The 42,612-nt window shown below is 39.5% G+C and carries 46 protein-coding genes (1 of these 46 running past the window's edge); 26 read left to right on the top strand and 20 right to left on the bottom strand.

Annotated elements, in window-relative coordinates; genetic code table 11:
* Positions 1-1,550, bottom strand: the 5' portion of a protein-coding gene (locus IO68_RS24200) for an ATP-binding cassette domain-containing protein (RefSeq protein ID WP_004876685.1). The gene continues 352 nt to the left of window position 1, outside the view; 1,550 of the gene's 1,902 nt are visible here — the first part of the coding sequence; its start codon is at positions 1,548-1,550; the stop codon falls past the left edge of the window.
* Positions 1,551-1,582: 32 nt separating this feature from the next.
* Here IO68_RS24200 and IO68_RS24205 point away from each other — a divergent pair, with 32 nt between their 5' ends.
* Positions 1,583-1,828 carry a SlyX family protein gene (locus IO68_RS24205; RefSeq protein ID WP_007478968.1) on the top strand — a complete coding sequence of 82 codons (246 nt, stop codon included), beginning with the start codon at positions 1,583-1,585 and terminating at the stop codon, positions 1,826-1,828.
* A gap of 54 nt (positions 1,829-1,882) precedes the next feature.
* Here the strand turns inward: IO68_RS24205 and IO68_RS24210 are convergent, their stop codons facing one another.
* Entirely contained in the window at positions 1,883-2,893 is a 1,011-nt protein-coding gene (locus tag IO68_RS24210; RefSeq protein WP_023013206.1) for a zinc-binding alcohol dehydrogenase family protein, read from the bottom strand.
* A 99-nt stretch (positions 2,894-2,992) separates the two neighbouring features.
* Here IO68_RS24210 and IO68_RS24215 point away from each other — a divergent pair, with 99 nt between their 5' ends.
* The 10 genes from IO68_RS24215 (at position 2,993) to IO68_RS24260 (ending at position 11,973) form a co-directional block, all read left to right on the top strand.
* Positions 2,993-3,355 (top strand): winged helix-turn-helix transcriptional regulator, encoded by a 363-nt coding sequence (locus IO68_RS24215; RefSeq protein ID WP_023013207.1) that lies wholly within the window; start codon positions 2,993-2,995, stop codon positions 3,353-3,355.
* 154 nt (positions 3,356-3,509) lie between these two features.
* Positions 3,510-3,959, top strand: a complete 450-nt coding sequence (locus IO68_RS24220) for a hypothetical protein (protein ID WP_023013208.1) — start codon at positions 3,510-3,512, stop codon at positions 3,957-3,959.
* Positions 3,960-3,992: 33 nt separating this feature from the next.
* A complete protein-coding gene (topA, locus tag IO68_RS24225; protein WP_004876697.1) occupies positions 3,993-6,632 on the top strand; it encodes a type I DNA topoisomerase in 2,640 nt (879 codons plus the stop codon).
* A gap of 89 nt (positions 6,633-6,721) precedes the next feature.
* Positions 6,722-7,480, top strand: coding sequence for a hypothetical protein (locus IO68_RS24230; RefSeq protein ID WP_023013209.1), 759 nt, complete (start codon positions 6,722-6,724; stop codon positions 7,478-7,480).
* Positions 7,481-7,660: 180 nt separating this feature from the next.
* Positions 7,661-8,233: an HdeD family acid-resistance protein gene (locus tag IO68_RS24235; protein ID WP_023013210.1), complete on the top strand. Its 573-nt coding sequence runs from the start codon at positions 7,661-7,663 to the stop codon at positions 8,231-8,233.
* 117 nt (positions 8,234-8,350) lie between these two features.
* Complete coding sequence (locus tag IO68_RS24240) at positions 8,351-10,330, top strand: ATP-dependent helicase (RefSeq protein WP_023013211.1); 1,980 nt, start codon at positions 8,351-8,353, stop codon at positions 10,328-10,330.
* A gap of 63 nt (positions 10,331-10,393) precedes the next feature.
* Positions 10,394-10,639 carry an RNA recognition motif domain-containing protein gene (locus IO68_RS24245; RefSeq protein ID WP_004876705.1) on the top strand — a complete coding sequence of 82 codons (246 nt, stop codon included), beginning with the start codon at positions 10,394-10,396 and terminating at the stop codon, positions 10,637-10,639.
* A gap of 6 nt (positions 10,640-10,645) precedes the next feature.
* The gene (locus IO68_RS24250; RefSeq protein ID WP_023013212.1) at positions 10,646-11,005 is read left to right on the top strand and encodes an ASCH domain-containing protein; all 360 of its coding nucleotides are present in this window, start codon (positions 10,646-10,648) and stop codon (positions 11,003-11,005) included.
* Positions 11,006-11,078: 73 nt separating this feature from the next.
* Positions 11,079-11,582: a DUF6586 family protein gene (locus IO68_RS24255; protein WP_004876710.1), complete on the top strand. Its 504-nt coding sequence runs from the start codon at positions 11,079-11,081 to the stop codon at positions 11,580-11,582.
* A 112-nt stretch (positions 11,583-11,694) separates the two neighbouring features.
* The gene (locus tag IO68_RS24260) at positions 11,695-11,973 is read left to right on the top strand and encodes a hypothetical protein (RefSeq protein ID WP_004876712.1); all 279 of its coding nucleotides are present in this window, start codon (positions 11,695-11,697) and stop codon (positions 11,971-11,973) included.
* A gap of 51 nt (positions 11,974-12,024) precedes the next feature.
* Here the strand turns inward: IO68_RS24260 and IO68_RS24265 are convergent, their stop codons facing one another.
* The 4 genes from IO68_RS24265 to IO68_RS24280 form a co-directional block, all read right to left on the bottom strand.
* Positions 12,025-13,740 (bottom strand): cation:proton antiporter, encoded by a 1,716-nt coding sequence (locus tag IO68_RS24265; RefSeq protein ID WP_023013213.1) that lies wholly within the window; start codon positions 13,738-13,740, stop codon positions 12,025-12,027.
* A gap of 216 nt (positions 13,741-13,956) precedes the next feature.
* Complete coding sequence (gene rpmG / locus IO68_RS24270; protein ID WP_003654787.1) at positions 13,957-14,112, bottom strand: 50S ribosomal protein L33; 156 nt, start codon at positions 14,110-14,112, stop codon at positions 13,957-13,959.
* Positions 14,113-14,124: 12 nt separating this feature from the next.
* Positions 14,125-14,361, bottom strand: coding sequence for a 50S ribosomal protein L28 (gene rpmB / locus IO68_RS24275; RefSeq protein WP_004649871.1), 237 nt, complete (start codon positions 14,359-14,361; stop codon positions 14,125-14,127).
* Between the two features lie 168 nt (positions 14,362-14,529).
* Positions 14,530-15,984 (bottom strand): coniferyl aldehyde dehydrogenase, encoded by a 1,455-nt coding sequence (locus IO68_RS24280; RefSeq protein WP_023013214.1) that lies wholly within the window; start codon positions 15,982-15,984, stop codon positions 14,530-14,532.
* 120 nt (positions 15,985-16,104) lie between these two features.
* Here IO68_RS24280 and IO68_RS24285 point away from each other — a divergent pair, with 120 nt between their 5' ends.
* From IO68_RS24285 to IO68_RS24305, 5 genes are all read left to right on the top strand, one after another.
* Positions 16,105-16,803, top strand: coding sequence for a TetR/AcrR family transcriptional regulator (locus tag IO68_RS24285; protein ID WP_023013215.1), 699 nt, complete (start codon positions 16,105-16,107; stop codon positions 16,801-16,803).
* 84 nt (positions 16,804-16,887) lie between these two features.
* Positions 16,888-17,751, top strand: a complete 864-nt coding sequence (purU, locus tag IO68_RS24290; protein WP_004876720.1) for a formyltetrahydrofolate deformylase — start codon at positions 16,888-16,890, stop codon at positions 17,749-17,751.
* A gap of 247 nt (positions 17,752-17,998) precedes the next feature.
* Complete coding sequence (locus IO68_RS24295; RefSeq protein WP_023013216.1) at positions 17,999-18,742, top strand: energy transducer TonB; 744 nt, start codon at positions 17,999-18,001, stop codon at positions 18,740-18,742.
* A 39-nt stretch (positions 18,743-18,781) separates the two neighbouring features.
* On the top strand, positions 18,782-19,402 hold the full coding sequence (locus tag IO68_RS24300; protein WP_004876724.1) for a MotA/TolQ/ExbB proton channel family protein: 621 nt from the start codon (positions 18,782-18,784) through the stop codon (positions 19,400-19,402).
* A gap of 1 nt (position 19,403) precedes the next feature.
* Positions 19,404-19,808, top strand: a complete 405-nt coding sequence (locus IO68_RS24305) for an ExbD/TolR family protein (RefSeq protein ID WP_019385725.1) — start codon at positions 19,404-19,406, stop codon at positions 19,806-19,808.
* Between the two features lie 51 nt (positions 19,809-19,859).
* Here IO68_RS24305 and msrA read toward each other — a convergent pair whose 3' ends face one another.
* The 5 genes from msrA to thyA form a co-directional block, all read right to left on the bottom strand.
* Complete coding sequence (gene msrA, locus IO68_RS24310) at positions 19,860-20,384, bottom strand: peptide-methionine (S)-S-oxide reductase MsrA (protein ID WP_023013217.1); 525 nt, start codon at positions 20,382-20,384, stop codon at positions 19,860-19,862.
* Positions 20,385-20,486: 102 nt separating this feature from the next.
* Complete coding sequence (locus IO68_RS24315) at positions 20,487-20,963, bottom strand: META domain-containing protein (RefSeq protein WP_004876730.1); 477 nt, start codon at positions 20,961-20,963, stop codon at positions 20,487-20,489.
* 126 nt (positions 20,964-21,089) lie between these two features.
* Positions 21,090-22,145 (bottom strand): DUF4105 domain-containing protein, encoded by a 1,056-nt coding sequence (locus IO68_RS24320; protein WP_023013218.1) that lies wholly within the window; start codon positions 22,143-22,145, stop codon positions 21,090-21,092.
* Positions 22,146-22,164: 19 nt separating this feature from the next.
* Positions 22,165-22,674 (bottom strand): dihydrofolate reductase, encoded by a 510-nt coding sequence (locus tag IO68_RS24325; RefSeq protein WP_023013219.1) that lies wholly within the window; start codon positions 22,672-22,674, stop codon positions 22,165-22,167.
* A gap of 20 nt (positions 22,675-22,694) precedes the next feature.
* The gene (gene thyA, locus IO68_RS24330; RefSeq protein ID WP_007478888.1) at positions 22,695-23,537 is read right to left on the bottom strand and encodes a thymidylate synthase; all 843 of its coding nucleotides are present in this window, start codon (positions 23,535-23,537) and stop codon (positions 22,695-22,697) included.
* A 204-nt stretch (positions 23,538-23,741) separates the two neighbouring features.
* Here thyA and IO68_RS24335 point away from each other — a divergent pair, with 204 nt between their 5' ends.
* The gene (locus IO68_RS24335) at positions 23,742-24,518 is read left to right on the top strand and encodes a YwqG family protein (RefSeq protein ID WP_023013221.1); all 777 of its coding nucleotides are present in this window, start codon (positions 23,742-23,744) and stop codon (positions 24,516-24,518) included.
* Between the two features lie 58 nt (positions 24,519-24,576).
* Here the strand turns inward: IO68_RS24335 and IO68_RS24340 are convergent, their stop codons facing one another.
* From IO68_RS24340 to IO68_RS24350, 3 genes are all read right to left on the bottom strand, one after another.
* On the bottom strand, positions 24,577-25,152 hold the full coding sequence (locus IO68_RS24340) for a xanthine phosphoribosyltransferase (RefSeq protein ID WP_004876738.1): 576 nt from the start codon (positions 25,150-25,152) through the stop codon (positions 24,577-24,579).
* An 88-nt stretch (positions 25,153-25,240) separates the two neighbouring features.
* On the bottom strand, positions 25,241-25,957 hold the full coding sequence (locus IO68_RS24345) for a DUF3108 domain-containing protein (protein WP_023013222.1): 717 nt from the start codon (positions 25,955-25,957) through the stop codon (positions 25,241-25,243).
* A 195-nt stretch (positions 25,958-26,152) separates the two neighbouring features.
* Entirely contained in the window at positions 26,153-26,830 is a 678-nt protein-coding gene (locus tag IO68_RS24350) for a hypothetical protein (RefSeq protein ID WP_023013223.1), read from the bottom strand.
* 243 nt (positions 26,831-27,073) lie between these two features.
* Between IO68_RS24350 and IO68_RS24355 the strand changes: the two genes are divergently transcribed.
* Both IO68_RS24355 and fhuE read left to right on the top strand, forming a co-directional pair.
* Complete coding sequence (locus tag IO68_RS24355; RefSeq protein WP_023013224.1) at positions 27,074-27,958, top strand: energy transducer TonB; 885 nt, start codon at positions 27,074-27,076, stop codon at positions 27,956-27,958.
* Positions 27,959-28,244: 286 nt separating this feature from the next.
* Positions 28,245-30,404: a ferric-rhodotorulic acid/ferric-coprogen receptor FhuE gene (fhuE, locus tag IO68_RS24360; protein WP_023013226.1), complete on the top strand. Its 2,160-nt coding sequence runs from the start codon at positions 28,245-28,247 to the stop codon at positions 30,402-30,404.
* Between the two features lie 81 nt (positions 30,405-30,485).
* On the opposite strand, the gene IO68_RS24365 is transcribed toward fhuE, so the two are convergent.
* From IO68_RS24365 to miaB, 4 genes are all read right to left on the bottom strand, one after another.
* The gene (locus IO68_RS24365) at positions 30,486-30,773 is read right to left on the bottom strand and encodes an antibiotic biosynthesis monooxygenase family protein (RefSeq protein WP_004876744.1); all 288 of its coding nucleotides are present in this window, start codon (positions 30,771-30,773) and stop codon (positions 30,486-30,488) included.
* A gap of 10 nt (positions 30,774-30,783) precedes the next feature.
* Positions 30,784-31,269, bottom strand: coding sequence for an rRNA maturation RNase YbeY (ybeY, locus tag IO68_RS24370; protein ID WP_023013227.1), 486 nt, complete (start codon positions 31,267-31,269; stop codon positions 30,784-30,786).
* 72 nt (positions 31,270-31,341) lie between these two features.
* Positions 31,342-32,424: a PhoH family protein gene (locus IO68_RS24375; RefSeq protein ID WP_023013228.1), complete on the bottom strand. Its 1,083-nt coding sequence runs from the start codon at positions 32,422-32,424 to the stop codon at positions 31,342-31,344.
* A 39-nt stretch (positions 32,425-32,463) separates the two neighbouring features.
* Positions 32,464-33,915: a tRNA (N6-isopentenyl adenosine(37)-C2)-methylthiotransferase MiaB gene (miaB, locus tag IO68_RS24380; RefSeq protein WP_019385711.1), complete on the bottom strand. Its 1,452-nt coding sequence runs from the start codon at positions 33,913-33,915 to the stop codon at positions 32,464-32,466.
* Positions 33,916-34,206: 291 nt separating this feature from the next.
* Between miaB and IO68_RS24385 the strand changes: the two genes are divergently transcribed.
* From IO68_RS24385 to IO68_RS24400, 4 genes are all read left to right on the top strand, one after another.
* Positions 34,207-36,123: a lytic transglycosylase domain-containing protein gene (locus IO68_RS24385; protein WP_171068568.1), complete on the top strand. Its 1,917-nt coding sequence runs from the start codon at positions 34,207-34,209 to the stop codon at positions 36,121-36,123.
* Positions 36,124-36,149: 26 nt separating this feature from the next.
* On the top strand, positions 36,150-36,836 hold the full coding sequence (locus IO68_RS24390) for a ribonuclease I (RefSeq protein ID WP_023013230.1): 687 nt from the start codon (positions 36,150-36,152) through the stop codon (positions 36,834-36,836).
* A gap of 167 nt (positions 36,837-37,003) precedes the next feature.
* Entirely contained in the window at positions 37,004-37,990 is a 987-nt protein-coding gene (locus IO68_RS24395) for a malate dehydrogenase (RefSeq protein ID WP_004876757.1), read from the top strand.
* A 158-nt stretch (positions 37,991-38,148) separates the two neighbouring features.
* Entirely contained in the window at positions 38,149-38,391 is a 243-nt protein-coding gene (locus IO68_RS24400; RefSeq protein ID WP_004876759.1) for a DUF2789 family protein, read from the top strand.
* A gap of 25 nt (positions 38,392-38,416) precedes the next feature.
* On the opposite strand, the gene IO68_RS24405 is transcribed toward IO68_RS24400, so the two are convergent.
* A complete protein-coding gene (locus IO68_RS24405; protein WP_023013231.1) occupies positions 38,417-38,944 on the bottom strand; it encodes a hypothetical protein in 528 nt (175 codons plus the stop codon).
* Between the two features lie 64 nt (positions 38,945-39,008).
* The gene (locus tag IO68_RS24410) at positions 39,009-39,632 is read right to left on the bottom strand and encodes a 2OG-Fe(II) oxygenase (protein WP_004876763.1); all 624 of its coding nucleotides are present in this window, start codon (positions 39,630-39,632) and stop codon (positions 39,009-39,011) included.
* A 120-nt stretch (positions 39,633-39,752) separates the two neighbouring features.
* Here IO68_RS24410 and IO68_RS24415 point away from each other — a divergent pair, with 120 nt between their 5' ends.
* Genes IO68_RS24415 through IO68_RS24425 form a run of 3 tightly spaced genes read left to right on the top strand, consistent with a single transcriptional unit; the run spans position 39,753 to position 42,561 of the window.
* The gene (locus tag IO68_RS24415; protein WP_004876766.1) at positions 39,753-40,610 is read left to right on the top strand and encodes a 23S rRNA (adenine(2030)-N(6))-methyltransferase RlmJ; all 858 of its coding nucleotides are present in this window, start codon (positions 39,753-39,755) and stop codon (positions 40,608-40,610) included.
* 38 nt (positions 40,611-40,648) lie between these two features.
* Positions 40,649-41,482, top strand: a complete 834-nt coding sequence (pssA, locus tag IO68_RS24420) for a CDP-diacylglycerol--serine O-phosphatidyltransferase (protein ID WP_004876769.1) — start codon at positions 40,649-40,651, stop codon at positions 41,480-41,482.
* 17 nt (positions 41,483-41,499) lie between these two features.
* On the top strand, positions 41,500-42,561 hold the full coding sequence (locus IO68_RS24425) for a DUF6670 family protein (RefSeq protein ID WP_004876771.1): 1,062 nt from the start codon (positions 41,500-41,502) through the stop codon (positions 42,559-42,561).
* Positions 42,562-42,612 lie beyond the last annotated feature (51 nt).

Genomic DNA, 42,612 nt, shown 5'->3' on the forward strand with positions numbered 1-42,612 from the left:
TACTCGTCAATGTTGCCTTTACCATCGAATACCCATGTTGAAGTCACGACATTATCCATAAATGCACGGTCATGCGAGATCAGTAATAGCGTACCTTTGTATTCTGAAAGTAATTCTTCAAGCAGCTCTAAAGTCACCATGTCGAGATCATTGGTTGGCTCATCCATCACGATTAAGTTTGATGGTTTAAGTAACAGTTTCGCCAATAAAATACGATTTCGTTCACCACCTGAAAGTGCTTTAACAGGCGTACGTGCACGTTCAGGAGAGAATAAAAAGTCTTGCAAATAACTATAAATATGACGGCGGTTTCCATTCACATCAACGTAATCAGAACCTTCCGAAACGTTTGCCATGACACTTTTTTCAAGGTCGAGTGCATTACGTAATTGATCGAAATAGGCGACTTCAAGTTGTGTGCCTGTTTTTACTGATCCACCGTGCTCGATTTCACCTAAGATCGCTTTGATCAAGGTGGTTTTACCGACACCGTTATCACCAACTAAGCCAATACGATCGCCACGAAGTACAATTGCAGAGAAGTCTTTAATCAATGGTTTATGATCATAGCTGACACTTAAGTGTTCTATTTCAAAAACGAGTTTTCCTGAACGATTGGCTTCTTGTGCCGCCATCGTTACTTTGCCTTGCTGCGAACGACGAGCTTTAGATTGTTCACGTAGGTCTTTTAATGCGCGAACACGTCCCTCATTACGAGTACGGCGCGCTTTAATGCCTTGACGAATCCATGCTTCTTCTTCTGCTAGCTTTTTATCAAATAAAGCATTTTGTTTTTCTTCTGCTTCCATTTGTTGTGCTTTAAGTTCGAGATAGCGTGAATAGTTACCTTCGTAACCACGCAAAATACCTCGATCAAGCTCCACAATACGTGTTGCGATGCTGTCAACAAATGAACGGTCATGCGAAATGAATAGTAATGTGAGATTGTTTTGATCGAGCAAGAATTTCTCTAACCATTCGATACTTTCAACGTCTAAATGGTTGGTTGGTTCATCGAGTAGTAAGACATCTGGCTGAGTCAGCAAGGCACGTGCAAGTAGCACACGGCGCTTACGACCACCTGAAAGGTCTGCCAAATCGGCATTTGGGTCAAGTCCCATTTTACCTAAGATGGTATTCACTTTGTTTTCAAGCGCCCAACCATCAAGCTGATCGAGTTTATGTTGCAACATACCCATACGATCGCAGGCTTCCATATCGCCGAGTACGCAGGCATCACTTGCTTCATGGTATTCTTTGAGTACTGTTGCAGCTTCGCCTGCGCCGTCAGCAACAATATCAGCTACTTTGCCTGAATCCATTGGCACATCTTGGGCTAACATTGAAACAGTTAAGCCATTTTGAATCGAAACTTCACCCGTATCGGGCAATAAACTTCCCTCAATCAGTTTTAATAAAGTAGACTTACCTTCACCATTACGGCCAATCAAACAGACTCGCTCGCCACGTTCTAGATTAAAGTGCGCGCCGTCGAGTAGGGCAGGTCCGCCAAATGCGAGATGGACATCCCTTAAAGTAATATAGGCCATAATGTTTCCTAAAAGTTCAGATGAGGTCTGAAATGACTAAACAACATAATTTTGATGATCACGCGTCATTTTCCGCACCCATTGAAGATTTGCAAGTCCGAATTGCATTTTTAGATGATTTAGTTGAACAGTTAAATCAACAATTGGCAATTCAGACCAAAGAAATAGCTGATTTAAAAAAACAAATGCAAATTTTGTATCAACGTGTTGAAGCATCCGATTTATCTGAAGGAATTGCACCTTTTGATCCGATGAGTAATAAACCACCGCATTATTAATATATGGCAAGCGTGAAACTTGCCATATTTTGTCTTTTATTTGACAGTTTAATATTAAAAACCATGCAGTACGATTTTACCTTTCGTTGAGCCACTTTCGATTTGTAGATGTGCTTGTTTGAGGTTCTCTGCATTAATTGGAGATAAAACTTGGGTTACTGTGGTTTTAATTTTACCAGCATCTACAAGTGTTGAAATTTGATTAAGCAGCTCACTTTGTTTGATCATATCTTCAGTTTGATACATTGAGCGTGTGAACATAAATTCCCAATGAATCGACACTGACTTTGATTTAAAGGGCTTAATGTCTAATTGCTCAGGGTCATCAATCAAGCCGAAATGCCCTTGAGGGGCGATCAGTTGTGCAATATCAGGTAAATGTTGATCGGTTTGAGTGGTCGAAAATACATACGTTGGTGCATTTAGACCGAGCTTGGTTATTTGCTCTGCTAAGGGTTGACGGTGGTCTAAAACAAAATCTGCACCGAGCTGTTTGACCCAATCGGCTGTTTCAGAACGAGAGGCAGTACTTATAATTGTTAAATTAGTTAATTGCCTGAGTAATTGGATAGTCATTGAGCCTACACCACCAGCACCTCCAATCACCAAGATAGTGGTATTTAAAGGTGATGAAGTCGGTACTTTTAAACGATCAAACAACATTTCCCATGCGGTGATTGCCGTTAAAGGTAAGGCCGCGGCTTCAATAGTATCGATCGACTTTGGTTTATGCCCCACTATGCGCTCATCTACTAAATGCAATTCGCCGTTGCTGCCTTGACGATTCAGTGCGCCTGCATACCAAACAATATCGCCAACTTTAAATAATGTTACCTCCTCGCCGATAGCTTCGACGACACCGACAGCATCCCACCCTAAAACTTTCCATTGATTGTGTTCAGGATTTACATTGTGACGAATTTTGGTATCAACTGGATTTACAGAAACTGCTTGAACGCGAATGAGTAAGTCATGACCTTGTGCGATTGGTGCATCAATTTCAATATCAATGAGCGCACTTGTAGATGAGATAGGACTTGCTTTTTGATATGCCACAGCTTTCATGATGGTGATTCCTCTTGTTCGGAATTTAAGCTTAGCGTAAGCTTGAAATGTGTGACTACATACAAATAACGCTCATAGTGTCAAAAAGGATACTGTTAAATGGCAAAAGTGCGACATTCAAGTTTTGATTGCTCACCTGGTTGTTCTGTTGAAGCTGCCATTAGCTTAATTGACGGAAAGTGGAAGTGCGTCATCCTTTGGCATTTATTAAATGAAGGTACATTACGGTTTAACGAAATTCGAAAACGTATTCCTTCTATTACACAGAGAATGTTGACTAATCAGCTTCGTGAATTAGAACAAGATGGTATTATTCATCGTGAGGTATATCCTCAGGTTCCACCTAAAGTTGAATATTGTTTAACTGATTTTGGATGCAGTTTAGAGCATATTTTATTGGCTCTAAAAAGTTGGGGAGATACCCACATTGATCAGTTCGGTAAAATCGCTTCAATTGAATAAAATAAATCGAAGCAGTTATAGATGATGCCGCATCATTTTATATAAATAGATCGATTTCTAGTTTATAAATGAATTGAGTAATATTTTTAGGTTGTAACTTGCCTTTTTTATTCAACTTATGTAACGCTAATAAAAGGATGTTTTGGGCGACATTATGAGTAATATTGGAATTTGGATAACGGTTGCGATAGTACTTTTTGTACTGGGTTCAATTTTTGGCTTGCGTGTAAGTCCGAGAGAAAAGGCACTAGGATTAATGCGTGATCAAGCACGAAAAATGGGACTACATCCGCGTTTAATTGTTGCTCCAGAATGGACAAAAGTTCCAATGGCTTCAGAAAAACGTGCCAGCATGGTGGCTTATTATAGTGTGCTTATTCCAGATGCACGCTTAGCGCTGATGCGAGCAAGAGTAGTTGATGGCAAGCTAGAAGTGGTGCAAGGTGATCAGAAATTTAATGATTTACCCATTGCATTAACAGGAGTTTATGCTATTGATATGCAGGCTAACTGTGTGGGGCTTTATTGGGATGAAGAAACAGACCTGAGAGCGACACAGCTTGACGATATGAAAGCTTATTTACATGAATTAGCGAAGCGCTAATTCTTTGATTGATCATAGGAATTTTTTTTAATTATGGCGAATACCCCACGCTCTGCTTCAAAAAGCACAGCAGCTTCAACATCTGCTGCAAATAAACGTGCCTTAGTGATTGTGGAGTCGCCTGCAAAAGCGAAAACCATTAATAAATATTTAGGCTCACAATTTGTTGTGAAGTCATCGGTCGGTCACGTACGTGATTTACCTACAGGTGGCGGTGCAAAATCAACAGAAAAGAAGCCAGCTACACGAACCAAGCTCACAGAAGAACAAAAAGCTGAGAAAGCTCAAAGTGCATTGATCAACCGTATGGGTGTTGATCCTGAACATGATTGGATTGCACATTATGAAGTGCTTCCAGGTAAAGAAAATGTTGTTGCTGAATTAAAAAAGCTCGCTAAAGATGCCGATGCCATCTATCTTGCAACGGATTTGGATAGAGAAGGGGAAGCAATCGCTTGGCATTTGCGTGAAGTGATTGGCGGTGATGACAGTCGTTACCATCGTGTTGTATTTAACGAAATTACCAAAAATGCGATTCAAGAAGCGTTTAAACAGCCAACACGTCTTGATTTAAACCGTGTAAATGCACAACAAGCACGTCGATTCCTTGACCGTGTTGTTGGTTTCATGGTGTCACCACTATTGTGGGAAAAAATTGCGCGTGGACTTTCAGCAGGGCGTGTTCAATCTGTTGCGGTGAAACTGGTTGTTGAGCGTGAACGTGAAATTCGTGCATTTATCCCAGAAGAATATTGGCAAGTCTTTGCAGATACCTTGTCTAAGAAAGATGACATTCGTTTAGAAGCCGTTCGACAAGCAGGTAAAACGCTTAAGCTTAAAAATAAAGCTGAAACTGATGCATTACTCAATGTATTAAAAGATGCAGAATATAAAGTTGCGTTACGCGAAGATAAGCCGACTAAGGTAAACCCAAGCGCACCTTATATCACTTCAACCTTACAACAAGCAGCCAGCACACGCTTAGGTTTCTCTGTAAAGAAAACCATGATGCTTGCGCAACGCTTGTATGAAGGTGGTTTTATTACTTATATGCGTACCGACTCAACCTTTTTGAGTGATGACGCTGTGAATATGGTACGTAACCATATTCAACAAAGCTTTGGTGACAAATACCTACCAGCGAAACCAAATCGTTATGGCAATAAAGCAGGCGCACAAGAAGCCCACGAAGCAATACGTCCATCAGATGTAGTTTTGACGGGTGACAAGCTTGCAGGCGTAGAACGTGATGCTCAGCGTTTATATGATTTAATTTGGCGTCAATTCGTTGCGTGTCAAATGACACCAGCTGAATATTTATCATCAACTTTAACGGTTGAAGCGGCAAATGTTGAATTGAAAGCCAAAGGTCGTACTTTGGTGTTTGATGGCTTCACCCGCGTTCGTGGTGCCAATAAATCTGATGATGATATTTTATTGCCTGCGGTAAAAGTAGGTGAAGTGCTTAAGCTAGAGAAGCTTGATCCGAGTCAACATTTTACTAAACCACCTGCACGCTTTACTGAAGCATCTTTGGTGAAAGAGTTAGAGAAAAAAGGCATTGGTCGTCCATCGACATACGCTGCGATTATCTCGACGATTCAAGAACGTGGTTATGTGAAGCTTGAAAACCGTCGTCTGTTTGCAGAAAAGATGGGTGAGATCGTTACTGATCGTTTGGATGAAAGTTTTAACAACCTGATGAATTATGCTTTTACAGCAGATTTAGAAGGACAGTTAGACCGCGTTGCGACAGGTGAACGTAATTGGAAAGAGTTACTCGATACATTCTACGGTGATTTTAAAAAGCGTTTGACCAATGCACAGGGTGAAAACGGTATGCGCCGTAATCAGCCTGTTGAAGTTGCAGATGTGCCATGTCCTGAATGTTCGCGTCCAATGCAAGTCCGTACAGGAACGACAGGGGTATTTTTAGGATGTTCTGGTTATAACTTGCCACCAAAAGAACGTTGTAAAGGTACGCTCAATTTAACCCCTGTAGAATCTTTAGCGGCATTATCAGATGATGATGGTGCAGAAACTGCAGATTTAATGTCTAAACATCGTTGTCCTAAGTGTGGGACGGCAATGGATAGCTATGTGGTTGATGGTGGTCGTAAACTTCATGTCTGTGGTAATAACCCTGATTGTGATGGCTACGAGCTTGAAGAAGGCGAATTCAAAATCAAGGGTTATGATGGCCCAACCATTCCATGTGATAAATGTGATGGTGAGATGCAGTTGAAAACAGGTCGTTTTGGTCCATATTTCGCTTGTTCTAGCTGTGATAACACGCGTAAGGTATTGAAAAATGGTCAGCCTGCGCCGCCGCGTGTTGACCCAATCAAAATGGAACACCTACGCTCAACCAAGCATGATGATTTCTTCGTATTACGTGATGGCGCAGCGGGTCTATTCTTGGCGGCAAGTAAATTCCCGAAAATTCGTGAGACACGCGCACCAAAAGTTGCGGAGCTGCGCAGTGTTGCAGATCAGCTTGATCCTAAATATCAATTCTTATTGCAAGCACCTGATGTTGACCCAGAAGGAAATGCAACTGTAGTGAAATTTAGTCGTAAGAACCAAGCGCAATATGTTGGCTCTGAGACAGCAGAAGGTAAGCAAACTAAGTGGAGCTTAGTTTTCCAAGATGGAAAATGGGTAGAAGGCTAAAGTAGAAATATTCAAAAAATGCTAGCAACTTGCTAGCATTTTTTATAGAACAAAATTAAAAAATCAAGTGTTGGGTGGGGAATTTAAAAATGTGGAAAAATATCCGAGTAGCATGTCTATTGGTCGTGCTTTTGATCGTTGCAGTAAATGCATATCGCGATCAAAATCAAAACTGGAATCAACCCATTAATATTCTTTTACACCCGATCAATGCAGATGGTTTGGCTTCAACACAACAATATATTCAACAATTACAGTCAGCTGACTTTGCTGATGTAAAACAATATTTAGAAGAAAATAGTCGACAGTATCGTGGGCAAAGTAGTTATTTCATGATTCAAATTGGGCGAGAGCTACACACAGTGCCCCCACGAATGTCCGAACAACCAAGCATTTTGAAAAATATCTTATGGAGTCTCAAGTTTCGCTATTATGCTTGGAAGCAACATCAATCTATTGATGGATCGCCGAGTTTAACCTTATATCTCAATTATTATGATCCGAAGCAAACAAGAGAATTAAAACACTCTACGGCATTAGAAAGAGGACGAATTGGATCAGTCAATTTATTCGCATCACAAAAACAAGTCGAGCAGAACAATGTCGTTTTGGTACATGAGCTGCTCCATGGTTTTGGCGCAACGGATAAATATAATTTAAATACGGGTGAACCTATTTTTCCAATTGGCTATGCTCAAGCGGATAAACAGCCTTTGTATCCGCAGACTGAAGCTGAAATCATGGGTGGACGTATCCCATTATCAGCGCAAAAAAGCAAAATGCCGCAGAACTTAGAGCAGACCGTGATCAGCGTAATAACTGCACAAGAACTAGGCTGGATTAAATGAACTGTGGATAAATCCGAACTTATCCATATTATTTAAAATGATTGCTACAAAATAAAAAAACTGAAATAAAACACAGATTTTTCTGACATTCCGTCATTAATTCTCAACATGCCTTATACAGAATTCGCTGTAAAAGGCGCTCAATATATAAATATAACATTGATGATAAAAGAGTAAATAATGATGAAAACTGTGGGTAATGACCTCATTCGTAATCAGCTACATGATGATCGTAAGTGGTATCTGTTATTAGGTGTCTTATTGGTCGTTTTTGGTTTGGTTCTTTTAGCGGCGCTGCCATTTGCAACATTATCTGCGGTACTTTTATTCGGTGTACTGATGATGTTGGGTGGTATTTTACATTTTGTCGCTGCATTTATGGTGTTTAAAGGCGGTACACGTTGGTTATGGGCCTTGTTTGGTGTTTTATACATCGTGGCGGGTTATTTTGCGTTTACTACGCCTGTGATTACCGCGGTCGTACTTACCAGCTTTTTGGCCGTTGCTTTGATTATCGCGGGTATCATTCGTACTGTTAATGCTTTTATTCTCAGACCGATTTCTGGATGGGGTTGGGTGTTATTTTCAGGTATCTTGACGTTACTAACAGGTATTTTAATTCTGTCATCACCTGATTCACCTTTCTGGGTATTGGGTATGTTTCTTGCGATTGATATTTTATTCCAAGGGATTAATTATTTGACCTTTGCTAGTGCCATTAAGCAGCTTCCTCATAGTTCTACTACTATTTAAATATTCAGATCGCCTCAGAGCATGTGTTTACATGCTCTTTTTGTTTTTAGGTACTCCGAAACATATCGAGTGTCTGAGTCTGTTAAAATAACGTTTCGTTTATAACTGATCGATTTTATGACGCTTGCCAAGCTAATTGATGAACTGAATCCACAACAGAAACAGGCTGCAACAACCACTGTGCAAAACTGCTTAGTCTTAGCAGGAGCAGGTTGTGGTAAAACCAAAACGATTGTGGCAAGAGCAGCGTATTTAATTGATCAGGGACTACCTGCGCAACAGATTCAAATTCTGACCTTTACCCGTCGGGCAGCGAGTGAAATCATTACACGTGTTGAGCAACATATGGGTGAGCAGGCTAAGGGCTTACGTGCTTCCACTTTTCATACTTTTTGTATGTATCTGCTACGCCGTAATCCACGCGCTTTTGGCCTTACACAATTTAGTATCATTGATCGTGATGATCAATTGCTGATGTTCCGATTATTACGCGGCAAAGATAAAGGTAATGTGCTGCCTAAAGCAGCAGAGCTATGTGATTTGTATTCGTATGCTCGTAACACTAAAACCAAACTCTCGGATGCTTTAGTTGAACAACTGCCACAGGCTGTAGAGTATAAAGCGCAAATTACTGAACTGATGAAAGCTTATGAGCAGCGCAAGCAAGAGCGTAATTTTCTAGATTATGATGATATCTTAGCGATCGTTGCCGTACATCTACAAAATTCACCTGAGTTAGTGAAATGGGTCACTGGTTTTTGTTCAGCACTTTTAGTCGATGAAATGCAGGATACCAATCCATTGCAATGGGCGTTGTTACAGCCTTTAGTCGGGAAGGTTAAATTGTTTTGTGTAGGTGATGATGCACAGTCAATCTATGGGTTTCGTGGTGCTGACTTTGAAAATATTCATCATTTCAAAGAGCGTGTTCCTGATGCCGAAGTGCTTACATTGGAAATGAACTATCGCTCAACTCAAGGTATTTTAGACTTATCCAATTGGTTGCTTGATCAAAGCCAAATTGGTTACGACAAACATTTACAAGCCTATCGAGGCAAAGGCTTAAAACCTCAACTGCATATCTTGAGTAATGAGTTTGAAGAGGCAAATTGGATTATTCAAGATTTAAATCGTCGTCACCTACAAGGGGCAGCTTGGGCTGAACACATGGTGTTATTGCGTTCAGGCTTTAGTGGGCGATATTTGGAAGGTGCGCTGATTGCAGCAAATATTCCCTATCGCTTCATTGGTGGTGTGAAACTACTTGAGTCGGCGCATGTTAAAGATGTTTTGAGTTTATTACGCGTTAGTGTTAATCCACAGGATGATTTGGCTTGGATGCGTTTTCTCACGCTTTGGGATGGGGTGGGGGATGTCGGTGCAAGTAAGTTAGCACAAGAATTGATTCAGCTACCTGATATAGAGGCGCGTTGTCAGCGTTTAGAACGACATGGCAAAGTACCACAACAAGCCATTTTGATCTTGATGCAACTGGATGTGTTACAACAGCATGTCGAAGCTTGTATTGGCTTGGCCTTAGATGCATTGGCTGAGCAATTGGAAAATAATTATAAAACCAAAGATTGGTCTCGTCGTGTTAAAGACTTCGATTTGGTCAAACAATTGGCGCGTAAACATAGTGCTTTAGGTGAATTTTTAGAAGAGTATGTACTTGATCCAATTTCTATTTCGGAAATTGATAAAACACCTGATCAAGACCTTGTCACACTGATTACCATTCATTCAGCCAAAGGTGCGGAGCAGAAAGTTTGCTATGTTCCTCATGTCTCTCCAAATCAGTACCCACATGCCAGAGCGCAAGGTGATTTTGATGACGTAGAGGAGGAGCGACGCGTCCTGTATGTTGCATTAACTCGCGCTGAAAATGAATTAATTTTGACCAAGCAGAATCTGAATTTATGGTCACAGGATCAATACGATGAGTTAGGGCGAAAAATAGAAAGTTATTTTTTAAATGATTTGCCTCAGCATTTGGTTGATGTTCAGATTCATCGAGATATTCCTCGAGCTTATGGACAAGCCAATCGTTCTCGTTCGACGACAATCAATTTAGGTTTTGGGATAGATTTCGATTAAACTAGTTCAATTCAATCGTTGTTGATTCACAGACGAGTTCGTGAATCCTTTTTAGGTTTTAGTATGAAAATTTTAGTTCGTAATTTAGATCGTAGCGTGACCGAAGCAGAAGTGCTCGACTTATTTAAGACCTATGGGAAAGTTGATTCTTGCGTTGTCGTAAAAGATGCTGACACGGGTAAGTCTAAAGGTTTTGGCTTTGTTGAAATGTCGAATCCGCGTGAGGCGGTTAAGGCTGTAAAAGGTTTAAATACTTTGAAAGTTAAAGGCGCTGGTATCCGTGTAAAAATTGCGGAAGATAAAGCCTAATTTTTTATGTTAAAGCAATATCAAGCTTTATCGATAGTTGCACCAAATGGTGGGCGAATTGCACAAGGTTTAAAGACGCTTGAAATTCGCTCATGGCAACCTGAGTATCTGCCGCTTAAAAATCTTGTGATTGTAGAAAATCAGAGTTTCTTGCTCGCAGATGGTGAAGAGGAAATCGGTCGAGCTGTTGCTTTGGTGGATATTGAGTCCGTACATCTTTGGACAAAAGATGAAGTGAATGCAGCATGTGCTTCATCTTGGGCAGTGGGATATTTTGCTTGGGTGATCAGCAATGTACGACCATTTTCACAGCCAATCGAAACCATAGCGAAAAGAAAACTTTATCGTCTTGAATTGAGGCTCTAAGTACTATTTGTTTCATCGCTAATTCGCTTTACAATCAACCAAGATTTAAATGAAATGAAAAAAGGGATTTGTTATGTCTCGTGTTGCTCGCTACCATGCCGATCGTACCAATCAAAAACTCTATTTTGCTCGACTCGCATGTCAACAAGCGGAGCAGACTGAGCATATTCAACAGGCTCAAGCATACCGTGAAGCAGCTGTATTTCATTTGCATGGCGCAATCTTAGCGTTCTTGCAGGAGTTAGTCCGTTATTACCGCTTAAATGACTTACAACCGACATTTAAATCGGTTGAAGAGCATATGGCAGATAAAGGACAGGTTTCGCCTGAAATCGTTGTTTTACAGCAGTTAGCGAAAGATGGTTTTGTGGCAGAGTTGAAACGTGCTTATCGTATGTGTCAATATGCACCTGAGCCGACTGCACCTGAACCAGAAAGTGAAACGTCTTCAAATCTCATTATTAAGGTTACTCAGAGTCCACAAGCGTGGTTGCCAGATGCCAAAATTCTACGTGAATGGCATCGTGAATTGAGCCATCTGATTGATGGTTTCCGTAATGAAATGGTCGAGTTCTAAGTTGAGCAATTCAACGACTTGAAATTTAAGCAAGCAGTACACATATAAATAAGACGTGAGATCGCAAAGTACAAACGTGCTTTGCCACCATGTTGAAACATGGAGAGAATATATGTCAATGCAACAGTTAAAAGAATTGTTTGGTAATCAAGAAGCCGTTTTGGAGCTTGTTCAACTCGAAGGTGGTGAGCTTGCTTTGCGTAATGCTGACTCTGAAAAAGAGCCATTGGTGAAAATTCAGTTTAGCGATGAAGTTAAAGAAATCTTAGGAGATCAAACTCCATCAGTTGCTCAGCATATGATTCAGGCTGCTTTATTTGGTTTGTTGGAAAAACAAATGAATCAATGGCAAGCAGAAGTGCTGGATGAGCAGCCAGCTCACTTAAGTTAATTGCATAAAAAAAGCGTACTACAGTACGCTTTTTTATTATATCGAAAAGGCTTAATGTGCTGGCGACTGGTGCGCAAGTTCGATCTGATTCAAAATATGATGACTCATATTCTTCGCCATTTCTTCTTTTGCATAGAACACTTCACCAATATTTTCTTCTCTGATGACAGCTGCTTCTTCCTTACTTTCAGCGCAAATCAGTACTTGGATTTCTGGATTTAGCTGTTTAGAAATATCGACAATACGATGAATATCCAAAATATCCATAGGTGAGATCACTAGTAAACGAGCATGCTGAATATGTGCCTGAATCAAAACATTCGGTTCAGTCGCTTCACCGCTGACCGCAGCAATGCCTTGCGTACGTAATTTTTCAACAATCTCACGGTTTTCCTCAGCAATAACTACTTTGATGTTTTGTTCCATGAGGTTCTCGCTGATTCGTCGGCCAACACCGCCGTAACCAATAATGACCACTTGATCGCGTAGATATTCTTGATCAACTTCATCTGGAAGCATGGCAAGTGGGTCACCACTACGTTCCAGTAGGCGCGCCAAATGAGAGCGTTCGCGAATCCAGCGTTGAACAGGTTCGATTGCTGAGAAAATAAAAGAGTTAAGCGTAATAGAAAATAATGCGCCTGCGAGAATTAGATTTTGTGCCTCAGGTGTGAGTAATCCGAGAGCTAAACCCAGTGTCGCTAAAATGAATGAGAACTCTCCGATTTGCGCCAAACTTGCACCAACAGTCAAGGCTGTATTGATTGGATAACGGAAGAATAAAACTAAAGCCATGGCAGCTAATGTTTTACCGACCATGATGATTGCCACGACAGCTAAGATATGGAGTGGCTCTTCGACCAATATTCTTGGATCAAACAGCATACCGACTGAAACGAAGAATAAGATTGCAAAGATTTCACGTAACGGTAGGGTCTCCTCTTCGGCACGATGGCTAAAGTCAGACTCTTTTACCACCATTCCAGCAAAGAACGCGCCAAGAGCCATAGAAACATCAAATACAGCGTATGAGCCATAGGCAATCGATACGGCGGCAGCAACGACTGTGAGTGTGAAAAGCTCACGAGAACCTAAACGAGCGACAAATTGCATGATCATTGGCACAAGTCGTTTACCAATAATGAGCATAAAGGCGATAAAGCCTGTTACTTTAAGTAGTGTCAGTCCAATAGTCATCCAGATACTTTGTGAGGTATCTGTGCCGGGTAGGGCATGACCACCGAGCAACACGGCTGTGGCAGGGAGTAAAACTAGCGCCAAGACCATCACAAGGTCTTCAACCAGTAGCCAACCGACAGCAATTTTGCCATTCACAGAGTCAAGTAAACCGCGATCACCGAGCGCTTTAAGTAATACGACGGTACTAGCACATGACAAACTTAAACCAAAGATTAAGGCTGAACCAAAACTCCATCCCCAGAACATAGAAACGACCATACCCAGTAGTGTCGCAACAGCAATTTGTAGAATCGCACCCGGTAAAGCAATACGGCGAACTTGGAGTAGGTCGCTCAGGGAGAAATGCATACCTACGCCAAACATCAAAAACATCACACCCAGTTCAGCAAGCTGATTGGCAAGTTGAATATCACCGACGACTCCCGGTGTATTTGGGCTAATAATAATGCCCGCAATTAAATAGCCGATTAAAGGAGGTAAGCGTAGACGTGCTGCGATATAGCCAAAAATGAGGGCCATACCAAAACCAACAGCAAGTAATATAATTAAATTAACATCATGTGGCATTGAAGCTCCTTAATCGTTGCGGTTAAGGTCAAAGTAAATAAGCATAAAAAATGCCAAAGCGGATAGATTAAAATTTTAACAACTAAAATCGGATTTGTTGATGATATTTTTTTTAATCATCAAAAAAAATTATGTAAATCTTTTATAGTGGGTTTGAGCTTTCTATCGGGCAAAAAAAACGACCTCAAAAGAAGCCGTTTTTTTAAAGAACTAAAATTATTTAATTTTAGCTTCTTTGAAAATTACGTGTTGACGGATTTTTGGATCAAATTTTTTGATTTCCATTTTTTCCGGCATAGTACGTTTGTTCTTAGTAGTGGTATAGAAGTAACCAGTACCAGCTGTAGAAACGAGGCGAATCTTATCACGCATTGTTCAGACTCCTTAGATCTTTTGACCTTGAGCACGGAGATCAGCAACAACTTTCTCGATACCCAATTTATCAATAATACGCATACCTTTAGTGGTTAAACGAAGACGTACAAAACGCTTTTCGCTTTCTAACCAAAAACGGTGGTGGTGCAGGTTCGGCTCGAACCGGCGTTTGGTTTTGTTGTTTGCGTGCGATACGTTGTTACCAACGATAGGACGCTTGCCGGTAACTTGGCAAACCTTAGACATGGTGAACTCCATTGCTAGTTCATATAGCACTGATTCGTGCAACTAGCCATTCAAGTAAACGGATGAAATCATTCAAGGGGCGTTTTATACCAAAAATACGATTAAAAGACAAGCGAATTTGGTAAAAACAGGGCATGATCTAGTGTGATAGATCATGCCTTGATCAGCTTAGCGGAATAGTGTTTTTAAAAGCACTTTATGCATCGCTTTATTATACGGCGGAAGGATGAATTTTAAACTGTAAAGTTTAGGACTTACAGGATTTGACATCATTGAGCGTTCGTGTGAGAAGCTAAAGAAACCTTCTTTACCGTGATATTTACCCATTCCAGATGCACCGATACCGCCAAATGGAAGATCATCTTGCGCAACATGGGTCAATGTTTGGTTAATCCCGAAGTGACCTGAATGAGTGCGGCTTGCAACATATTCTGCACGCGCGCTGTCGATATCAAAATAATAGAATGCTAATGGACGAGGACGACTATTGATGAATTGAATTGCATCTTCGATATGTTCGTATTCTAAAATTGGTAGGATAGGACCGAAGATTTCATTCTTCATGATTTCCATGTCAGTTGTTACATCTGTTAATAAGGTTGGGGCAATCTTACGAACGTCAGTCAATGACTCTTTTTTGTTATTTAGCTCAACAATATTTGCACCTTGAGCTTGAGCGTCCTCTAAATAACCTTGTAAGCGATTGTACTGCTTGTCATTAACAATAGAAGTGTAGTCTTTATTATCACGTAGCGTTGGGTACATGGTATTCACAAAATCATTATAGTGCTTAGTGAACTCAGCCGTTTGACCTTTAGGTAGGAACATATAGTCAGGTGCAACACATGTTTGACCTGCATTCCAGAGTTTACCTACAGCGATACGTTGTGCAACATCGCGAATGTTCATTGCAGAATGAACAAGAGCAGGTGATTTACCACCTAATTCTAAGATGACAGGAACAAGATTTTGAGCAGCAGCGGCCATCACCGTTTTACCAACAGAAGTAGAGCCTGTAAAAATCATTTTATCGAAAGCAAGATGACTGAATGCATCTGAAATTGCACCACCACCATTTACAACTGCAACCAGTTCTTGAGGAAATGCTTCAGAAAGTGCATTTTCAAGTACATAACCAAAGTTCGATGATGCACTTGAGATTTTAATCATGGCATGGTTACCCGCAGCCAATGCACAAATCAATGGGCCAACAGAAAGCAACAATGGATAATTCCAAGGTGCAATCACACCAATAACACCGAGTGGTTGATATTCTACCCAGCCTTTTGCTGGTTGGTGTAACATGCTGATATGGCGTTTAGATGGTTTCATCCATTCGGTTAAGTTCTTGCTATAGTATTTGATATGCTCTAAACAAGTAAGAACTTCACCAATTTTGGTTTCCATCACTGCACGATTGCCATAATCTTGACTAATTGCGTTAGCAAATTGATCTTGATACTTTACCAAGATATTTTTAAGTCGAGCTAAGCGTTCAATACGTTCTTTTGCGCTCGGTACAGGATGGCGTTGGTAAGCCGCTTTTTGCTGCTCAAGCAAATCATGTAGCCGTTTCACATCAACATGAGGTGTCATAGCGGTTGTTTTTGTTTGACTGTTCATAGGAGTGGACCAAAAGAAAGCTTATTATTTTTTAATTTTTAGAGTAAATACTCTAAAGTGTCAAGTCGCTTTATAGGTTTGTTTTATAACCTATTGATAATGTTATAGATGGTTAATTCAATGTCACAAGCTAAGCCAAACAAAACAAAAGATAGAATTTTGCAGATCAGTTTGCAGTTGTTTAATGAGCGTGGTGAACGCTCAGTCACGACAAATCATATTGCTGCTGAGTTAGGTATTAGCCCTGGCAATTTGTATTATCACTTTCGTAACAAGCAAGAAATTATTAAAGAGTTGGCGCAGCAGTATCAGGCGGAAACACTGGAAATGCTGGCATTACCTACTGATCGCCCATTGAATGCCAACGATAAAATTAGTTATTTCCAAGTATTGAGTAATCAATTATGGGCTTATCGCTTCATTCATCGTGATGTTTATCATCTAGTTGAAAATAATGAAGACTTTAGAAAAATTTACCCACGTTTTGCTGGGCAAGTGATGCAACAAGGTCAACGGATTTATCGTGCTTTCGTTGATGCGGGTTTGATGAAAATGACAGATTCTGAAATCGAAGCATTGATCATCAACTTGTGGATCGTCTTAACCAACTGGACTAACTTTTTGTATATGTCAGGCCATATTAGTGATAATAATCGCTTAGAGGAAAAGTGGGTTTGGCAGGCGTTGCGTCAAATGGTGTTCTTGGAGGGGCCATATTTGATGGGGGAAAGCCGTCAGACTTATGAGCAATTATTGAAGTCGCTTGGTCCATCAGAGTTATTTGCAAGCTTATCTAATCTTAAAAATGACGAGGAGTAGCCCTTAGCTATTTAGTCTGAGGCAAAAAAGGGCTAGAATGCTCGGCTTGATTTTAATTTGATTTGAATAAGTGATATTAACCACATGAACACGACTACTGCCAATACAGCACGATTACTGATTACTTGTGAAGACAAGCCGGGGATCGTGCAAGCTGTATCGAGCTTTTTGTATCATCAGGGAGCAAACATTACCGCACTTGATCAATACGCGACAGAAGCTCAAGGCGGACGTTACTTCATGCGTGTTGAATTTGAACTTGATCATTTGCAGTCTCGTAAAGAAGCGTTGATGCAAACATTTGCAGCAAATGTTGCTGAACGTTATGAAATGCAGTGGAAATTGACTTTCGTCAATGAACTGAAAAAAGTCGGTATTTTGGTTTCTAAAGTCGATCATGCACTTTTAGAGCTGTTATGGCGTCATGCGCGTGGTTCATTGCCATGTGAGATTACACAGGTTGTTTCTAATCATCCTGATTTACGTGAAGCGGTTGAGAATTTTGGTATTCCGTTCCATGTTGTACCTGTGAATAAAGACAACAAAGTCGAAGCTTATGCACAAATCAATGACATGATGCAAGGTAATGATTTGTTGATCCTTGCGCGTTATATGCAAATTCTAAGTGAAGATTTTGTTTCGCAATGGGAAATGAAGATTATTAATATTCACCATTCATTCTTGCCTGCTTTCGTTGGTGCAAATCCTTATAAGCAAGCTTATGAAAAAGGTGTGAAGCTGATTGGTGCAACTGCACATTATGTCACTGCTGATCTAGATCAAGGTCCAATTATTGAGCAGGACGTTGAGCGTGTAAGCCATGATTATAACGTCGAGCAATTACGTGAGCTTGGTGAAGATGTTGAGCGTAATGTGTTAGCACGCGCTGTGAAATGGCATTTAGAAGACCGTATTATTGTTGATGGCAATAAAACAGTAGTTTTCTAACAAAGAAATACTCGATGAAAAAGCATGCTAAATCAGCATGCTTTTTTTATGCTATTATTGTTATGTTATAACATTTGTTTATGCTGAGTGTGGTTTGAGCAATAAATTTAGTCACCATCACAAAAAATAGTTGCAAATGAAAACACTTCTCATTTATTATTACGGCACTTTCATTGTTCTATCCGATGAGTGAAATCGTTTTTTACTTTATAGGAACGTCACCATCTATATAGGTACTTAGATTCTTATGAGTCAATCTCCTGCGACATTCAACACACCACACTCGATGAAAAAGAAAATCATCACTGCCCTTGTTGCGGTTGTGATTGGACATGTAGGAGTTTTGTGGGCTGTTAGCCACATGAAGCCGATTGAGCTAAAACCAATCGAGAAAGAGCCGTTAAAGGTTAAATTCGTCAAGATTAAAGAACCACCTAAAGAAGCACCTCCAAAACCAAAGGAACAGCCTAAACCTGAGCCTAAAAAGGAAGTGAAAGAAGTTAAGGTGGTTGAGAAGCCATTGCCGCCACCTAAGAAAGTTGAAAAGGTGCAGCAAGTTAAAACTGAAACACCAAAGCAAGTGGTTCAAAAGACTGAGCCAAAGATTGAAACTAAGGTAACGACGACAGTTGTAACTGAAAAAGTTGTTGAAAAACCTCAGCCTGAACCAGTGGTTCAAAAGCCACAACCTGCTGCAGATCCATCACCTAAACGTGTTTCTATTGGTGGTTCTGGTATTCAATGGAGTCGTTCTCCAAAGTTATCGTTTACGCCAAAAGATTTAGAAAATCAAACACGCTTAATCACTGTTTATATTGAGGCAGATGAAAAGGGTCGGGTAACTATTGCACGTATTACGCGTAGTAGTGGTTTACCTACTTTAGATGAAAAAGCTTTACGTGCCGTAAAAGGTGCAAAATTTAAACCTTATAAGGAAGATGGTATTGCTTATCCGATTCGTACAGAGCAACCATTTGAGTTTAATCCTTGAATTTGAGTCCTTGAGACAGATTAGATCAGGAGTTCGTATATGAACTTTTCAGTTTATTGGCAACACGCAGATGCAGTAAGTAAAACGCTGTATTTCATCCTTCTAGCAATGTCGATTGCGACATGGACAATTTTTGTTCTGCGCTTATTAGGAACTCGCCAATTAAAACAACAGGCTTATGCTCAACTTGCTCAAGCTTTGGCTGGATTAAAAGCTAAGTTGCAGCCGTTGACTTTTGAGCAGCGTAAAGCAGTTGCTGAACAAGCACTTCTTCGTCAAATTTCTGCTGAAAAATCCCAAGCAGAAAAAGGTGTATCTGTTCTTGGAACAATTGCCTCGCTTGCACCATTTGTCGGGTTGTTTGGTACAGTTTGGGGTATTTTCCATGCACTTGTCGCTGTAGGTACGAGTGGTCAGGCAGGTTTAGCTCAAGTTGCAACACCTGTTGGTGAAGCATTGATCATGACGGGTTTAGGTTTGTCGGTTGCGATTCCAGCAGTATTGGCTTACAACATTTGTGTACGTTTCAATCGTGGTTTAGCACATGATTTGCAAGACCAAGCGCATAGCTTGTTAATCGATACTATGTTGCAGCAAGAAACAACGGCAAAGACAGAAACTAAAGCAACTCAACAAAGTTTAGTTGGAGGTCAAGCTTAAGATGGGCTTTCAATTGGGTGAAGACCACGACAGTGGCATGAATGAGATGAATCTCATTCCTCTGATCGATATTATGTTGGTATTGATGATTATCTTTTTAGTCACAGCAACGGTTGCTAACCCATCAATTCCATTAAGTTTGCCAAAAACCACTGCTGAAATTGTTGATCCACCACCAAAAGCGATTACGATTAGTATTAATCAAAATGGTGAGGTTGCTTGGGATGCGAAGATTATTAGCTTAGAAGAGCTAGAAAAGCGTTTCCAAGAAGCGGGTCAGGCAGAGACTAAACCGACTGTGCAATTACGTGCAGATAAAGAATCAAAATATGATACGGTTGCACAAGTGATGTCTCGCGCCAGTGAAGCTGGTTTAAGTGATATTGCTTTTGTTAGTGAAAACTAACATTAAGAAATACAAAGGAAAAGCAACTCGATGTGAGTTGCTTTTTTTTGCCTAATCTGTTTTGAGTAGATCAAGGTATTTCGAGCGCAATTTTGAAAGCTTTGGTGGAATACTAAAGTTGCAGTAACCTTGTGAAGGATTTCGCGCATAAAAATTTTGGTGATATTCTTCAGCAGGGTAGAAGGTTGGTACAGGGCTAAGTTCCGTTACGATATTGAGCCCTTCATCTTCTAAGCTGTGAATGATTTGCTCAGCTTGTTGCTTTTGTTCTTCATTGAAGTAATAAACAACTGATCGATATTGGGTACCAATATCATTGCCTTGGCGGTTTAGTGTTGTTGGATCATGTGTTGTAAAAAATACATTCAACAGTTGAATGTAACTAATCTGCTGCTCATCAAAATCAATTAAGACAACCTCAGCATGTTGAGTGGTGCCTTGGCAAACCTGTTCATAGGTCGGGTTTTGATTAATGCCACCAGCATAACCGCTTACGACTTTTTCAACGCCTTTAAGTTGTAGAAATACAGCCTCTACACACCAAAAACAACCACCACCAAATAAAGCTTGTTGCATAAAACTCCCCAATTTTTAATTTTAAGAATACCAATAAAGTAAACGAAGTCCTAACAAAGTAAAAGCCCGTGTTTGAAACGAGCTTTTACTTTGGTTAAGAAATTAAGGCAAAGGTTGAATGACTGTCACAAAAGTGACTAAAACGCGACCTGAAGCATCAAGGAATTTCAGTTCATGACCTTTAAGCTCATAATTTGTCGTACTCGCTAAAGCATTTGCATACTGGCGAGAAAGCGTGCTGTTATCATTACCGATACATGCCATCATGGTTGATGCAATTGGCCCTAGACGTAAGATAGAGCCTTGGCTTTCAAAGCTACCACGGATTTGGTTACAACCATCTGCACCAAAGAAACGTTTTTCTTTTGCATCAAATTGAATAGCAGGTCGTTTACCTGAAAGATCATTACTTTTTACTTCAACGCCATTAATCTGTGTTGCAATCCAAGTACGATTGTACAGATCAATACTTTCTTTTTGAGACGCTTGTGGTGAGGTCTGAAGGGAATCGGTTGTCGCACAACCTGTCATGACAACTGCAACCGCTAAAGTACAAGATGTTAATAATGTTTTTAACATAAGATCTAAAATCCAAATTGTTGTGTTTCTATGATTATTATTTAAATAAAAAAGCATGAACACGAGTAGAGCTTTCAGTATCCTTTTGTAAAATTTAAGATGATTTTAATAAAATTAGTTGAAAAGTCACTCAGTTTTTGGCAATCCAGCACGAATCGTTTTTGAAAAATATTCACTACTTTGATTGGACTGCTGATCATATTTTTCTGCACGGGGATTGATATGCGCTAAGCGATACCATTCTTTCATACTCACACTTTGATTAAGTGCCTGAAGGTCATATAGATAATTAGGTAAATAACCCGAAGCAAGGAGGCGATAGTCTTTTGGTAGACGTTGAGGATTAATGGCTTGTACCATGTCGAAAACAAGCGTTGTACAGTTACTGGTTAGGGTGTTGTACCATTTCGCTTCTGCTCGTAACTCATCGGCTTGGTGTAAATACTCAATAAATAATGCTTTGCGTTCTGTTGCAGGCATTTTTATTGGAAATAAATAGACTTGTTCATGTCGAATATTGCTACGTGTATAGACGATATCTTTTTCGTCCGATGCAACTAAGCTCAGTTCATACTTTCGGAAAAAGCCACCGATTGCTGAAAACGCTTCACCTTTTTCTTTGCGTATCTCAATAGAAAATACTAATGGTTTTTGATCCGAAAAATCAAAACTGACCAACGTGTGTGCAATTTGTGGTCCCATCCAGTAGGAGGTAATTACATTCACCCCTGTGATTTTATTTAAATCAACAGTACGATCTTCCCAGTGAATGTCATAGCTGCCATCAGCATGCCAGTTAAAATTGCGAACATTATGAAGTATGACTGTATCGCCATGCTTTTCATAACTGAGCTGTTCTGCAACTTCTGGATCCCAGTCTCGATCTTGTCTTGCATCTAAAGAAAAATACCAAATCAACGCAAGAGCAAAAGCACAGCAATAAATAATGATATCTGTACGCCGGCTAATCAGGTGTCCACTGACGTAAACACCAATCAGGCTGAGTGCAAATAAGCTCCAGAGAATAATAGCAACACGGCTGAGAAGAGAACCAAGTGGTTGTTGAATCCATAGAGCAAGACATAGCCAAAAGCTTGAAAGGACCACGAACAAGGTAAATAGACTATGTAAAAGCCCGATACCTAAAGCAATAAAAAACTCTCGTGATCCAATGTTATGCATGATGATGCGCGATCCATTTTTATTTTTGGTAGGTCGCAAACTCAAAGCTTATATTCGATTTTTCATCAATCTGCTGTTCTGAGTTTACTTTCTTGAAATCCTCAGAGATTTGCGGGTAATGCGCATCACCTTGTACATCTAGGTCAACATGCGTTAATTCAAGTCGATCTGCAATCGCAAGGGTTTGTGTGAAAATCTCTCCACCACCAATAATAAATAATGACGCTTTCTCTGCGTGTTGTGCGTCTGTAAGTGCACCATTCATTGCATCTTCGATTGTATGTGCAACTTTAACACCATCAAACTGCCATTCTGTGTCACGAGTAATTATCCAATTCACGCGATTCGGCAGAGCACGTCCCATTGATTCGAGAGTTTTACGACCCATGATTACTACGCCACCTTGGGTAATGGCTTTGAAGTGTTTTAAGTCAGCAGAGATATGCCACGGCAATGCATTTCCCTTGCCGATACAGCGATTTTTATCCATCGCAACTACGTGAACAACTTCAGTGCCTTGCCATGTCATATGTTTTCTCTCTAATCTACTTAAACTGCAACAGGTGCTTTGATCGCTGGGTGTGATTCATATCCTACGATTTCAATATCTTCAAATTTAAAGTCGAAAATATCAGTGATCTCAGGATTTAATTTTAATTGACACAACGGTAGCGGCTCACGGCTAAGTTGTAATTGTGCCTGTTCAAAATGGTTGGCATATAAATGTGTATCACCACCTGTCCAGACAAAGTCACCAACACCCAAACCACATACTTGCGCAATCATATGTGTAAGTAGGGCATAACTCGCAATATTAAATGGAACACCTAGGAATACATCAGCACTTCGTTGATACAGTTGGCATGAAAGTTTATTGTCTTGTACGAAGAATTGGAACAACGTATGGCAAGGCGGTAATGCCACTTTACCTGCTTCATTTGGGTTCCAACCAGAAACGATTAGACGACGTGAATTGGGATTGGTCTTGATTTCATTGACGAGCCATTTGATTTGATCGAAGCCATTTTGTTGATAGCTGCCGTCTTCATTTTGTGTCGCGCCAAAATTACGCCATTGATGGCCATACACAGGTCCAAGTTCGCCTTCAGGGCGACCAAAGCGAGCAGTTTGTTCTGCTGTAGACCATTCATCCCAAATCGTCACTTTATTGTCTTTTAAGTATTGAACATTGGTATCACCTTTAAGAAACCAAAGTAGCTCAATGACGATTGAGCGGAAATGTACTTTTTTTGTGGTGAGTAGTGGGAAGCCGTTAGATAAATCAAAACGCATTTGATGACCAAATACTGAACGTGTTCCTGTACCAGTACGGTCGCCTTTGTCGCCGCCGTTGTCTAGGATATGTTGTAAAAGGTTCAGGTAGGTTTGCATCGTCATGCCTATCATTACGTTTGGTCGGATTGATTCTAGCAGAATTTATATAACTTATTTAGAGGACGAAGGTCAGTGATTGGAAGGATAATGAACGAATGTGTTTGCGACAGTAATTGTCGTTTGGTTCGCTCCACTTCTTTTTAAGTTTAGTCCATTGTTTTATATTGCATTCTATAAATAATGAGATGGGAAATAGATAACATGAATTTTGCCTTTGAAGCGTTGCCTGAAGTATTGAAACCTTATAAAGAAAAAATTGAGGCGACTTTAAAACCCACAGTACAAATGAATTTAAAAAGTTGTGATCGGCTTTCATTGTGGCAAAGCAAAGTAGGAGGGCAACCCTACTTACCATTAGATATGGCTTATCCTATCGACTCGAATGGTAGTCCCCTGGCGTTATTGGCACAGTTTAATTTTACTGAAATTCCGAATTTACCTGATTTCCCAAGTCAGGGCATTTTACAGTTTTATATTGCGACTGATGATTTGTATGGGATGAACTTTGATGACCAGCAACAGCAATCTGGTTTTAGGGTTTTATATTTTGATCAGGTGATTGAAGATATGAAACCGTTAAAACAGGATTTTTCTGATATTCAATTGGATGATGAGGAGTATTTGCTGCCATTCACGGGGCAATATGCAATAGAATTCAGCTTAACGATGCAACCCATCAGCACCGAAGATGAAGGATTTAATATTGGGGATGGATCAGATGAGTTTTATGAAGCTTACAGTGAAAATTTAGCTTCAACAGGCCATCGTTTAGGGGGGTATCCTTATTTTACGCAGAGTGATCCACGCGGTTATAACAAAGCTATTCGAGATTATGTATTGTTATTCCAGCTGGATACGGATGATGCTAAGAATGAGATTATGTGGGGCGATTCGGGAGTAGGAAATTTCTTTATTCATCCAGAGGATTTAAAGAAGCGAGACTTTTCTAAGGTTTTATATAATTGGGATTGTTGTTAATTTTCCATAAAAAAGCGGATGAAATGATCATCCGCTTTTTGAGACTAAACTCAGATTTTTATTCAGTCACAAATGTTACTTTACCATCAGTTAAAGATTTAACACGTGCTAAAGATTCAACGCGGTAACCTTTTTCAAGTAATACATCGCGACCTGGTTGGAACGATTTTTCAATCACAATACCAACACCAACCACTTCAGCTTGAGCTTGATGAATCAAGTCAATTAAGCCTAAAGCAGCTTGACCATTTGCTAAGAAGTCATCAATCACAAGTGCTTTGTCGCTTGAGTTGATATGCTTGTTAGAAATTGCAATCGTACTTTCAGTTTGTTTAGTAAACGAGAACACTTTAGAACGGTAAAGATCATCTTTCAGTGTCAATGACTGATATTTGCGAGCAAAAATTACAGGAACACCAAGCTCTAAACCAGCCATAATTGCTGGAGCGATGCCTGAAGCTTCAATTGTAATAATTTTAGTGATCCCTGCATCCTTAAAGCGAGCAGCAAATTCTTTGCCGATCTGTTGCATTAATACAGGGTCAATTTGGTGGTTTAGGAAAGCATCAACTTTCAAAACCTGATCTGATAGAACGATACCTTCATTTAAGATTTTCTGTTCTAAAGCGTACACGGGAGAATCCTCTAATCGGATGCTTGTTTAAGCAAAGGCATATTTTAAAAAGCATCCGAAAAATTGCAAGCCAAAATTGACCAGATGCTTAGTTTGTTTTGCCTGAATAGCCAGTCAATAATAAACCATATGAAGATTTACCATCATTATGTGTCACTTTGACGGGTAAATAATCAAGTTTTGGCGCTAACCAGAAAATTGTATTACGCTCAGGTTTGTCGTGTAAAAGAACAACTTTAATAGTGCTAAATGTCCCATAACTAGTTTTAACGTTCTCAGTGCCTTGTTTGACAAAACGACGCTCGTCTACTGCTTTCGCATCCGCAATAAAATAGCGGGTTTGCAGCGTATTTCCATTTTTCAAATCTTCACGAACTTGTAGCTCTGCATTAAGCTCATCCAAAACACCAGCTTGCCAAGCAAATGAACGTTTCTGATCATCTTTTTGCGTACTAATTGTTTTATTGCTTGGATTGAAGTTGATATTCATCGTGTTGTTGTGAATTAAGATTTTGCTACTACGTGTAAATTTCTGCGAAGTAATTTTGTTATTAGCAAAATTAAATTGGCTGGTTTCTGTTGCCGAGGCAATACCCCCTGCTTTTGCAGCAAACTTGTATGTCCAATTATTTCCTTGCTGAGAAAGCGTACGTGTCGCTGAACCTAGGTTTTTATTGTTATAGCTAAATTGGTAGCTCGCTTGGAACGGCGCCATTGCAAATGCATGACTAGATAAACTTGCACATAAAATTACAGCAGAAGTCGCTGAAGTAATACCTAGAGCTTTTGATAAATTCTTTGTCATAACACTATATCCTTTGAACGACCATTCAAATAAATCATTCATTTATCATTACGATTATTAGTTATTATGCCTGTAGATTATGAAGAAAAGATCAGGTTTTTTACTAAGCGCTTGTTAATTTTTCGTATAAATCATGAAGATGATGAGTTGAGTGGCATCAATTGGAAACTTAAAAGCCACTCAAAACTTGGAAAATTATTTTTTGGGATCTTTTTGCTGAATTGGGGTGACAACGGTGTCATCTAATTCATCATCGTCATAATCGTGATTTGAGGGTGATAAAATAGCCGCAAGGTTGACATTCCCCCAAACGATTAATTCAGCAGGGCGTACTCGTGCACGATTAACATGTACTTTACTTAAAGTCTCAATAATGCTTGGTTTCTTGCTAAACCAGCGATTGAGATCAAGATAGAGCAATTCATCTTTTACTGTGACAACTTCAAAATGTTCTAGAATTTTGCCTAAAGGATCTTCATCTTTAAACTTTTGAAAATACCAAATCGCAATATAAAAGCCCCATTTTTGAAAAATGTTTTTGAATTCAGCTTCGATGACTTGGGTGTTGCTGATTTGTTCAAAGACCATCAATTGCACATCTTTGTTCATTTCCATCTGAAGAAGTTTTAAATCAACAGATAAAGTGGTGTGTAAACCTTTTACATCAATTGTAGCGTAAAGGCGTAACCAGCCATCATAAAGGTCTGCATGTAGATCTTTGATGATCTCAACTTTCTCAACGACATAGCGTTCCATCGTTGCGTTCACAAAAACTTGTGAAAGCGAAAATTCTCTTTCTTCTTCGATGAATTCTTCTGCTTTTAGGTAAACTTTTCGTAGACGTTTAACAACAGATGAAATTAGCGTTTGCATAAAAGTTGTTCCAGAAAGTGAAGTGTTTTAGATAACGGCGTCACGATCTTTGTATTCACTAAAAAATAAAAATAAATTTCTGACTTGCAGTGTAGCAAAATTAATTGCTACATTTTCATAAAATGATGGTATGGACACACTGTAAATATAAGTGGATCACATTTTTGTAATTTTTTGAATATTGGTTTGGTTTTTATACGGTTGCCACCGTTGGGGAAGGGACATTTTTGTCGCTTAAATCGCATGTGGAATAAAATAAATTTTCGTTCTGAACTATCTCCTCATTGGTGGCAAGATCCAATCTTTGTCGGAGCTGTTACGGTTGCAATGCTGCTGCATGGAGCTGTGCTTGCGATTCAGTTTGGTATGCCATCGCCGTCTGATACCTCGACTAAAGAAATTGCAGTCACCGTCCGTACAAGTCAAGACAAAGTGAAAGATGCTGATTTTCTTGCACAAGCCGATCAAAAAGGTTCGGGTGATTTCCGTGAAGCACATCGGATGTCGAGTGATATGCCTTCACCGATGCAAGCAGATGCGACTACAGGTGAGACTGAACTAGAAAGTTTGGAAAAGATACAGCAGAAGCGTGAATTAAAATTTGAAGAAAAAGTTTTAATGACTGTGCTCAGCTGGCAAAAGCAGTCAGAAGAAACCGAACGTAAAAAAGCTTTGGATGATTTACAAAGCCAGTTTCAAGCAAAAGCTGCGATGGTCGCAAGTTTAGAAGCACAGTATTTACAACGTCAGCAAAATTTTAGCCGTAAGCAACGCATTAAAACAGTGGATGGCATTCAGGCTAAACAAGATGCTTCAGCCGCTTATCTTGATAAATTTCGCCAAAAAGTAGAGCTATATGGTAACCGTTATTATCCAGATGAGGCGAAACAGCAACGACTCGCTGGTGAAGTTCGTTTAATGGTGATTCTAAATGCGCAAGGTGGAATTCGAGCGATTCGCTTAATTGAAAGTTCGGGTCATTCTATTTTAGATGAAGCAGCTAAAGCTTCTGTTCGTCGTGGTGCACCGTTTGGACATTTTGATGCCAATATGAAAGACATTTCTGAATTGCGAATTATTCGTACATGGCGTTTTGATCCTGTTGATGCTGAATTTGAAGTACATTAATTTGCTTATTGGAATTTGCTATTGTGAAATTTAGAAATAAAAAGCAATAAAAATCATTAATATAATTTTTAATATTAGTTAAATTAAATTTTAATAATTAAAAAACAAAGAATTATTTTTAACCCTATAAACTTGAATTGATAATAAAAATAATTATCATTTGCAATACATTTTTTGTTCAATCTTCTTTGAAATCTGTACATCCTGCTTTTTAGAGTTTTTCTTGTGGGGGAGCGAGGTGTGGTGGCTTTCAAATCTTTTGACCTTGCGATAAGGATCTATCTGCATGCATAAACATCCATCGAGACAAGTATTTAAAACACATCCACTGGTATTGGCTATGGCTGTACTTTTACCATCATTTGCTTACGCTGAGTCAAGTACAGAAAGCACTGCTCAGTTGCCAACCATTAAAATACAAGCGGAAAGTGAAAATTTAAAACAAGCATATACAGTAGAAAAATCGTCGACTGCATTACCTTTAAATTTGACTTTAAAAGAAATTCCTCAATCTGTTTCGGTTGTAACCCAACAACGTATGCAAGATCAAGGGTTAACAACTTTAGTTGAGGTCGCTGAAAATGTAACGGGTATTACCGTAAACCGTTATGAAACAAATCGTGGTGGTTTGTATTCGCGTGGTTTTGTTGTTGATAACTATATTATTGATGGAATCCCTACAACATATTCCTTACCTTGGTCTTCTGGAGAGATTTTTTCTAGTACGGCAATTTATGATCATATTGAGGTAGTACGTGGAGCAACAGGATTAACGACTGGTGCTGGGAATCCTTCTGCTGCGATAAATATGGCTCGTAAGCGTGCTGCGAGTAAAGAACCTGCTGCAAATATCGAAGTAAGTGGAGGAAGTTGGAATAATTATCGTGTCATGGGGGATATTGCGAATAGTTTGAATGATTCGGGATCACTACGTGGGCGTGCGGTTGCACAATATGAGCAAGGTGACAGTTTTACCGATTTATTGAGTAAAGAGCGTTTAACGCTGTTACTGACAGGAGAGGCTGACTTAACTGAGTCAACTTTACTTTCAGCAGGAGTCAGTTATCAAGAGGATGACCCTCGTGGTCCAATGTGGGGAGGCTTACCTGTTTTCTTTAGTGATGGTTCGCGAACTCATTTATCGAAAAGTGCAACAACAACGCAGGATTGGACACGTTGGAATGTGAAGTACACCAATTGGTTTGCAGATTTAACTCAAAAAATTAATGACGATTGGAATGTGAAGCTTTCTTATGCTCATGGCAAAAGAGAGGCTGAGTCAAAATTATTTTATGTTTCTGGCAATCCTGACAAAACCACAGGCTTAGGTTTATCTGGCTTTGCTGGTTCGTATAAGGTGAATGTCGATCAAGATAATATTACCTTGCAAACAGATGGGGTATTTAATTTGTTTGGTCGAGATCATAAAGCTGTAGTTGGTTATCAATATTCAAATCAAGAGTTTGAAGCATTAGGTCGATCTGGTACAACTGAAGCCGTGGGCAGTATTTATGATTGGAATGCTTCGCTTCCAGAGCCTATTTGGAGTGCATGGACACCTTCAGAAAGTTATACCGTAAAGCAAAATGCGATTTTTGCAGCAACTCAACTATCTTTACTCGATCCGCTAAAGTTAATTATTGGTGGTCGTGTTACAGATTATGAGAAAGATTTAGGTTCAACTGCGAGTAAGATTAAATATGAACACGAATTTATTCCTTATGCTGGATTGATTTATGACATTAATCAGAATTACTCAGCTTATGCTAGCTATACGAGTATTTTCCAGCCGCAAGATCAAAGAGATTTCAATAATAATTATCTTGATCCGATTAAGGGGAATAGTACCGAAATCGGTTTAAAGTCATCTTGGTTTGATAATCGTTTGAATGGCTCTTTAGCTTTATTCGACATTAAACAAGATAACCTCGCACAAGCAGTAGGGCAAATACAAAGACCAAATGGGACTTTAGAAACATATTATAAGGCTGCGAAAGGTGCTGAAAGTAAAGGCTTTGAGCTAGAAGTTAGTGGACAAGTGACTCCAAACTGGAATGTAACCGCTGGTTATAGTCAATATAAAGCAACAGATGTTAATGATGCTGATATTAATACTCAACTTCCTCGTAAATTGATTCAAACTTATACTTCCTATCAACTTCCAGGAAAGTGGAGTGATCTAAGTGTTGGTGGAGGGGTAAATTGGCAAAGTGATACTTATGTGATCGCTAGTAATGCACCAGCAGGAGCAAATCCTAGAATTGAGCAAGGTTCATATGCTTTAGTTAATTTGATGGCAAAATATAAAATTAATAAAGATTTTTCCGCGCAATTGAATGTCAATAATGTGTTTGATAAAGGATATTATGGTGTTTTCCCTGCGTATGGACAGATCACCCAAGGCGCACCACGTAATGCAACACTCACTTTACGTTATCAATTTTAAGATCCTGTGAAATAAAAAACGGCTTAATACAAGCCGTTTTTTATTAAATTGTGGATAAGTTTGATCTTATTCACAATTAGATTAGCTATGATAAGCACGCTCTAATTTACAGATTTCAACGCTAAAGTTTTGGTACCATTTTTCTTTTCCCAAGCGCTGTGCGATTTGATGTTCAGTATCGAGATGCCAACGTTGTATATCATTAAGTTCTTTCCAATAAGAAAGCGCGATTTCAAAACCATTTTCACTACACGCTTCAAACTTTATACAATTGTATTCATTTAAAGCTTTATCTCTTAATTTTTGAGCCATCTCTATGTAATCAGAATCTAATTTTTTGATTTCAGCTTTGAAAATAACGATATACATAGTATTCCCACTAGATCTCATCCGCTTGGTATGGATTTGCAACACCAAGTTTCTTTAAGATTTCGATTTCTAAAGCTTCCATTTCTTCTGCATCAGCTTCACTAGTCTCATGGTCATAACCTAAGAGATGCAAAATACCGTGAACCAATAAATGAGTAAAATGATCAGTTGCTGTTTTTTGCTGTTCAATTGCTTCTTGTAAGACAACAGGAATACAAATCACTAAATCACCCAGTGGTTCAGCATCAAGCAGAGATAACATTTCCTCTGGAATATCACTTGGAAAGGATAATACATTGGTTGGTTTATCTTTTTCACGATATTGCAAGTTGAGTTCATGACTTTCAGCAAGATCAACACAAGCAATGCCGATTTCACAATCCACATCGAAACCAATATGGCGTAATGCAGTTTCGATATTTTTTTTGATTTGACCACGTTTGAGTGGCAGTTCAGAGGCTTGAAAGTCCTGTTGAAGACTTAAATTGATTTTCAAAATAGATCCTTAAAATCTTCCCCCTAAAATGCGACTAAAGCATCACCATAAAAGGGGGATTGAGGAGGTTTTCTAAGAGTGTTGGGCATCAGCAGCAGAATCATTTTCTGCAACCAATGCTTCTTGTTTTGCTTTGCGTTCAGCTCGAGCTTCAGCAGACATACGTTGCTGCTCGCTATCCCAGCCTTCATAAGCTTCAACAATTTTTTGAACCAGTTGATGACGTACAACATCTCGGGAATGGAAACGTGTGATGTGAATTTCATGTACATTTTCAAGTACACGTAGCGCATGGGCTAAACCCGATTGTTGTCCGCGGGGTAAATCGACTTGTGTTACATCTCCAGTAATGACCGCACGCGAGCCAAAGCCCAATCGAGTGAGGAACATTTTCATTTGTTCTGGTGTAGTATTTTGTGCTTCATCCAGAATAACGAAAGAATGATTCAACGTACGACCACGCATATAGGCAAGAGGTGCAACCTCGATCACTTGGCGTTCAATCAGTTTTGCAACTTTTTCAAAACCAAGCATTTCGTAGAGTGCATCGTAGAGAGGACGTAAATAAGGGTCAATTTTTTGAGTTAAGTCACCCGGCAAAAAGCCAAGCTTTTCACCCGCTTCAACTGCTGGGCGTACCAGTAGAATACGTTGGATTTCATTGCGTTCTAACATATCGACAGCGGCAGCAACAGCTAGATAAGTTTTACCTGTCCCAGCAGGGCCGACGCCAAAGGAAATATCACTTTGCAAAATACGCTGGACATAGCGCTTTTGATTTGCGCCGCGTGGATTGATGCGCCCTTTGCGCGTCTGAAAGTAGACATCAATTGGCGCATCATATTCATCCATTTCTTCGCCAACCAATTCGAAGTTACCTTCAGTTTGCGAAGACTGAATCATGAGGTGCAGTAAGTCCGCACTGATTTGTGACGAAATTTCTGATTCTTGATAGAGCCGCTGCAGCAAAGCTTCGGCTCTTTCGACCGCTTCCATATCACCGTCTAGATAAAAAGCATCGCCTCGGTGAGTAATTTTGACATCTAAACGTTGTTCGATTTGTTTTAAATGCCCGTTATACGCACCGAGCATGCTTTTTAAACGTTCCATTGAAATCTCAGGGAACGTTACTGTACGTCGAATCGCTGCAGTCAAGAGAAACCCTTTTTGTTGACTTGTAAGAATACCCTTACATTACGCCACGTCAGGTTCAAGATTCAAGAGTTCTCCATAAACTAAATTTAAAGTTTTGATTTCAGTAATCTCAATCTCTGCGAAACGTCCGACCCACGCTGCATCACCGATAAACGTAACTAAACGTGTATTGTCAGCTGTACCCATTAAAACGTTCGGATCTTTATCAGATACTTTCTCAATCAGTACACGTTCGATCTTACCGAGCATCGCATCAGTTTTATCAATACTTGACTGTTTAATGACTTGTTGTACTTGAGCTAAGCGGTCTTTTTTCACTTGCTCAGGCGTGTCATCTGGAAGTTCCGAAGCAGGTGTACCCGGACGCTTTGAATAAACAAAACTGTACGAATGATCGAAATCTAAATCTTTGATGAACTGTAATGTTTCAGCAAAATGTGCATCAGTTTCACCAGGGAAACCAATAATAAAGTCACTCGATAAATGCATATCTGGGCGTACTTTGCGTAACTTGGCAATTTTATCAATATAAACATCAATAGTATGGTTACGTTTCATTGCCTGTAACACATCGTTTGAACCACTTTGTACTGGTAAATGCAAGTGAGAAACCATTTGTGGCAAATCACGGTAGCATTGAATCAAGTCATCAGAAAATTCGAGCGGGTGAGACGTGGTGTAACGCAAGCGACCAATCCCCGGAATTTCCGCAACTAAACGTAATAATTCAGGGAATGTGCAGATACCACCTTCAAAAGTTTCGCCACGATAACCATTTACGTTTTGACCAAGTAAGCTGATTTCACGAACACCTTTTTCAGCAAGACCCGCGATTTCTGCCAATACATCATCTAATGGGCGAGAAACCTCTTCACCACGAGTGTACGGAACAACACAGAATGAACAGTATTTAGAGCAACCTTCCATGATCGAAACGAATGCTTTAAAACCTTCAACACGAGGTTCAGGTAAGAAGTCAAACTTCTCAATATCAGGGAATGAAATATCAACTAATTTGATTTTTTCTTTCTTGGGCTTTTCAACCTGTGAATGATGCTGATCTAACATTTGCGGCAAGCGGTGCAAAGTCTGTGGACCAAAAACCATATCCACGTAAGGCGCACGTTTTTGAATGTTGTCACCTTCTTGTGATGCAACACAGCCACCGACACCGATGACTAATTCTGGATTTTGTTCTTTTAATTTACGCCAGCGACCGAGTTCACTAAACACTTTCTCTTGTGCTTTCTCTCGGATCGAGCAAGTGTTCATCAATAAAATGTCGGCCTCATTAGGATTCGTGGTGAGTACGTAACCATGAGAATCACCTAATAAATCTGCCATACGATGACTGTCATACTCATTCATCTGACACCCTTGCGTTTCAATATATAACTTTTTCATTGAAACATCAGTGGTGTGCGTTGGCTGGGTGACAGTGTTTTCTGAGGCAGCTTGTGTAGCACTTGGAATGAATGTTTGAACCGTCATGCAGGCTCCTAAACAAGGTGGGTTGAGACAAACCGCGGATTATAGCAGTATTTTTTGATGTGCGCAGAGAATAAAAAACTGACAAAAATGGACACTTTGTGGATGAAATTACGTGAATTTTAATGAATATGAATCAGCAAGTTACATAACACAACAATTGTAAGAAGCTAGACTTATTAAACTATAATCGCAGGGCGAAATTAGGCAAATGTATTGATGAAGATGAACAAGCAACATAATTTTATAAGTAGCGTTACCCGTAAATTGAATAATAAGAAAAGCTTCCGTCGCATGTTGGCGGCGAGTGGTGTGATTGCATGTTCATCTGTTTATGCCTTGGACGAACAATTCAATGATGCTCTGCGTGCAGCAAATTCAAGCAATATGGCATTGCTCGATCAATATCAATATGAAATGCAAAATGACGTGTTGGGATATTATCCAGAATATTGGAAACTGAATAGTAATCTTGGATTTCAACCTGCTGCTTCAATTATTAGTTTTGCACAACGTTACCCTCAATCAGCAATGGCAGAAAAATTATCGGCTGATTATGTTGAGGAAAAAGTAAAACAAGCAAATTTCAGTGAAGCAAAGCCCGTATTATCTTATGTCACTAACCCTGATCAGGCGGAAAGTTGTGCCGTTGCTCAAGTCCGCGCTCAAACAGGTGATGCTTTAGTTTATGCTGAATATAAAGATGTATGGTTAGCGACTGACTCACAGCCAGAATCTTGCACAGGTTTAGGTCGAATGATGTTGTCGAGTCCGTTGATGACAGCGCAAGATCGTCAACAGCGCTTGTGGGTTTTATTGCGTGCTGGGCAGTCTGGACAAGCAATTGCAACCGCACAAACTATGGGGTTGAGTTTATCTTTAGCTCAACTCAATCAGATTCAATCCAATCCATTGGAATATATTTGGAATGCACCTAAGTCCAATGATGCTGATTATGCGTATTTGATTTTTGCATTAGGTCGTATAACTGATAACGACTTAACCAATGCGCTTGGCAATGTGCAGCGAGCAGCACAAGATACGCCACAAGCTGTTCAAAAATATTTATATCGTACCGTTGGTTATGTTGGTGGTACGACGGTAATGAAGAATAATTTTAATCGTGAAGTGCTGAATGCATTTGATCAAAGTTATGGTTATCCATTTAGCCCTGAAGAAGCTGAGATTTACGCTCGTCAATCCATTCGTTTTGGTGCATGGGAAAGTCTGATTCGAGCGATTGATGCGATGTCAGTGACACAAAAGCAAGAAGATCGTTGGCAATATTGGTTAGCACGTGCATCTGAGCAACGTTCTGACGCAGCATCTAAGCAAGCCGCGCAACAGATTTATCGCAAACTAGCGCAAAGCGGCGATGATTATCATAACTTACTTGCCAAAGATCGTATTGGTGAGCGTTATAACCATCAGCCTTACAATGAGCAGCCTTCTGCTCAGGATGCACAGCGCTTAAATCAAAATATTCATTTTAGACGTGCGTTTGCATTAAGAGATATTAATGCGCCTGCAAGTTATACCAATCGTGAATGGAACTGGGCAGTTCGTCAGGCGTATTTGCAACATGACGATGGTCTACTATTAGCAGCAGCCAAACGCGCGCATGATATGGGGTGGTATGATCGTGCTATTTATGCTGCGGATCGTACGACATCAAAGCATAACGATACTTATCGCTACGCTACACCGCATCGTAGTAATGTGACGAGTCATAGTTACAATGCTGGTATTGATCCCGCTTGGGCGTATGGTTTAATGCGCCAAGAAAGTCGATTTGTTACTTCTGCACGTTCGCATGTAGGTGCTGGTGGTTTGATGCAAATCATGCCAAATACGGCAAAACTTGTTGCGCGTCAGATGGGTGAAACTTATAACCCTGCGGCATTAAGTGAAATGAACACCAATATCCGTTATGGAACATATTATCTTTCAATGATTCAAAGTCAGCTAAGTGGCAATGCTGTACTTGCAACAGCAGGTTATAACGCTGGCCCAAATCGAGCACGCCGTTGGCAGCCTGATTTTCAAACGATGGCTGCTGATCAGTACACAGAGTCTATTCCTTTGCTTGAAACGCGTGATTACGTTAAACATGTCATGACCAATGCAACACATTATGGAGTGCTACTTGGGCAGGGGCCGCAATCCCTTGAAAAACGTATGAGCACAATTCCTGTGCGTAATACACCTTAAAGCACAAAGATGTTGAATTTAAAACAATGAAGTTTTTGTATTTGATGAAAGCGATAAACACATTCAAGTTCCAAATGCGTAGCGTGTTACAGATATTGATCTGTTATCTCGCTCTCTCATTTGGTGCGCCATTATATGCAGCGGACAATGCCGATATAGCAGGTTATGTCATGCATATTCAAATGACGCCTGCGGTTTGTTCGTTTGATTCAACAAGACAAAAACAGCGCAAGTGTTTAGAAGGTTACTCACTTACGATTTCTAGTTTGTTACCTGAAGTCCCAGTCGGACGTGAGTGTGAAACAAAAAGTTCTGCCAAACTTTCACCGTTACAAGCTAAAGTTGTAGCACGTGTGATGCCAGACGAAAATGCTCGCGTACAGCTTTGGCAGGGGGTTGGTGGATGTGTCCCCATGAATGCAAGTCAGTATTTTAGAAAAATAATTAATTTTGCTGAGCGTTTAAAAGTTCCATCAGATTTAACAAGTCCCAATACGATTGATGTTCAAAAAGAAAATCTTAGACAACAATTCACAAAATTAAACCCGTCGTTACCACCCAATGGCATTCGTTTTACTTGCCAGTCTTCACGGTTTGAATCAGTTTTAACCGAAATTCGAGTGTGTTACCAGAAGAATGGTCAGTACAAGCAATGTTCAAGCCATATTGTGACGGGTTGCCCAAATGACTTTACAATTAAAGGTAGTTACTAGGCTTTTTTAGCCCTTTATTTGTATTTTCTATCAGACTTTTGTTGAAATCCATTCTCTTTTACATGCATCTGCGTTCGCTTTAGAGTACAATCTTTGCCGTTTATGATAATTCGATTGAATAACAATATGTTTCAATCGTGCTAACGCATCTCATTGGAGAATATCACATGAAGCAACCCGTTCGTGTTGCCGTTACAGGCGCTGCTGGTCAAATTGGTTATAGCTTATTATTCCGTATCGCAAGCGGTGAAATGTTAGGTAAAGATCAACCTGTAATTTTACAATTGCTTGAAGTTCCATTTGAGAAAGCTCAACAAGCGCTTAAAGGCGTGATGATGGAACTTGATGACTGTGCTTTCCCTTTATTGGCTGGCATGATCGGGACTGATGATCCTAAAGTTGCATTTAAAGATGCTGACTATGCTTTATTGGTAGGTTCTCGTCCACGTGGTCCAGGCATGGAACGTGCTGACTTATTAAAAGTAAATGGCGAAATCTTCATTGGTCAAGGCCAAGCATTAAACGAAGTTGCTAGCCGTGACGTTAAAGTATTGGTTGTAGGTAACCCTGCAAATACCAATGCTTACATCGCGATGAAATCTGCTCCAGATCTTCCATCGAAGAACTTTACAGCAATGTTACGTCTTGACCACAACCGTGCGTTAACTCAACTTGCTCAAAAAGCGGGTGTAGCTGTTTCTGATATCGAAAACATGACTGTTTGGGGCAACCACTCTCCAACAATGTATGCTGATTATCGCTTTGCAAATGTAAATGGCGAAAGCTTGAAAGACAAAATCAACGATGCTGCTTGGAACAAAGATGTATTCCTTCCAACAGTTGGTAAGCGTGGTGCTGCGATTATCGAAGCGCGTGGTCTTTCTTCTGCTGCTTCTGCTGCAAATGCTGCAATCGACCATATGCGTGACTGGGCGCTTGGTACGAATGGCAAATGGGTAACGATGGGTATTCCTTCAGACGGTTCTTATGGTATTCCTGAAGGCGTAATGTTCGGTTTCCCTGTAACAACTGAAAACGGTGAATACAAAATCGTTCAAGGTTTAGAAATTGACGAATTTAGCCGTGAGCGTATCAACTTCACTCTTAACGAGTTAGAAGAAGAGCGTGCAGCAGTTGCTGACATGGTGAACTAATTTATCTTTTTTGATAAATTGAAAAAGCGCTCGAATTCGGGCGCTTTTTTTATGTATGTGCACATAAAAACTACAAGAAAATATAGGCATACAGATGTATTGAATAACTGTTTATGTTTAGATTAATTTAATTAAAGCATGAGTTTGGAGAATAAAAAATGTTTGAGCAACAACCTACACTAGAACTTTTATTTGAACAGTTAGGTCTTGATTCTGATGAGGCGAGTATTGAAAATTTTGTCAAAGCACATCAACTTAGTGCAGATCAAAAATTACATGAAGCAGCGTTTTGGAGTGCGGGACAACGTGATTTTCTTAAAAGTCATTTAGATAAAGATGATGAATGGGCGATTGTAGTTGATGAGCTAAATCAACAACTACATTTAGATAGCACCAAATAATAATTTATAAAAAATAAAGCTCACATTAGTGAGCTTTATTTTGAATTAAGGCTTTAAACCAGTCTTCCATTCGTACTGATTTGAAAGCAGGGTGAACTTGTAATAACTCTAGATCATATTCAAAACATGACACATATTTCTGTAACCAGTGGCGTGTCATTGCTTGTTCTTGCTTAGCTGCTGACGCATACGCAAGGAAAAAATAAATGTCTAAATGGTTATGGTGTGCCAAAGGTTTTAAGATTTGTTGTGTAATTAAAGCAAAGCGCTGTTCTTTAGTTAGTTCAAAATAGATCATATATGCTTTGGCTAGATACAACGATAAGTTTAAATATAAACTTAGCGGCATCTCGTCATATTCAATACGCGCTTGTTCTAGCAATACAATTGCTTCTTGCAAGAAATGGAGCTGTTCCTGACGAACATGACTCAACATGACCAATTGCAAGCGCAAGTCAGCTCGCTCTAAAGCAAGTTCAGGCGTATTATTTTCTAAATACTGTTGGTCAGTTTCACCAATCCGAGCAATCACTTGTTTAGTTTCATTCGACATGTATTGATCCAAAATCATCAGTTATGCCTAACTATATAAGGCTATTTTTAGTGATTTAAAGGGTTTAAGGGTTCCAAATCGAGTTGCCACTGCGTAACCAAGCCGTAATCGATAAGCGCTGTTGTTTTGAAAGCAAGACTTCATGTAATACATCACTTTGAAAAATCGCAAGACGATTTGGCAAAGGTTGAATGATGTGCCAGTTTCCCTTTTTATCTTGTAGGCGAAGTTCACCACCCAAATTGTCTTCCCAGCTTTCATGTAAATAAAATACAGTTGAAATCATACGATCATTTTTTTGCTGTGGATTATCACGGTGTAAAGCATAAAATTCGCCAGCGTTATAGCAAGCAAAATGTGCTTCAACCTCTTTAATACCAAGATAAAATGCTTGATTTAATGCTTGAGATAGATTGTGTAGCGTTTGGATGTGCTGCTGAGCGATAGGAAGCTGTCCATCAATCCATAAAATATGATCGCTACGAATATGACTTACAACGCCATTTTGTATGCCTGCTGCTCTAAACTCGGCAAGATGCGATATGCATTCATCAGCTAAGGCTGTGACATATTCGGGAGAATAGACATGATCAATAAAAGCAAAGCCAAACTCATTTAAATCATCTAGGACGCGATCTAAATTCCATGAGGTTGCATTTAAGGCCAGGGAGAAAGAAGTTTGTTGCATATAGCTCCTATCAAACAGCTGTTTGATTAACATTACTATTTTAGACGATCACATCAACGCTAAAGAATACTTTTTTCTTTCATGTTAAACTATCTTCTGAATTGAGGAATAATTGTCAACATGAATTACCGTCACCATTTCCATGCGGGTAACTTTGCCGATGTTATGAAGCATGTACTTTTGCTTCAACTGCTCGCTCGTTTAAATGCCAAAGATAAACCTTATCGATATATCGATACCCATGGTGGTGCAGGTAAATATGATTTATCTACATCTCAAGCACAAAAATCAGGTGAATTCTTAACGGGTATCCATCGTTTGGTTAAGCTTGACGATTCGATTAAGCGTAATGCGCCTGAAGGTGTAAAACAATATCTTAAAATAGTTGAAGATATGCGTGCAGTTTCAGGTAAAGGTGCTTATCCAGGTTCACCTTGGTTTGCACTCGAAGGCATGCGTGATATTGACAAAGCGACTATTTTTGAAATGCAGCGTGATGTGTTTCAGCAATTGTATTTTAACATTCGTGATAAACGTGCGGGTTTACACGAACGTGATGCATATGAAGGATTGCTTGGTGTAATTCCCCCCAAAGAAAAACGCGGCTTAGTCATGATTGACCCGCCATATGAAATTGAACGTAAAGATTTTCCTCAGCTCGTAGAGTTGTTGCAAGCTGCTTATAAAAAATGGCCGACTGGCGTTTTTGCAGTTTGGTATCCAATTAAAGACCGTGCCATGATTGAACGTTTTGAAAAGAAAATGTTTAAAACGGGTATTCGCCGTCAGCTTATCTGTGAAATTTGCGTATGGCCAGATGATACTCCAGTTGGTTTAAATGGTTGTGGTTTACTCGTGATTAACCCACCTTGGAAATTTTCAGAAGATGCAGATCAAGCCTTACAATGGCTTTTCCCTCATTTACGCATGAGTGAAAATGGTGGTCATGCTGCTGTGCGTTGGTTGGTGGGTGAGTAACCCATCTACCTCAAGATATTCTCGAGGAATTGAAAATAATGACAAATTCTCCAAAAACAGATTCTGATTTGAATACAAAGGATCATTCTTTTGATGGAATCACATTTGAAGTAGAAGAAGAAGAGCACACGCACGAAGGGCAAAAAGTTAAACGCCGTGGTATTTATCTATGGCCGAACCTGATTACAACAGCTGCGCTTTTATCTGGTTTTTACTCAATTATTGCCAGTATGAATGGTAATTTTAATCAGGCAATTTATGCGATTTTCTTGGCTGCATTATTGGATGGTTTAGATGGTCGTGTAGCTCGTGCAATTGGTGCTCAAAGTGCATTTGGTGAGCAATATGATTCATTGTCTGATTTATTGGCATTTGGTGTTGCGCCAGCAATATTGATGTACAGCTGGAGCTTGCACGATTTAGGTCGTATCGGACTAGCTTGTAGCTTCATTTACACGGCTTGTGCTGCATTCCGTTTGGCTCGCTTTAATGTCCAAATTGGTGTTGTTGATAAACGCTACTTTATTGGTATTGCAAGTCCACTTGCTGCAGTCACTGTGATTTCAATTGTTTGGGTTGGACGTGATTTTCCATTCATTTTTGATTTGCAAGATATTACGATTCAGATAATCAATGCTGCGATTATGGTAGGTGTTGGTTTATTAATGATTTCCAATATCAAATACTATTCATTTAAACAGATGGACCGCAAACGTGTACCTTTTGTTGTGATGTTACCAGTGGTCTTGATTTTTGCTGCAATCACGTACAACATTCCAGTAGGAATACTGACAGTTTGTATTCTCTATGTGCTTTCAGGTTTCGTAACAACACTGCTTGCCCACAAAAATGATTCTAAAATAATAAGTTAAAAAATCGGAGGTTCAGTATGCCAATATTGATGAGTAACAATCAATTAAAGCAACTGAACCTCGATAAATCAGATGCTTTAACCTTTTATCCACCTAAAGGCTTATTTAAAATCGTTTATCAGGCACTGATTCTGCCAAACCTACCTGAACCCTTTCATTATCTTAATTTCATCAGCCTTATCGGGCAGCCTCGTATTCCCATTTGTTATAACGCGAGTGCAATAACGACGACAGCAATTGATACTGCGACAGTGCTTGTTACAACTAGTCCGTCTACGGTTGGACATCTCAAAAGTTATAGTGCCAAAGAACAATGTCAATTAGAGATTGATCATTACCAGTTTTTAGATGTGGATCATATTCAAGTTGATTTTCCGAATTATTATTTTAATCGTAAAGATGATGAACTCAGTTGTCAGCTTAAAGTCACAACTTCTACCGAAATTGAAAGTCATTCTGCTTTACAGTGGGGAGTAGCGGATTATTGGTATGTGAATTGTCATTGTGAGGGTGAGGTTACTTATAAAAAACAAAAGTATGAAATAAATGCTTCAGGTATTTTGAAGCATGCGAGAGCAATCTACTTGCCTTTTATTGCATTTCATTTTTTTACTTATCAAATCATTCAAATTAATAATGATTTGCAAATCATTCTCTCTGAGTTGAGAAACCAATGGAACAATATTGTTTTTTCAAGAATTGAAATTCAGTCAAAAGAAAAAGAAACACGACTTTATCAAGATAATGTGATTTTTGATGTAACTCGAGTTTATCCAAAAATACAAACACCTAATGGACGTGAAATGTATTTACCTCGCGTATTTGTCTGGCAATATCACGAAGATGATCAAATCATTTTCCAACTTCAAGCACAGAGTAGAGGGGATTATAAATTTGGATTGGCAGCAGGGTATGTAGGAAGTTTTACTTATGAGTTGCTTTGGGATAATGAAACATATCAAGGCACGGGGTACTGTGAATATGTCGATTGTCGTCCTTTGCATTGGCAAGAAAAAGATAAAACAGATCAAATTATAGACCAAACTCCACATTTACAGCCTTTTTTGTGTAAAAAATAGACGCTCGTCACATTGTTTTTGGAAAAGGTATTGCAAGCGTTGAGGAATACT

This window comes from Acinetobacter sp. COS3 (assembly GCF_000475335.1).
Lineage (GTDB): Bacteria > Pseudomonadota > Gammaproteobacteria > Pseudomonadales > Moraxellaceae > Acinetobacter > Acinetobacter venetianus.

What these genes read in the sequence shown, in the direction of transcription:
- IO68_RS24205 (WP_007478968.1), top strand. Translation starts at nt 1,583, where the DNA reads ATGACTAAACAACATAATTTTGATGATCACGCGTCATTTTCCGCACCC.
- IO68_RS24210 (WP_023013206.1), bottom strand. Translation starts at nt 2,893, where the DNA reads ATGAAAGCTGTGGCATATCAAAAAGCAAGTCCTATCTCATCTACAAGT.
- IO68_RS24215 (WP_023013207.1), top strand. Translation starts at nt 2,993, where the DNA reads ATGGCAAAAGTGCGACATTCAAGTTTTGATTGCTCACCTGGTTGTTCT.
- IO68_RS24220 (WP_023013208.1), top strand. Translation starts at nt 3,510, where the DNA reads ATGAGTAATATTGGAATTTGGATAACGGTTGCGATAGTACTTTTTGTA.
- topA (WP_004876697.1), top strand. Translation starts at nt 3,993, where the DNA reads ATGGCGAATACCCCACGCTCTGCTTCAAAAAGCACAGCAGCTTCAACA.
- IO68_RS24230 (WP_023013209.1), top strand. Translation starts at nt 6,722, where the DNA reads ATGTGGAAAAATATCCGAGTAGCATGTCTATTGGTCGTGCTTTTGATC.
- IO68_RS24235 (WP_023013210.1), top strand. Translation starts at nt 7,661, where the DNA reads ATGATGAAAACTGTGGGTAATGACCTCATTCGTAATCAGCTACATGAT.
- IO68_RS24240 (WP_023013211.1), top strand. Translation starts at nt 8,351, where the DNA reads ATGACGCTTGCCAAGCTAATTGATGAACTGAATCCACAACAGAAACAG.
- IO68_RS24245 (WP_004876705.1), top strand. Translation starts at nt 10,394, where the DNA reads ATGAAAATTTTAGTTCGTAATTTAGATCGTAGCGTGACCGAAGCAGAA.
- IO68_RS24250 (WP_023013212.1), top strand. Translation starts at nt 10,646, where the DNA reads ATGTTAAAGCAATATCAAGCTTTATCGATAGTTGCACCAAATGGTGGG.
- IO68_RS24255 (WP_004876710.1), top strand. Translation starts at nt 11,079, where the DNA reads ATGTCTCGTGTTGCTCGCTACCATGCCGATCGTACCAATCAAAAACTC.
- IO68_RS24260 (WP_004876712.1), top strand. Translation starts at nt 11,695, where the DNA reads ATGTCAATGCAACAGTTAAAAGAATTGTTTGGTAATCAAGAAGCCGTT.
- IO68_RS24265 (WP_023013213.1), bottom strand. Translation starts at nt 13,740, where the DNA reads ATGCCACATGATGTTAATTTAATTATATTACTTGCTGTTGGTTTTGGT.
- rpmG (WP_003654787.1), bottom strand. Translation starts at nt 14,112, where the DNA reads ATGCGTGATAAGATTCGCCTCGTTTCTACAGCTGGTACTGGTTACTTC.
- rpmB (WP_004649871.1), bottom strand. Translation starts at nt 14,361, where the DNA reads ATGTCTAAGGTTTGCCAAGTTACCGGCAAGCGTCCTATCGTTGGTAAC.
- IO68_RS24280 (WP_023013214.1), bottom strand. Translation starts at nt 15,984, where the DNA reads ATGAACAGTCAAACAAAAACAACCGCTATGACACCTCATGTTGATGTG.
- IO68_RS24285 (WP_023013215.1), top strand. Translation starts at nt 16,105, where the DNA reads ATGTCACAAGCTAAGCCAAACAAAACAAAAGATAGAATTTTGCAGATC.
- purU (WP_004876720.1), top strand. Translation starts at nt 16,888, where the DNA reads ATGAACACGACTACTGCCAATACAGCACGATTACTGATTACTTGTGAA.
- IO68_RS24295 (WP_023013216.1), top strand. Translation starts at nt 17,999, where the DNA reads ATGAGTCAATCTCCTGCGACATTCAACACACCACACTCGATGAAAAAG.
- IO68_RS24300 (WP_004876724.1), top strand. Translation starts at nt 18,782, where the DNA reads ATGAACTTTTCAGTTTATTGGCAACACGCAGATGCAGTAAGTAAAACG.
- IO68_RS24305 (WP_019385725.1), top strand. Translation starts at nt 19,404, where the DNA reads ATGGGCTTTCAATTGGGTGAAGACCACGACAGTGGCATGAATGAGATG.
- msrA (WP_023013217.1), bottom strand. Translation starts at nt 20,384, where the DNA reads ATGCAACAAGCTTTATTTGGTGGTGGTTGTTTTTGGTGTGTAGAGGCT.
- IO68_RS24315 (WP_004876730.1), bottom strand. Translation starts at nt 20,963, where the DNA reads ATGTTAAAAACATTATTAACATCTTGTACTTTAGCGGTTGCAGTTGTC.
- IO68_RS24320 (WP_023013218.1), bottom strand. Translation starts at nt 22,145, where the DNA reads ATGCATAACATTGGATCACGAGAGTTTTTTATTGCTTTAGGTATCGGG.
- IO68_RS24325 (WP_023013219.1), bottom strand. Translation starts at nt 22,674, where the DNA reads ATGACATGGCAAGGCACTGAAGTTGTTCACGTAGTTGCGATGGATAAA.
- thyA (WP_007478888.1), bottom strand. Translation starts at nt 23,537, where the DNA reads ATGCAAACCTACCTGAACCTTTTACAACATATCCTAGACAACGGCGGC.
- IO68_RS24335 (WP_023013221.1), top strand. Translation starts at nt 23,742, where the DNA reads ATGAATTTTGCCTTTGAAGCGTTGCCTGAAGTATTGAAACCTTATAAA.
- IO68_RS24345 (WP_023013222.1), bottom strand. Translation starts at nt 25,957, where the DNA reads ATGACAAAGAATTTATCAAAAGCTCTAGGTATTACTTCAGCGACTTCT.
- IO68_RS24350 (WP_023013223.1), bottom strand. Translation starts at nt 26,830, where the DNA reads ATGCAAACGCTAATTTCATCTGTTGTTAAACGTCTACGAAAAGTTTAC.
- IO68_RS24355 (WP_023013224.1), top strand. Translation starts at nt 27,074, where the DNA reads ATGTGGAATAAAATAAATTTTCGTTCTGAACTATCTCCTCATTGGTGG.
- fhuE (WP_023013226.1), top strand. Translation starts at nt 28,245, where the DNA reads ATGCATAAACATCCATCGAGACAAGTATTTAAAACACATCCACTGGTA.
- IO68_RS24365 (WP_004876744.1), bottom strand. Translation starts at nt 30,773, where the DNA reads ATGTATATCGTTATTTTCAAAGCTGAAATCAAAAAATTAGATTCTGAT.
- miaB (WP_019385711.1), bottom strand. Translation starts at nt 33,915, where the DNA reads ATGACGGTTCAAACATTCATTCCAAGTGCTACACAAGCTGCCTCAGAA.
- IO68_RS24385 (WP_171068568.1), top strand. Translation starts at nt 34,207, where the DNA reads ATGTTGGCGGCGAGTGGTGTGATTGCATGTTCATCTGTTTATGCCTTG.
- IO68_RS24390 (WP_023013230.1), top strand. Translation starts at nt 36,150, where the DNA reads ATGAAGTTTTTGTATTTGATGAAAGCGATAAACACATTCAAGTTCCAA.
- IO68_RS24395 (WP_004876757.1), top strand. Translation starts at nt 37,004, where the DNA reads ATGAAGCAACCCGTTCGTGTTGCCGTTACAGGCGCTGCTGGTCAAATT.
- IO68_RS24400 (WP_004876759.1), top strand. Translation starts at nt 38,149, where the DNA reads ATGTTTGAGCAACAACCTACACTAGAACTTTTATTTGAACAGTTAGGT.
- IO68_RS24405 (WP_023013231.1), bottom strand. Translation starts at nt 38,944, where the DNA reads ATGTCGAATGAAACTAAACAAGTGATTGCTCGGATTGGTGAAACTGAC.
- IO68_RS24410 (WP_004876763.1), bottom strand. Translation starts at nt 39,632, where the DNA reads ATGCAACAAACTTCTTTCTCCCTGGCCTTAAATGCAACCTCATGGAAT.
- IO68_RS24415 (WP_004876766.1), top strand. Translation starts at nt 39,753, where the DNA reads ATGAATTACCGTCACCATTTCCATGCGGGTAACTTTGCCGATGTTATG.
- pssA (WP_004876769.1), top strand. Translation starts at nt 40,649, where the DNA reads ATGACAAATTCTCCAAAAACAGATTCTGATTTGAATACAAAGGATCAT.
- IO68_RS24425 (WP_004876771.1), top strand. Translation starts at nt 41,500, where the DNA reads ATGCCAATATTGATGAGTAACAATCAATTAAAGCAACTGAACCTCGAT.